Source organism: Streptomyces sp. NPDC059906 (assembly GCF_042730645.1).
GTDB lineage: Bacteria > Actinomycetota > Actinomycetes > Streptomycetales > Streptomycetaceae > Streptomyces > Streptomyces rubrogriseus.
Genome location: NZ_JBHWKU010000029.1, coordinates 56,467 through 103,807 on the forward strand (window position 1 = coordinate 56,467; position 47,341 = coordinate 103,807).

General features: G+C 73.7%; 34 protein-coding genes and 1 pseudogene (1 of these 35 cut by a window edge). 21 read left to right on the top strand and 14 right to left on the bottom strand.

Annotated elements, in window-relative coordinates; genetic code table 11:
* The 3 genes from ACFV9J_RS32125 to fxsA all read left to right on the top strand — a co-directional run.
* Positions 1–897: the 3' portion of an amidohydrolase gene (locus tag ACFV9J_RS32125; protein WP_385360072.1), read on the top strand. The gene continues 708 nt to the left of window position 1, outside the view; 897 of the gene's 1,605 nt are visible here — the last part of the coding sequence; the start codon falls outside the window, past its left edge; the stop codon is at positions 895–897.
* A 525-nt stretch (positions 898–1,422) separates the two neighbouring features.
* Positions 1,423–2,259, top strand: a complete 837-nt coding sequence (locus ACFV9J_RS32130) for a polyprenol monophosphomannose synthase (protein ID WP_385360075.1) — start codon at positions 1,423–1,425, stop codon at positions 2,257–2,259.
* A 46-nt stretch (positions 2,260–2,305) separates the two neighbouring features.
* The gene (fxsA, locus tag ACFV9J_RS32135; RefSeq protein ID WP_385360078.1) at positions 2,306–2,890 is read left to right on the top strand and encodes an FxsA family membrane protein; all 585 of its coding nucleotides are present in this window, start codon (positions 2,306–2,308) and stop codon (positions 2,888–2,890) included.
* Positions 2,891–3,025: 135 nt separating this feature from the next.
* Here fxsA and ACFV9J_RS32140 read toward each other — a convergent pair whose 3' ends face one another.
* From ACFV9J_RS32140 to ACFV9J_RS32155, 4 genes are all read right to left on the bottom strand, one after another.
* Positions 3,026–3,400: an RNA polymerase-binding protein RbpA gene (locus tag ACFV9J_RS32140; protein ID WP_003977404.1), complete on the bottom strand. Its 375-nt coding sequence runs from the start codon at positions 3,398–3,400 to the stop codon at positions 3,026–3,028.
* Positions 3,401–3,677: 277 nt separating this feature from the next.
* Complete coding sequence (locus ACFV9J_RS32145) at positions 3,678–5,033, bottom strand: MFS transporter (protein WP_385360080.1); 1,356 nt, start codon at positions 5,031–5,033, stop codon at positions 3,678–3,680.
* A 52-nt stretch (positions 5,034–5,085) separates the two neighbouring features.
* Positions 5,086–5,853 carry a glycerophosphodiester phosphodiesterase gene (locus ACFV9J_RS32150; RefSeq protein WP_385360082.1) on the bottom strand — a complete coding sequence of 256 codons (768 nt, stop codon included), beginning with the start codon at positions 5,851–5,853 and terminating at the stop codon, positions 5,086–5,088.
* The gene (locus tag ACFV9J_RS32155; RefSeq protein ID WP_385360084.1) at positions 5,850–6,524 is read right to left on the bottom strand and encodes a YitT family protein; all 675 of its coding nucleotides are present in this window, start codon (positions 6,522–6,524) and stop codon (positions 5,850–5,852) included. Before ACFV9J_RS32155 ends, ACFV9J_RS32150 begins: the two co-directional genes overlap by 4 nt.
* A 102-nt stretch (positions 6,525–6,626) precedes the next feature.
* Between ACFV9J_RS32155 and ACFV9J_RS32160 the strand changes: the two genes are divergently transcribed.
* A complete protein-coding gene (locus ACFV9J_RS32160) occupies positions 6,627–8,126 on the top strand; it encodes a PLP-dependent aminotransferase family protein (protein WP_385360086.1) in 1,500 nt (499 codons plus the stop codon).
* A 129-nt stretch (positions 8,127–8,255) separates the two neighbouring features.
* Here the strand turns inward: ACFV9J_RS32160 and ACFV9J_RS32165 are convergent.
* The 3 genes and pseudogenes from ACFV9J_RS32165 to ACFV9J_RS32175 all read right to left on the bottom strand — a co-directional run.
* Positions 8,256–8,483: pseudogene (locus tag ACFV9J_RS32165) on the bottom strand (transposase); the annotation flags it as partial.
* A 503-nt stretch (positions 8,484–8,986) separates the two neighbouring features.
* Complete coding sequence (locus ACFV9J_RS32170) at positions 8,987–10,729, bottom strand: hypothetical protein (RefSeq protein ID WP_385360089.1); 1,743 nt, start codon at positions 10,727–10,729, stop codon at positions 8,987–8,989.
* A gap of 62 nt (positions 10,730–10,791) precedes the next feature.
* Entirely contained in the window at positions 10,792–10,986 is a 195-nt protein-coding gene (locus ACFV9J_RS32175; RefSeq protein WP_115741101.1) for a hypothetical protein, read from the bottom strand.
* A gap of 269 nt (positions 10,987–11,255) precedes the next feature.
* On the opposite strand from ACFV9J_RS32175, the gene ACFV9J_RS32180 reads away from it, so the two are divergent.
* Both ACFV9J_RS32180 and ACFV9J_RS32185 read left to right on the top strand, forming a co-directional pair.
* Complete coding sequence (locus ACFV9J_RS32180; protein ID WP_385360093.1) at positions 11,256–11,648, top strand: ankyrin repeat domain-containing protein; 393 nt, start codon at positions 11,256–11,258, stop codon at positions 11,646–11,648.
* Between the two features lie 334 nt (positions 11,649–11,982).
* Positions 11,983–13,401, top strand: coding sequence for a HEAT repeat domain-containing protein (locus ACFV9J_RS32185; protein WP_385360096.1), 1,419 nt, complete (start codon positions 11,983–11,985; stop codon positions 13,399–13,401).
* A gap of 211 nt (positions 13,402–13,612) precedes the next feature.
* Here ACFV9J_RS32185 and ACFV9J_RS32190 read toward each other — a convergent pair whose 3' ends face one another.
* Positions 13,613–14,446 carry a putative hydro-lyase gene (locus ACFV9J_RS32190; RefSeq protein ID WP_385360099.1) on the bottom strand — a complete coding sequence of 278 codons (834 nt, stop codon included), beginning with the start codon at positions 14,444–14,446 and terminating at the stop codon, positions 13,613–13,615.
* Entirely contained in the window at positions 14,443–15,765 is a 1,323-nt protein-coding gene (locus ACFV9J_RS32195; RefSeq protein WP_385360102.1) for an MFS transporter, read from the bottom strand. The genes ACFV9J_RS32190 and ACFV9J_RS32195 overlap by 4 nt, the downstream gene beginning before the upstream one ends.
* Positions 15,766–15,902: 137 nt before the next feature.
* Between ACFV9J_RS32195 and ACFV9J_RS32200 the strand changes: the two genes are divergently transcribed.
* From ACFV9J_RS32200 to ACFV9J_RS32230, 7 genes are all read left to right on the top strand, one after another.
* Positions 15,903–16,598 carry a GntR family transcriptional regulator gene (locus tag ACFV9J_RS32200; RefSeq protein WP_385360105.1) on the top strand — a complete coding sequence of 232 codons (696 nt, stop codon included), beginning with the start codon at positions 15,903–15,905 and terminating at the stop codon, positions 16,596–16,598.
* A gap of 115 nt (positions 16,599–16,713) precedes the next feature.
* Complete coding sequence (locus tag ACFV9J_RS32205) at positions 16,714–18,240, top strand: hypothetical protein (protein ID WP_385360108.1); 1,527 nt, start codon at positions 16,714–16,716, stop codon at positions 18,238–18,240.
* A gap of 88 nt (positions 18,241–18,328) precedes the next feature.
* Positions 18,329–19,210 carry a hypothetical protein gene (locus ACFV9J_RS32210; protein WP_385360110.1) on the top strand — a complete coding sequence of 294 codons (882 nt, stop codon included), beginning with the start codon at positions 18,329–18,331 and terminating at the stop codon, positions 19,208–19,210.
* A 132-nt stretch (positions 19,211–19,342) separates the two neighbouring features.
* On the top strand, positions 19,343–24,007 hold the full coding sequence (locus ACFV9J_RS32215; RefSeq protein ID WP_385360113.1) for a hypothetical protein: 4,665 nt from the start codon (positions 19,343–19,345) through the stop codon (positions 24,005–24,007).
* A 105-nt stretch (positions 24,008–24,112) separates the two neighbouring features.
* Positions 24,113–25,099 carry a hypothetical protein gene (locus ACFV9J_RS32220; protein ID WP_385360115.1) on the top strand — a complete coding sequence of 329 codons (987 nt, stop codon included), beginning with the start codon at positions 24,113–24,115 and terminating at the stop codon, positions 25,097–25,099.
* Positions 25,100–25,201: 102 nt separating this feature from the next.
* On the top strand, positions 25,202–27,049 hold the full coding sequence (locus tag ACFV9J_RS32225) for an HSP90 family protein (protein ID WP_385360117.1): 1,848 nt from the start codon (positions 25,202–25,204) through the stop codon (positions 27,047–27,049).
* Between the two features lie 2 nt (positions 27,050–27,051).
* Positions 27,052–30,270 carry a hypothetical protein gene (locus ACFV9J_RS32230; RefSeq protein WP_385360120.1) on the top strand — a complete coding sequence of 1,073 codons (3,219 nt, stop codon included), beginning with the start codon at positions 27,052–27,054 and terminating at the stop codon, positions 30,268–30,270.
* A 66-nt stretch (positions 30,271–30,336) separates the two neighbouring features.
* Here the strand turns inward: ACFV9J_RS32230 and ACFV9J_RS32235 are convergent, their stop codons facing one another.
* On the bottom strand, positions 30,337–30,897 hold the full coding sequence (locus ACFV9J_RS32235; protein WP_385360122.1) for a hypothetical protein: 561 nt from the start codon (positions 30,895–30,897) through the stop codon (positions 30,337–30,339).
* Between the two features lie 418 nt (positions 30,898–31,315).
* Here ACFV9J_RS32235 and ACFV9J_RS32240 point away from each other — a divergent pair, with 418 nt between their 5' ends.
* From ACFV9J_RS32240 to ACFV9J_RS32255, 4 genes are read left to right on the top strand one after another with little or no spacing between them, the layout of a single operon-like run.
* Positions 31,316–34,123 carry a nitrate- and nitrite sensing domain-containing protein gene (locus ACFV9J_RS32240; RefSeq protein WP_385360150.1) on the top strand — a complete coding sequence of 936 codons (2,808 nt, stop codon included), beginning with the start codon at positions 31,316–31,318 and terminating at the stop codon, positions 34,121–34,123.
* On the top strand, positions 34,120–34,554 hold the full coding sequence (locus tag ACFV9J_RS32245) for a roadblock/LC7 domain-containing protein (protein WP_052837959.1): 435 nt from the start codon (positions 34,120–34,122) through the stop codon (positions 34,552–34,554). The genes ACFV9J_RS32240 and ACFV9J_RS32245 overlap by 4 nt, the downstream gene beginning before the upstream one ends.
* Positions 34,555–34,564: 10 nt before the next feature.
* The gene (locus ACFV9J_RS32250) at positions 34,565–34,960 is read left to right on the top strand and encodes a DUF742 domain-containing protein (protein ID WP_361011105.1); all 396 of its coding nucleotides are present in this window, start codon (positions 34,565–34,567) and stop codon (positions 34,958–34,960) included.
* A 49-nt stretch (positions 34,961–35,009) separates the two neighbouring features.
* On the top strand, positions 35,010–35,615 hold the full coding sequence (locus ACFV9J_RS32255) for an ATP/GTP-binding protein (RefSeq protein ID WP_109034089.1): 606 nt from the start codon (positions 35,010–35,012) through the stop codon (positions 35,613–35,615).
* Between the two features lie 222 nt (positions 35,616–35,837).
* Here ACFV9J_RS32255 and ACFV9J_RS32260 read toward each other — a convergent pair whose 3' ends face one another.
* Positions 35,838–37,463, bottom strand: a complete 1,626-nt coding sequence (locus tag ACFV9J_RS32260) for a GGDEF domain-containing protein (RefSeq protein ID WP_385360125.1) — start codon at positions 37,461–37,463, stop codon at positions 35,838–35,840.
* 149 nt (positions 37,464–37,612) lie between these two features.
* On the opposite strand from ACFV9J_RS32260, the gene ACFV9J_RS32265 reads away from it, so the two are divergent.
* Both ACFV9J_RS32265 and ACFV9J_RS32270 read left to right on the top strand, forming a co-directional pair.
* Positions 37,613–38,437, top strand: coding sequence for a M15 family metallopeptidase (locus ACFV9J_RS32265; protein WP_385360128.1), 825 nt, complete (start codon positions 37,613–37,615; stop codon positions 38,435–38,437).
* A gap of 47 nt (positions 38,438–38,484) precedes the next feature.
* Positions 38,485–39,021: an NUDIX domain-containing protein gene (locus ACFV9J_RS32270; protein WP_385360131.1), complete on the top strand. Its 537-nt coding sequence runs from the start codon at positions 38,485–38,487 to the stop codon at positions 39,019–39,021.
* Here ACFV9J_RS32270 and ACFV9J_RS32275 read toward each other — a convergent pair.
* Positions 39,012–41,390 carry a glycoside hydrolase family 31 protein gene (locus ACFV9J_RS32275; protein ID WP_385360134.1) on the bottom strand — a complete coding sequence of 793 codons (2,379 nt, stop codon included), beginning with the start codon at positions 41,388–41,390 and terminating at the stop codon, positions 39,012–39,014. The genes ACFV9J_RS32270 and ACFV9J_RS32275 overlap by 10 nt on opposite strands.
* Before the next feature lie 213 nt (positions 41,391–41,603).
* Here ACFV9J_RS32275 and ACFV9J_RS32280 point away from each other — a divergent pair, with 213 nt between their 5' ends.
* A complete protein-coding gene (locus ACFV9J_RS32280) occupies positions 41,604–43,580 on the top strand; it encodes an acetoacetate--CoA ligase (protein ID WP_385360136.1) in 1,977 nt (658 codons plus the stop codon).
* Between the two features lie 121 nt (positions 43,581–43,701).
* Complete coding sequence (locus ACFV9J_RS32285; RefSeq protein WP_385360138.1) at positions 43,702–44,604, top strand: hypothetical protein; 903 nt, start codon at positions 43,702–43,704, stop codon at positions 44,602–44,604.
* A 72-nt stretch (positions 44,605–44,676) separates the two neighbouring features.
* Here ACFV9J_RS32285 and ptsP read toward each other — a convergent pair whose 3' ends face one another.
* Entirely contained in the window at positions 44,677–46,347 is a 1,671-nt protein-coding gene (gene ptsP, locus ACFV9J_RS32290) for a phosphoenolpyruvate--protein phosphotransferase (RefSeq protein WP_385360140.1), read from the bottom strand.
* An 86-nt stretch (positions 46,348–46,433) separates the two neighbouring features.
* The gene (locus ACFV9J_RS32295) at positions 46,434–46,883 is read right to left on the bottom strand and encodes a PTS glucose transporter subunit IIA (RefSeq protein WP_104635706.1); all 450 of its coding nucleotides are present in this window, start codon (positions 46,881–46,883) and stop codon (positions 46,434–46,436) included.
* Between the last annotated feature and the right edge of the window lie 458 nt (positions 46,884–47,341).

Consider the following 47,341-nt stretch of genomic DNA (forward strand, 5'->3'; position numbering starts at 1 on the left):
GAGCCCGGGCCGCGGGTGATCGGCTACTGGGCCGAGCAGGACGTCGACAAGGCGCGGGAGCTGGGCGCCGTCGGGGCCGCCGGGGACCTCTTCGTCGACGGCTCCCTCGGCTCCCACACCGCCTGCCTGCACCAGCCCTACGCCGACGCCGGCCACACCGGCACCGCCCACCTGGACGCCGCCGCCGTCGCCGCGCACGTCGTCGCCTGCACCGAGGCGGGCCTCCAGGCGGGCTTCCACGCCATCGGCGACGCCGCCGTGAGCGCCGTCGTGGAGGGAGTGCGCGCCGCCGCCGACAAGATCGGCCTCGCCCGCCTGCGCGCCGCCCGCCACCGCGTCGAGCACGCCGAGATGCTCACCCCCGAGACCGTCGCGGCCTTCGCGGAACTGGGTCTGACCGCCTCCGTCCAGCCCGCCTTCGACGCGCTCTGGGGCGGCGAGGACGGTATGTACGCCCGGCGCCTGGGCGCCGAGCGGGCCCGCACGCTCAACCCCTTCGCCGCCCTGCTGCGCGCCGGCGTGCCGCTCGCCTTCGGCTCCGACAGCCCGGTCACCCCCCTCGACCCGTGGGGGACCGTCCGGGCCGCCGCCTTCCACCGCACCCCGGAGCACCGGGTCTCCGTCCGCGCCGCGTTCACGGCGCACACCCGGGGCGGCTGGCGGGCGATCGGCCGCGACGACGCGGGTGTCCTGGTGCCGGGCGTGCCCGCGGACTACGCCGTGTGGCGTACCGGCGAACTCGTGGTCCAGGCCCCGGACGACCGGGTGGCCCGCTGGTCGACCGACCCGCGCTCCGGCACCCCGGGCCTGCCCGACCTCACCCCCGGCCGGGACCTGCCCCTCTGCCTGCGTACCGTGGTGGGCGGCCGGACGGTCTTCGTACGGCCGGGCGAGTGATCTCCACGGCCGACGGGGCGATGATCTTCGCGCGGCCACGACCTGCGTCTCCTCCGCGCTGACCTGCGCATTGACATCAAAGGTGCAGGTGGAACGACTGTTGACAGGCGACGGCGGGGGGCCGGTAGGTTCGGCCGAGTCCACCACCGGACGCCCGACCGGGGAACCTTCCGCACACGCGTCGCGGCGCCGCTGAGTCAGGGACGGTGTGCCGCACCGGGGCACCGCCACTGGGAGCCAGGCTCAGCGCCCGCACCGCGACGAGGGAACGTTCCGGCCGGTCGGGAGGTGTGACCCGGGTGGGGCCCGGGCGCTCAGTAGACAACGGCCTGGGCCGACCCGCAGCCGGCGGGTCCCGGGCCGGCCCGAAGGGCGCCGGGCCCCCATCCGTCGCACAAACGGCCTGAATCGGCCATCCCTACCCCGGTTCCGGGAAAACGACACCACCGTACGGCCGTCCTGTCACGTCGGCGCAGGCCGTGGCGATTATGGTGGTCCTCTGTGTACGGACACGAAGGGGCAGTGGTGAACGACGGCGACGGGACGCCCGCGGCTGCGGGGCGGGAGAGGCGGTTCGGCCCGCTGGGCACGGCCCTGGTGATCATCCCGACCTACAACGAGGCGGAGAACATCAAGGCGATCGTCACGCGGGTGCGCGAGGCCGTCCCCGAGGCACACGTTCTCGTGGCCGACGACAACAGCCCCGACGGCACCGGCAAGCTCGCCGACGAGCTGGCGGCCGCGGACGACCACGTCCAGGTCATGCACCGCAAGGGCAAGGAAGGGCTGGGCGCCGCCTACCTCGCCGGCTTCCGCTGGGGCCTGGAGCACGGCTACGGCGTGCTGATCGAGATGGACGCCGACGGCTCCCACCAGCCCGAGGAGCTGCCCCGCCTGCTGACCGCCCTCAAGGGCGCCGACCTCGTCCTAGGCTCGCGCTGGGTGCCCGGCGGCCGGGTGGTGAACTGGCCCAAGTCCCGCGAGATCATCTCGCGCGGCGGCAGCATGTACTCGAGACTCGCGCTCGATCTGCCGTTGCGCGACATCACCGGCGGCTACCGCGCCTTCCGCCGCGAGACGCTGGAAGGGCTCGGCCTCGAGGAGGTCGCCTCCCAGGGTTACTGCTTCCAGGTCGACCTCGCCCGCCGGGCGATCAAGGCCGGCTATCACGTCGTGGAGGTGCCGATCACGTTCGTCGAGCGGGAACTCGGCGACTCCAAGATGAGCCGCGACATCCTGGTGGAGGCCCTGTGGCGGGTCACCACGTGGGGCGTGGGGGAGCGGGTCGGCAAGGTACTCGGCCGCGACAGGCAGTCCGGCACGGCGGCCGACGGCCAGACGGCCTCGAGCGCCAAGACCTGACCGCCCTCTTATGCCGCACTGAGCCGGGGCCAGGCACACTGGGAGTATGACGACTGGCGCACAGACCCCCAGGTCCCCTGCCCGGCCTCCGCGCTCCCGGCTGCGCACGTTCCTGCCGCTGGGCGTCGCCGCCTGGCTCGTGCTGGAGATCTGGCTGCTGATCGTGGTCGCCGGGGCGACCAGCGGTTTCCTGGTCTTCCTGCTCCTGGTCGCCGGTGTCGTCCTCGGCTCCATGGTCATCAAGGCGGCGGGCCGCCGGGCCTTCCGCAACCTCACCGAGACGCTCAACCAGCAGCAGTCGGCCATGCGGGCGGGCGTGCCGCCCGAGGCCCGTCCGAACAGCGAGGGCAACGGCCTGATGATGCTGGGCGGGCTGCTCCTGATCCTGCCCGGTCTGATCTCGGACGTGCTCGGCCTGCTCATGCTGCTGCCCCCGGTGCAGAAGGGCGTCAGCCGCTACGCCCAGCGGACGGTGGAGCGCAAGCTCCGCGACGCCGGGCCCGGCACCCTGGGCGACGCCTTCCGCCAGGCCCGGATGCAGCACCCGGACGGCAAGGTCGTCCAGGGCGAGGTCATACGGGACGACCCGGACGACACGCCGCAGGACCCGCGCCCTCCGCTGACGCGCTGAGCCTGCGGTCCGGGCGCTACACGGCACGGCAGGGCACGGCAGGGCACGGCACGACAGGAAACCGCGGGTGCCGTACATGAAGCTCATGTACGGCACCCGCGGTTTTTGTTCGGTTGTGTCGCCTAAGGTTTCCCGCTACGCACTCTTGCGACTGTCTCGCGGATGGACCGCGATGTTCATCGCGCCGGAGCGCAGAACGGCCAGCCGCTCCTCGAGGACCTCTTCGAGTTCCTCGCGGGTGCGTCGCTCCATCAGCATGTCCCAGTGCGTACGCGCGGGCTTGGCCTTCTTCTCCTCAGGGCCGTCGCCGTCAACCAGGAGTGCCTGGGCCCCGCAGACCTTGCACTCCCACTCCGGCGGGATCTCCGCCTCGACCGAGAAGGGCATCTCGAACCGATGCCCCTTCTCGCATGCGTACTCCACGGCCTGGCGCGGGGCCAGGTCGATGCCGCGGTCCGTCTCGTAGCTGGTCACCACGAGGCGCGTGCCGCGAAGAGCTCGCTCACTCATGAATCGTGCCTCCCGGGCTTGTCGCCCACAGGACAGGTGTCGCTGTCGTCGTCATCCGGTCAACGTCCGGGCGGCGGTAAAGATTCCCGTCCCGACTCCCGATCCGGGCCCTGCGTCGCCGTCGCAGCCGCAGCCTTGCAACCAGTGCAGTACCCGCCGACGTCCGGTTTGTCACCTCTGCTGGCAGATGTGACATAGCGATTCGGCACCTTTGACGCGCAGTAACGGTACGCCTGGCAGGCCAAACGCGTACACTACAGCCCTTTCGCGCCGAGTGCTAAATCCTTTCGGGTACCGGGTTGCCCGCGTCGCCGATCGCCTGCCGCACCGGGACCCGCGCGAGCAGTACGAACCCGATGACGAAGAAGGCCACCAGCGAGATGATCGCGTCCCGGTAGCTCCCGGTCAGCTGGTAGGTCAGCCCGAAGAGCAGCGGCCCCAGCCAGCTCATCCCGCGGTCGCTCAGCTCGTACGCCGAGAAGTACTCGGCCTCCTTGCCCGGCGGGACCAGGTGGGAGAACAGGGAGCGGGACAGAGCCTGGCTGCCGCCCAGGACGAGCCCGATCCCGGCGGCCAGCACGAAGAACCACGCCGGCGCCCCGGCCGGCAGGAAGTAACCGGCCGCGAGGGTCACCGTCCAGGCCACCAGCGACCCGAGGATCGTGCGTTTGGCCCCGTACCTCCGCGCCAGCCGGCCGAGCGCCAGCGCGCCCGCCACCGCCAGCACCTGGACCAGCAGCACCGCCACGATGAGCGTGGACTGTCCGAGGCCCAGTTCCTCGGAGCCGTAGACCGAGGCCTGGGAGATCACCGTCTGGATGCCGTCGTTGTAGACCAGGTACGCCAGCAGGAAGGCCAGCGTGAGCGGGCGGCGGCGCATGTCGCGGACGGTCGCCGCGAGCTGCCGGAACCCGGGCAGCGCGGCCTCCCGTGCCACCGCGCGCCGGTCGCGCAGCCGCCGGAGCGGAATGAGCGCGAAGGCGCCCCACCACAGTCCCGCCGACGCCAGACAGATGCGGACCGCCGCGCTCTCGCTCAGTCCGAAGGAGTCGTGGCCGGTGTAGAGGACCAGATTGACGATCAGGACCAGGGAGCCGGCCGCGTAGCCGAAGGCCCAGCCGCGGGAGGAGACCGCGTCGCGCTCCTCGGGCGGGGCGATCTGCGGCAGGTAGGAGTTGTAGAGCATCATCGCGACCGACTGCGCCGCGTTGGCGACGACCAGGAGCAGACCGCCCAGCAGATAGCGGTCGCCGCCGAGGAAGAACATGGCGGTCGTGGCCGCGGCGCCGGTGTAGGCGGCGGCGGCCAGCAGCGGCTTCTTGCGTCCCGAGCGGTCGGCCGCCGCACCCACCAGGGGCATCACCAGCACCGCCACGATCACCGACAGCGACACCGAGTACGCGAAGAACGACCCGGCGCGCACCGGTATGCCCAGCGGGTGGACGTACCCGTCCGCGTCCGCCGCCGACTCCGCGACCGAGGTGAGATAGGGCCCCAGGAACACGGTGAGCACGCTCGTCGAGTAGACGGAGCACGCCCAGTCGTAGAAGTACCAGCCACGCTGCTCGCGCCGCCGTTCTCCGGCCGGGTCGGCCCCGTCCGCCGCATCCGTCCGCAGGGTGTCGGTGCCCACCGTGCCCTCGCTTCCCCGTGCACGCGCACCGTCCCCGGGGTGCGGCCGGGGGTCATCCCCAGGCGCCGCGGTCCTCCATGACCTTGCGCAGTGTGTCGATGTGATCGGTCATGATGCCATCCACTCCCAGGTCCAGAAGCCGGTGCATGCGGTCCGCATCGTTCACCGTCCAGACGTGCACCTGCAGCCCGCGCGCGTGTGCGGCCCGCAGGAAGCGGTGATCCACCACAGGGACGCCCGACTGCGTCTCGGGAACCTGCGCGGCCACCGCCGAGTGGCGCAGCGCGACCGGCACGCCCCAGGAGCGCAGCCGCAGACCGAGGACACCGCGGGTGCCGTACGAGGTGGCCAGGCGTGGGCCGGCCAGCCGCTGGGCGCGGACCACGCGCGCCTCGGAGAACGAGCCGACGCAGATCCGGTCCCAGGCGTTGTGCCGGCCGATCAGCTCCAGGAGCGGCTCCAGGGCGGGCTCCGCCTTCACGTCGATGTTCCAGCGCACCCCGGGGAAGGTCTCCAGCAACTCCTCGAAGAGCGGCACCGGTTCCTCGCCCCCCACGCGCGCGTGGCGCACGTTCTCCCACGGCAGGTCGGCGATCCGCCCGGCCCCGTCCGTCACCCGGTCCAGGGTCGGGTCGTGGAAGGCGACCAGCTTCCCGTCCCGCGTGGCGTGCACGTCGGTCTCGATGTACCGGTAGCCCGCACCGACGGCCCGGCGGAACTGCCGCAGTGTGTTCTCCAGGCCGTTTGCCGCCCCGCCCCGATGGGCGAAGGCGATGGGTCCCGGATGGTCGAGGTAGGGGTGGCGTATCGGGGTGGTCACCGACGCAGTATCGCGCGCCGGGGTTGACCGGCGGCAACCACCGTGCTGCCGTCCGGTGCCGGCGGCACGGCGAACGCGCGCAGGAACACCTGGGCGAGCGGGCCGATCGACACGGCGTAGAGCAGGGTGCCGAGGCCCACCGTGCCGCCGAGCGCGAAGCCCGTCACCACGACCGTGATCTCGACGGCGGTCCGCACCAGACGCACCGAGAGCCCCGTGCGCCGGTTCAGCCCCGTCATCAGGCCGTCCCGGGGTCCCGGGCCGAAGCGCGCGGCGATGTACAGCCCGGTCGCCGCGCCGTTCAGGACGATGCCCGCCACCATCGCGGCGATCCGCAGCGTCCAGCCGTGGGCGTCCGGCACGACGCTCAGCGTGGCGTCCATCGCGGCGCCGATCACGAGCACGTTGGAGACGGTGCCGAGGCCCGGCCGCTGGCGCAGCGGGATCCACAGCAGCAGGACCGCCGCGCCCACGACGGTCAGCACCACGCCCATCGACAGGCCGGTGTGCTCCGCCAGGCCCTGGTGCAGCACGTTCCACGGTTCGAGGCCGAGCCCGGACCTGACCAGCAGCGCCGAACTCGCTCCGTACAGGGCGAGGCCGCCGTAGAGCTGGATCAGCCGCCGCGCGAGCCGCCCGGACTGCCTGGACTGCCTCGACTGCCTGGACAAGTAGTGCCCCCTGGGGTGGTGGTAGTGGACTGCCACATGACACCCTGTGGCTACAGAACAAGAGTCAACCATGGCCAATTCGAGGAAGGTGGACTGATTTCCATGGCGCAGTGGACCTCGGCCGTGGGGGCGGGGCAGCTCGCGCGGCTGCTCGGCTCCCAGCAGGACCGCCCGGCCGGGCCCGGCACGCGCCGTCCGCCGGCCTACCGCGCGCTCGCCGACGGCATCCGGCTGCTCGTGCTGGAGGGCCGCGTCCCGGTCGCCGCCCGGCTGCCCGCCGAGCGCGAACTGGCCCTCGCCCTGACCGTCAGCCGGACCACCGTCGCCGCCGCCTACGAGGCGCTGCGTGCCGAGGGCTTCCTTGAGTCCCGGCGCGGGGCGGGCAGCTGGACCGCGGTTCCGGCCGGGAACCCGCTGCCGGCGCGCGGACTCGAGCCGCTGCCGCCCGAGGCGCTCGGCTCGGTGATCGACCTGGGATGCGCGGCGCTGCCCGCACCCGAGCCCTGGCTCACCCGCGCGGTGCAGGGCGCCCTGGAGGAGCTGCCGCCGTACGCGCACACCCACGGCGACTACCCGGCCGGACTGCCCGCGCTGCGCGCGATGATCGCCGAGCGCTACACCGCGCGGGGCATCCCCACCATGCCCGAGCAGATCATGGTGACCACGGGGGCGATGGGCGCCATCGACGCCATCTGCCACCTCTTCGGCGGGCAGGGCGAGCGGATCGCCGTGGAGTCCCCGTCCTACGCCAACATCCTCCAGCTGATGCGCGAGGCCGGGGCCAGGCTGGTGCCCGTCGCGATGGCCGAAGGCCTCACCGGCTGGGACGTGGACCGCTGGCGCCAGGTGCTGCGCGATGCCGCGCCCCGCATCGCCTACGTCGTCGCCGACTTCCACAACCCCACCGGTGCGCTCGCCGACGACGACCAGCGGCGACGGCTGGTCGACGCGGCCCGCTCGGCGGGGACGGTGCTCGTCGCCGACGAGACGATGAGCGAGCTGTGGCTGGACGACGACGTCGAGATGCCGCGCCCCGTGTGCGCCTTCGACCCGGCCGGTTCCACCGTGATCACCGTCGGCTCCGCGAGCAAGGCCTTCTGGGCCGGGATGCGCATCGGCTGGGTCCGCGCCGCGCCCGACGTGATTCGCAGCCTGGTCGCCGCGCGGGCGTACGCCGACCTGGGCACACCGGTGCTGGAGCAGCTCGCCGTGAACTGGCTGTTCAGCACCGGAGGCTGGGAGCAGGCCGTGACGGTGCGCCGTGAGCAGGCCCGGCAGAACCGGGACGAACTGGTGGCGGCGGTGCGTCGGGAGCTGCCCGACTGGGAGTTCGAGGTGCCCCGCGGTGGGCTCACCCTTTGGGTGCGCACGGGGGGCCTGTCGGGGTCCCGGCTCGCCGAGGCGGGGGAGCGGGTGGGCGTCCGCGTCCCGTCCGGGCCGCGCTTCGGGGTCGACGGTGCCTTCGAGGGGTACGTCCGGCTGCCGTTCACGGTCGGCGGCGCGGTGGCCGAGGAGGCGGCGGTACGACTGGCCGCGGCGGCCCGGCTGGTGGAGAGCGGCGGCGTCGGCGGCGGCGAGGCACCGCGGACGTTCGTGGCCTAGTAGAGCTTCGTTAGGTTCTGGCCTGTCTGTGGCGGCCTCGTGGGGTAGGCAGCGGTTGTCCGCAGGTGGTGCAGGTGCCGGTCCAGCACCTCAGCAGGTCCTGAAGGAGATCGAGGATCTGGTAGAGGGTCAGGCCGGCATGCGTGCTTTTGGGTCGAGCCGCCTGAGAGTGAGGAAAGCCTGGGCGGCGGTGACGAGGGTGACGTGGTGGTGCCAGCCGCGCCAGGTGCGGCCCTCGAAGTGGTCCAGGCCCAGGCCGTGCTTGAGTTCGCGGTAGTCGTGCTCGATCCGCCAGCGCATCTTCGCCCACCGCACCAGGTCGGCGACCGGTGTGGTGGCGGGCAGGTTCGATATCCAGTTCCGCAAGGCGGAGGAAGGAGTCGACGCGATGGGTCCCCCCCCGCGAGCGCAGTCGAGCGTGGGGAGTCGGCGACTGACGACAACGCTGCAGACGGGGGTGCCAGACCCCGCGTCCGCGGCATGATCTGCCGGACCCTAGGTCCTGTCGGGCGGCGGGGCCGCCGGGGAGCCTTCGCCTTTGAATCCCGGTGGGCCTCCGTCCGTTCGCCCGCCCGCCCGTGTTGAGGGCGGTGGCGAGCTGCCGCGTCGGCAATGGTCGGCCATGTGACGGGCATGCGCGCCGCATCTGCCTCGGCGTGCTCGTCGGGGACGCCGTGGCCGCCGGGCCGCGAGGCGGGTGGGACGCGCACGGGCGGGTCGCACCGGTGAGCGTCGAGCGGCCCGGTGAAGAGGCTGTGGCTCCCGGGGCCCGGCGGGGCTCCTGGAGGGGCGTGGTCGGACGGTGGAGAGGCGGCGGGGGCCGGGACGGGCGGTGGGGTGCGTCCGTCCCGGCCGGGGCGTCAGGAGGTCTCCGCCGCGACCGCGTCCGCGGGAACCGTCTCAGCGGGCGCGGGTTCGGCCGGCGTCCCGGCCGTCGCCTTCTCCGCCGTCACCGGGGCCGGCTCCGCCTCCGCCGCGGTCGCCTCCGGCTCGCCCGCCACCCCGCGGACCGGGGTGTCCTTCTTCTCCATGGAGACGGCCTCCACCTCCGCCTCGGCCTCCGGGGGCAGGGGTGCCTGCTCCCCGTCCGCCGGTGTCGTGCGCGGGGGGAGCAGGTCGAGCACCGCCTGCCGGTGGGCCTCGCTCGTCGCGTCGTCGTAGGGGTCCGGGGTGGCCGGGACCTGGAGACGGTGCACCGGGCCGGTGCCGAGGCGGGCGTACCCCCGGCCGGGCGGGACCTGGTCGAGCGGAGTGGTGTGCGGGGGAGCGCCCAGCGCGTTCGCCAGCTCGTCCGCGGTGGCCGGGCCGAGCACGACACGCGCGCGCGTGTGCTGCCGTACGGCGTCGGTGAGGCTGTCGAGGGCGTCGAGCTGGTCGGCGACGACCACCGTCACGTTCGCCGCCCGGCCGTGCCGCAGGGGAACCTGGAGCAGGGTCTGCGGGTCGCGGCGCCCACCCGTGTCGGCGAGGTGCGTGAACGCGGTCGGACGGTCCAGGAAGACCCACAGGGGCCGCCGGGTGTCGTCCGGTGCCGCCAGGCCCTGCTGACGGGCCCGGTTCACGGCGATCAGCCGCCGCTCCGTCTCCGCGGCGGCCCACTCCAGGCTGGTCAGCGCGCCGGTGAGGCCGCACTCCACGGCCAGGACGCCGTCCCGGCCGACCAGACAGGCGTACTCCCCGGTGCCCCCGCCGTCCACGATCAGCAGGTCGCCGTGGTGCAGTGCCTGGAGGGCGACCGAGCGCAGCAGGGTGGACGTGCCGGTGCCGGGCTGCCCCAGGACCAGCAGGTGGGGCTCGGTCGAGCGGATGCCGGTGCGCCAGACGACCGGCGGTACGTCCCGCTGCTCCACGCCGTGGGTGAGCGGGAGCGTGCGCTGGACGCGCGTCGGGTCGGTGAAGCCGAGGACGGTCTCGCCGGGCGCCGTGACGAAGCGCTGGGCGGCGATGTCGGTGGGGAGTGCCGCGAGCACGTCGACGGAGAGGTGGTTGGCCTCCTCGTCCCAAGTGAAGCGGTACTCCCGGCCCCGGCCGGACTTCGCGGTGAGCAGGTGCTCGATCCGGGCCCGGGACTCCGCCTCCCCGTCGGTGAAGTAGGCGGGGTAGCGGATCACCAGGTGGGCGACGCGCCCGTCCTCGTCGAACTCGTGGGCGGGGAACGCCTTCTCCCATCCGCCGCCGTGGGCGTACAGGGGGTCGGGGTCCTCCGCGATCGAGAAGTACGGGACCAGCGCCTCGTAGAGCGACTGCAGGCGCCTGGTCCGGGTGTCGTCGGTGCCCTCGGGCGCCGCCTGGGTGCGTTCCCTGCCCTGCCAGGCTGCCGCCGCCATCAGGACGATGACGGCGAGCAGCGGGCCGTACGGCACGAGTGCCACGACCAGGACCACCGAGGCCACCAGGAACAGCAGCGCGCCGCGCCGGTCCCTGGGGGTCTCGGTCCATCTGCGCCGCGCGGCCGCGGCCAGACGGCGCAGACCGCGGGCGATCGTGATCAGCGGCTGGAGGACGTCGGTGGCGCTGTCGGCCGCCGTCCGGGCCAGCTCCCGGCTCCGGGCGAGCTGTGCGCCGCCGTTGCTCAGAATGCGGGGGAGGGGCCGCCGGGCCACTGCTGCCTCCTGGAGGTGCGTACGTACGTGCGGATGTCGGGTCGGGCGGGGGGAGCGGGTCGTCAGAACTTGATGCCGCCGAGGAGGCCCGCCAGGCTCTCGCCGCCCGCCTTGATGCTCGGGGCGATGGCCGTACTCGCGAGATAGAACCCGAACAGTACGGCGACCAGCAGGTGCGAGGCCTTGAGGCCGTCCTTGCGGAAGAAGATGAAGACGACGATGCCGAGCAGGACCACGCCTGAGATCGAGAGGATCATGTGAGTTCTCCTGGTTCACGGGGACAGTCACCATGAGTACTTCCAGGCTCACAGCATGTATCCATACGATAAAAGGTGCAAATGGGGGAAATTCGACCGAATTACCTCGGGTGGCGGAGCGGTCCTTGGGCCGCTCGGGTGTGCCGCGAGCCAGTACCCTGGCGGTTCACCCGCACGGCCACACCGCTCGTGGCCGTGCGTACCCGTCGTCCCCGGCGTTCGTCAGACCCGTGCGAGCGTCACGCAGGTAGTGAGAGGTGGTCCGGCCGATGAGTGAAGCCCCCGACCCCGAGGTCGTGGAGCTGGCGACCAAGATCTTCGATCTGGCCCGGCAGGGGCGGACCGAGGAGCTGGTGGCGTACGTGGACGCCGGCGTCCCGGCCGACCTCACCAACGAGCGCGGCGACTCCCTCGTCATGCTCGCCGCCTACCACGGTCACGCCGACGCGGTCCGCGCGCTGCTGACCCGCGGCGCCGACGCCGACCGTGTCAACGACCGGGGTCAGACGCCGCTCGCCGGAGCCGCCTTCAAGGGTGAGATCGAGGTGACCAAGGCGCTGCTGGAGGCGGGCGTGGACCCGGCCGCGGGCACCCCGTCGGCCGTCGACACGGCCCGGATGTTCGCCCGGACGGACCTGCTGGAGCTGTTCGGCGCCCGGTGACGGGGCGGTGGAGAGGGTCCCGTCCGGGCCTGCTCCACATTTTCTGACCAGGGAAAACACTGGAAACGGGGGAGGCGGTACAGGGCCGCCGAAATTTCGGTCGCGGCAGATGTGACCGCCGGGCCATCATGACGACGTGGTTCACGGACGTGATGGCTGGGCAGGTGTTGCCGCACCGCGCGGGCCGTGACTCGGCCCGCAAGGGCCACCGACGAGAGGCAGAGGAACATGGTCTTCAGCAAGCAAGAGACGGCGGGCGCTCCGACGTGTTGGCGCACGGCCAGGTAACGCGTGCTCCCCGGTTGCGTCGACGCTTGATGTGAGGCTGTTTCCCATGTTCGATCCGGTCATAGCGCCCAGCGGTACGCTGCTCGGCCTGCTTCAGCGGGGTCGCGGCGACGGCACGCTGCACGCGCTCACCGCTCCGCGCGCCGAAGCGCTCGCGGCGCTGAACCACTGTGTGCTCCACGACCCCCGCCACGACTGGCAGGTCGAGAACCGCTCCCTCTACTACGCCCGCCTCTACCTCGACCTGAACGGCGAGCTGGACGCGATCGAGGCCCACCTCTTCGACCCCGAGGACGTCCTGGACGCCGACGAGTCGCGCACCGGGCTGGCCCTCGCCGTCCTCGGCCACCTCGCCTCCTACGGCAGGCTGGACGCGCTCCAGCTGCTGCGCCGGTACGCCGCCCACGGCGTCAACTGGGCGTGGGCCCTGGACGAGCTGGCACTGCGCGACGACGACGCGGGACTGCGCGCCCTCGCCGCGCCCGTCCTGGCCCGCTTCCCGCGCGACGCCGAGGGCGAGGCCGAGCTGGCCGCCGCGGTGCGCGACGCCTTCGAACCCAGGCCCTGGCGCCTGTGGGCCGAGGACCCCCGGGAATCGATCGCCACGCGCGTGCGTGCCGCCCAGGAGACGGGCTGCTTCGACCGCTGGCAGCGCCAGATGAACTCCTCCGGGCCGCGCCCCGGCTGGAGCGTGCGAGCTGTCTTCGAATGGGCCGAGCAGGGCGTCGAGCGCGGCACCCCGCTCCATGTGCCGGCCGCCCGCTGCCTCACGGCCGTCGCCGGGCCCGAGGACCGGCCCGAGATCGTCGAGGCCGCGCGGTCGGGCACCGAGGGCGCCCGCTGCACCGCCCTGCGCTATCTCGCCGACAGCAACGACCCGGACGTCCTCGACCTGATCGACGGCGCCGTGGCGACGGGATCGACCCCCGTCGTGGAGGCCGCCGTCGCCACCTACGAGCGCATGCGCAGCCTCGCCGCCGTCGACCGGGCCCGCGGCTGGGTGCACCGGCCCGACGCCCTCGGGGCCGCCGCCGGACGGGTCCTCGCCTGCCGCGGCGCCGCACAGGACCGCGATCTGGTGCTCGCCGCGCTGCGGGAGGCGGTACGCGGCGAAGGCCCCGACGCGCCGACCCTGTGGACCCTCGTCGACGGCACCGGACGGCTCGGCATCGCCTGCGCCGCGCCCGTACTGCGCCACATCTACCGCGAAACCGCCTCCTCCCACCTGCGCGGCCGAGCCGCCCGCGCGCTGGCCGCCACGGATCCGTCCTTCGCGGCGGGCTTCGCCATCGAGTGCCTGTGGGACTGCGAGGAGACCACCCGCGAACTGGCCGCGCGCCACGCCGAGACCGGCGACAACCGCGTCGTCGAACGGCTGCGCAGGCTCGCCGCCGACCCGGCCGAGGAGGACGAGGTCCAGACGGCGGTACGCAGCCGCTTCGGACCGGACGCGCCCACCGTGTGAGAGCCCCGGACGCCGGCGCGGCGGAGAGCCGCGTCGGCCGCGCGGCCCGAGCCCGGGGACGCGACGGGTGAACGGGCCAACGCGCACGGGACGTTCCCCGGCCGGAAGGATCGACGCCGACGCGAGCACGTCCAGTCCGGCGACAACACCCGTATGCGTGTCGTCAGCCCTTGCCGCAGACCGTCCCCGAGCCCTGTCGGGGTAGCGGCGATCAGGCCACGCGGTACTGCTCGTCACGGGCGTCGGTGAGGAACATCTGCCCCGGCGCGTGGGTGAGCGCGAAGGGCGGCCGCGAGGCCATGACCGCCGCTTGCGGAGTCACGCCGCAGGCCCAGAACACCGGGATGTCGTCCGGCTCGCGGTCCACCGCCTCGCCGAAGTCGGGCCGGTCCAGGTCGTCGATACCGAGCGCCGACGGGTCCCCGCAGTGCACGGGGCTGCCGTGTACGGCCGGGAGCAGGCTGCTCTCGTGGATCGCCGCGGACAGGTGCGCGGGCGGCACCGGACGCATCGAGACCACCATCGGCCCGCGCAGTCGCCCGGCCGGACGGCACGCGCGCGAGGTGACGTACATCGGGACGTTGCGGCCCTGCTCGACGTGGCGGATCGGGACACCGGCCGCGGCCAGCGCCCACTCGAAGGTGAAACTGCACCCGATCAGGAACGTCACCAGGTCGTCCCGCCAGTGCTCGCGCACGTCCGACGGCTCGTCCACCAGTTCGCCGTCCCGCCACACCCGGTAGCGCGGCAGATCGGTGCGCAGGTCGGCGCCGTCGGCGAGCACCGTGGTCCAGGACCCGGCGTCGGTGACGTCGAGCACCGGGCAGGGCTGCGGGTTGCGGGTGCAGAACAGCAGCATGTCGTAGGCCCAGTCGGCGGGCACCGAGATCAGGTTGGCCTGGGTGTGGCCGGCGGCGACCCCGGCCGTGGGGCCGGTCAGCCCCTTCCGGAAGCGGGCGCGGGCCGTCTTCGGGCTCCACGCGTGCGCGTGCTCGTCGACGAGGGCGAGCGGCCGGTCCCCGGTCGCGGGGTGCGGGCGGTTCATGCCAGTTCCTTTCCGCGTGTCTCCGGCAGCCCCAGCAGGGCCAGTGCCGCGATGCCGTAGCCGATGGCGCCGAAGACCAGTGCGCCGCCCACGCCCCAGCTGTCGGCGAGGAAGCCGACCGTGGTGGGGAAGACGGCGCCCACGGCGCGTCCGGTGTTGTACGTGAAGCCCTGGCCCGCGCCCCGCACGGCCGTCGGGTACAGCTCGCTCAGATACGAACCGAACCCGCTGAAGATGGCCGACATGCAGAAGCCGAGCGGAAAACCCAGCACCAGGAGCAGGGTGTCGGCGCCGCGGGGGATGTTCGCGTACGCCAGGATGCAGACCGCCGACAGCAGTGCGAAGAGCCAGATGTTGCGCCTGCGGCCCAGCACGTCGGTGAGCACACCGCCGGTGAGGTAGCCCAGGAAGGCGCCCGAGATGAGGAACGTCAGGTAGCCGCCGGTGCCGACGACCGACAGGTCGCGCTCGTCCTTCAGATAGGTCGGGACCCAGGTGGCGAGGGTGTAGTAGCCGCCCTGGACGCCGGTGGACAGCAGGCTCGCGAACAGTGTGACGCGCAACAGCCCCGGTGAGTCCGCCGTGCCCGGCTTGAAGATCGCCGCGAACGAGCCCTGGCCGGCTCCCTTCTCCCGGACCTCGGCGGCCCGCGGCGCGTCCTGGACGCTGCGCCGCACCCACACCACGAGCAGCGCGGGCAGTGCACCCGTCCAGAACATGACACGCCAGGCCAGGTCGTCCCCGGCCAGCGAGAAGACCAGCGTGTACACGAGCACCGCGAGGGCCCAGCCCACGGCCCAGGAGCTCTGGATCGCGCCCAGCGTGCGCCCGCGGTGCCTGGGGCTCGCGTACTCGGCGACCAGGATGGCCCCGACCGCCCACTCGCCGCCGAAGCCGAGGCCCTGGAGGGCGCGGAAGACGAGCAGCGTCTCGTAGTTGGGCGCGAAGCCGCAGGCCACCGTGAACACGGCGTAGGTGATCACGGTGAGCAGCAGCGCCCTGACCCGGCCGACGCGGTCCGCCAGCACTCCCGCGAGCGCCCCGCCGACCGCCGAGACGACCAGCGTGACCGTGGTGAGCAGCCCGGTCTGGCCGCTGTCCAGACCGAAGTACGCGGCCAGCGCCACCATGGTCAGGGGCAGCGTGAAGTAGTCGTAGGAATCGAGGGCGTAGCCGCCGAACGCGCCGCCGAAGGCGCGGCGGCCGCGCGGGCCGAGGGCGCGCAGCCAGCCGAACGGACCCTCTTCAGGGGCGTGTTCGGCCGTGCCCGGGGGGCGAGTGCCGGAGGGGAGGGTCCGTGGGGGAGGGGGAGTGCTCATGGTGCACCTCGCAGTGGGAGGACGGAGGGTGCTGGTCGAGCGGTACGGCGACGTACTGAGGGCACCGTAGGGGATCGTTCAACGATCCCTCAATACCCCTGTTGTTTCGTTCTGGTATCTGCGATTGAATTCCGGGCATGGCAGAGCAGTTGACGGGACTGGCCGACGACCGCGCCCTCCTCGGGCGCACCAGCACCGCCGAGCGGGTCTCGGACATCCTCAGGAGCCGGATAGCCGAGGGCTACTTCCCGCCCGGGACCCGCTTGTCCGAGGACAGCATCGGCGGCGCCCTCGGCGTCTCCCGCAACACCCTGCGCGAGTCGTTCCGCCTGCTCACACACGAACGGCTGCTGGTCCACGAGCTGAACCGGGGCGTCTTCGTCCGGGTCCTCACCGTCGAGGACGTCGAGGACATCTACCGCACCCGCTCCCTCGTGGAGTGCGCCGTCGTCCGCGGCCTCGGCGAGCCGCCGTACCCGCTGGACGGGCTCGCCGAGGCCGTCGAGGACGGGCGGCGGTCGGCCCGCGAAGGTGACTGGAAAGGCGTGGGTACGGCCAACATCCACTTCCACCGGGAACTGGTGGCCCTCGCCGGCAGCGAACGCACCGACGAACTGATGCGCAGCGTCTTCGCCGAACTGCGCCTCGCCTTCCACGTCGTGGACGACCCCCGGCGCCTGCACGAGCCGTACATCGCCCGGAACGCGGAGATCCTCACGACGCTGGAGAGCGGCGAGCGGGAGAAGGCGGCGCGGCTGCTCGCGGTCTACCTGGAGAACTCGCTGAAGCGCGTCGTGGAGGTCTACCTGCGCCGGGTCGGGGACGAGGGTTAGCCCGGGGCGGCACGGCGGCACGGCGGCACGTCGGCGCGGCGGTCGGCCACGGTGCCGCGGGGGCCCATCTGCGTCGTTTGGGCCGATGTCAGACCGAGGACCTAGTCTGTGCACCGTGACTTCGCCTGCATCGACGGACAGCGTTCCGCCCCAGCTCAGCGCGGGGCCGCGCCCCGCGCCGGGCCCGGCCGCCGACGAGGGGCTGGCGCGGCGGCTGCGCGCGCTCGCCTGCACGGCGCCGCTGCACGACCTCGACGCACGCAAGGCCAACCTCGCCGGCGAGTACTCGGTGTACGGCATGGCGGAGGTCGCCCTCGCCGCCATCGACCTCGTCACACTGAACATGGACTTCGACACCGGCGCCGACCACGACCAGATAGTGGCCAGGCTGATCCCGCGCGTCGCCGCCCAGGCCCCGCCCCGGCCCGCCGCCGAGCACGAACGGGTGGCCCGCTGGGTCCTGGAGAACCTGATCAACGTCGGCAGCGTCGACCGCGGCTTCCGCGCGGTGTACGGCACCTTCGGGCCCGACGGCACCTACGTCCGCCGCGACTACGACTTCAAACTGCTCGAAGAGGTCCCCGGCCCCGGCGGCACCGTCTACCTGCGCACCACCGACGAGGCGGTCAACGTCCTCGTCGGCGCCCTGGACACCGACGTCACCAGCGCCCAGATCGCCGCCGAGGTCAAGCTCGAGGTGCTCATCAGCCGCGGCCGCCTCGCCGACGCCCAGCTCGCCGCCGAACAGGCCAGGTACCGGACCGTCCAGTACTCGGAGACCCTGCGCCGCGCCCTGGACGCCACCCGGCGCAACGTCCGCGCGGTCGACTGGCTCGGCGCCGTCCCCGACATGATCGCCGAAGCCCTGGACCACGTCGCCGACCGGTACCGGCACGAGAACGCGATCCTCACCAACATCCGCAAGGCCCGCGACGAGACCGAGGACGCCGAGCACAAGCGCCGCGCCGCCGAGCTGGTCGACATCGTCAAGGACTGCATCCGCCGCCACACCCAGCTCCAGTCCCGCCTCCTGGAGGCCGGCCCGCTCTTCCGCGCCGAGCAGGACCGGCAGGCCTTCGCCACCCCGCTGACCACCTCCGGCCTGGACCTGTACGGCCATCTCGTCGCCCCCGTGCTGCCGTTGCCCGTGGAGCGGGCGCTGCGCGTCACCGACGCCTTCTTCGCCCGCGGCACCGGCCTGCGCACGCCCGTCTCCGTCCGGGTCGGCGACCTCGTCGACATACTCCTCACCCCACCGGTGGAGCGCGAGCACCTGGGCGCCGAGATGCCGGAACCCGACCTGATCGCCACCCCGGACGACAGCCGCTTCAGCGAGGAGCAGCTCGCCGCCGCCATGGAACTGCTCGACCTGCCGCACGACGCCCCGCGCCGGCTCTCGGGGCTGCTGGCCGACGCCCGCTCCCGCGACGCCGAACTGCCGTACCTCGTCGCGCTGCTGGCCGTCCACGCGGCCAGCCCGCCGGTCGGCACCGCCTACCGCCAGGGGGAGCCGAAGCTGCTGTTCGCCGTCGACGACGGCACCGAGCTGGACGACCCCGAGTTCGGCGGCGCCGACCTCATCGTCGGCACCGCGCTGCTGGACGCGGCGGGAATGGCGGCGGACCGGACGGAGGCGGCATGACCGGCGCGCACCGTCCCTCCGGCCGCTCCGGCCACCACCTCACCCACCACCGCGGCACAGCGCGGCAGCACAGCGAGGAGCACCGACCGTGACCGAGTACGTCGACCGGAGCGAACCGGAGGCGGGTGCCGCGCCGACCACGGCGGCCGTCACGCCCGCCGACGCCGCCGACGCGGCGCGGCTCGTCGCGTTCGGCCTCCAGCCCAAGCTGCTGCCCGCCCGCGACCAGGAGTACGCCGATCTGCTGCGCCGCCACCGCGAGGACCCGCCCTTCGCGCGGCTCGCCGACGCCGTGGCGGCGGGCCTGGGACTGATCGTGCTGGAGGTGTCCCCGCGCGCGGGCATGGCCGTGACCGCCGCCGAGGACTCGGTGTTCGCCGTCCGGATGGGCGACTACGCGCGCCGGGCCGCCACCGACTCCGGCGACCGCTTCCTGCACGGCCTCGCCCACCTCGCCGTGGCCGCCATGGCCTACCCGCGCCCCGAGGACCTCGCCGACGACGGCTACATCGGCCGCGTCACGGTCAACGGCGTGGACGCCTTCGTCCGCCAGGCCTGCCGCAGACTCGAGGAGCGGGCCGAGCAACAGGGCGAGAACACCGACCCGGCCACCGGCGCCCCGGGCCTGGAGGCCGCCTGGCGGATCTGGGTCAGGCGCAGCGCGACCGGCGCCACCAAGGACGCGCGCAGACTCCCCGGCTCCACCACCGGCATCGTCGGCAAGGCCGCCGCGTTCCTCACCGAGTCCGGCTTCCTCCAGCGCACCGGCGACGACCACGGCGGCACCTACCGGACGACGGCCCGCTACCAGCTCCAGGTGCGGGACATGGCGGGCAGCGCTGCCCTGACCGAGCTGCTCGACCTGGGCGTCGTCCCGGTCACCGACGGCACGGCGACGCTGCTGCCCGCCGAGGAGACCGACGACCTGGAGCTGGTCGCCGACGCCGGCCTGCCCTTCCACTCCCCCTGACCCACGCCCGTCCGAACCACCGCACCCCACCGAACCACCGCACCCCACCGAACCACCCCACCGAACCACCGCACCCGTCCCACCGCACCCGTCCCACCGTCCCCGACGTCCGAAGACTTACGAGAGTCCGCCATGTACGAGCTGTCCCGGGTCCGCCTCTACTCCATCGGGCCCGCCGGTGCGCGCTACGCCGACACCGTGCTTGACCTGCGCGGTGTGGGCCGGCCCGTGCCCGACCCCGCCCCCACGCAGGCGGAGTTCTTCGAGGAGGAGCCCGTCGGCCCGCCGCGCCGACCCGCGCCCGCCGGCGTGCTCTTCCTGGAGAACGGCGGCGGCAAGTCCGTGCTCCTCAAACTGATCTTCTCGGTGATGCTGCCGGGCCACCGCAACACCCTGGGCGGCGCCAGCTCCGGCGTGCTGCGCAAGTTCCTGCTCGCCGACGACTGCGGCCACGTGGCGCTGGAGTGGCAGCACGTGCAGACCGGCGAGTGCGTCGTCGTCGGCAAGGTCAGCGAATGGCGCGGGCGGCAGGTCTCGGGCGACCCGCGGAAGTTCGCCGAGGCCTGGTACTCCTTCCGGCCCGGCCCCGGACTGACCCTGGACAACCTGCCGGTCGCCGAGGCCACCGCCGTCCGCGCGCCCGTCGAGGGCGCCTCCGGCGCGCAGGGCAGGCGGCGCACCATGAAGGGCTTCCGGGACGCGCTCACCGAGGCCGGCAAGGCCTACCCTCACCTGGAGGTGCACTGGGAGGAGATCCACGACCGCTGGATCGAGCACCTCGGCGACCTCGGACTCGACCCCGAACTCTTCCGCTACCAGCGCGAGATGAACGCGGACGAGGGCGAGGCCGCCGGCCTCTTCGCGGTCAAGAAGGACTCCGACTTCACCGACCTGCTGCTGCGGGCCGTCACCGACACCCGCGACACCGACGGCCTCGCCGACCTGGTGGGCGGCTTCGGCAACAAGCTGGGCCGCCGCGCCGAGCTGATCGCCGAACGGGACTTCACCGCCGGATCCGTCGACCTCCTGGGCCGGATCGTCGAGGCCGCCGAGGCGCGCACCCGCGCGCGTGACATCCACACCGCCGCCGAGCGCCGCACCAGGAACCTGGCCCGGCGGCTCACCGCGCGCGGCGCCCAGGAGCGGGTGCGGGCCTCGGATCTCGCCCAGCGGGTCACGGCCGCCGCGTACGCCGTCACGCACGCCGAGTCCGCCCGCGACCGCAGTGCCCTCATCGCCGCCGAACTCGCCTACCGGCACGCCTCGCTGGCCCTGACCGGCACCGAGAAGGCCGCCGCCGCGCAGAAGCGCGAACTGGCCGAGGCCCGCACCCTGCACTCCGCCTGGCAGGCCGCCGAGGCCGTCCTGCGCCACCGCGCCGCCGCCGACCGGGTCGCCCGCGTGTCCGCGGCCATCCAGGAGGCCGAGCGGGACGCCGCCCCGGCGCTCGCCGCCCGCGCCAAGGCCGCCGTCGCACTCGTCCGCACCCTGCACGCGGCGGCCGGAAAGGCCGAGCACCACGCCAACGAGGAGGAGGCGAGGTCCGCCGCCCTCCAGGAGGTCAGCGACGCCGCCCACGGGGACTCCACCACCGCCGCCACCGAGGCGCAGCGCGCCCGCAGCGAGGCCGGACACCTGCGCCAGCGCCTCACCGAGGTCGAGCAGGAGACCGCCGAGGCCGTCCGCGCGGGCTGGCTGGACGACAGCGCGCCCGACGCCGACCCCGCCCGCGCCGCCCTCGCGGCCAGCGACGCGGAGAAGACGACCGTCGCCGCCTGGGACACCGCCCGCGAGACGGCCGGCCGGGCCACCGAACACGCGCGCGAGGCCGCCGCCGCGGAGAGCCGCGCCGAACTGACCGCGGCCCGCGCGGCGGACGCCGCCACCGCGGCCGAGCGCGCCCACGAGGCCGAGCGGCGCACCGCCGAGGCGCTGGCGGCCGAGGAGCGGCTCGCCGAGCTGCTCGGCCTGGCCGCCGAGGCCCGCCCCGGCATCCCGCAGCCCCGCAGGGACGCGGACCGCGACGACCGGGCCGCCGCCCCCACCGCGGCGGACGGCGCCCTGACCCCCGAGGAACTCGACCGCTTCGCCGACGAACTGCGCGAACTGCTCGACGACACCGTCTCCTCCGCCGAACGCCAGCTGTTCGACCTGCGCACCGCCGCGGCCGACGACTCCCGCATCCTCGGCGCGCTCGGCGACGGCGGACTGCTGCCCCCGGGACCGGACGTGCTGGCCACCGTCGAGTTCCTCGGCGAGCACGGCATCCCCGCCCTGCCCGGCTGGCGCTACCTCGCCCAGGCCGTCGACCCCGCCGACCACGCGCGCGTGCTGGCCGCCCGCCCCGAGCTGGTCGACGGCGTGATCATCACCGACCCGGACTCGCACACCCGCGCCCGCGAGGTCCTCGGCGACGCGGCCCTGCTGCCGCGCTCTGCCGTCGCCGTCGGCACCGCCGCCGCCCTCCTCGCCCCCACCCCGGCCCCCGAGTCCGGCACCGGCGACGTCTTCCTCGTACCGCCGAACCCGGCCATGCACGACGAGCAGGCCGCCGACGAGGAGCGGCATGCGCTGCGCGCGCGGGCGGGCGAGCGGGACGAGGAGATCCGCGCCCTCGCCGCCCGGCTCGGCAAGGACCGTGAGCTGGCGGCCCGGCTCTCCTCCTGGCGCACCGGCTGCCCCGCCGGACGCCTCACCGAGCTGGCCCGGACCGCCGAGGAGGCCCGCGCCTTCGCCGAGGAGACCGAGGCCGAGCTGACCGAGGCCCGCACCCTGCGCGCCGAGGCCGACGAGCGGGCCGCCGAGGCCGTCCACCTGCGGGACGAGCGCCAGGAGGCCGCGCAGAAGGCCCGCCGCGCCGCCGACGCCCTCGCCGGACTCGCCTTCCGGCTGCGCGAACGCGCCGGCTGGCAGGTCAGACTCCGTGAACTGGCCGACGAGGGCACCGAGTCCGAGGCCCGCGCCCAGGCCTGCCTGGAGCGGGCCCGCGCCGCCGACGAGGACCGGCGCGCCGCCCAGCGCGCCGCCGACGACGCCCGCCGCACCGCCCGTGCGCTGCGCGCCGAGCGCTCCGAGATCGCCGGCGCCCCCGACGACGTACCCGAAGAGGCCCCCGGGGACGGCGCCGAGGCGCCGAAGGCGTCCCTGCCCGACCTCCGCGAGGCCTACCGCGCCGCCTCCCAGGTGTACGAGAAGGTCGGCGTCGGCGCCGACCTGCGCGCCGAACAGGCCCGCGCGGAGAGCGACGAGAGCGCCGCCCGCGCCGATCTCGACCGGCTGAGCAACAAGGTTCGCACCCGCGCCGCACAGCTCCTGGAGTCGCCCGACGGCTCCGACGGGCCCTCCCGGCAGGCCGCCGCCGCCCGCGCGGAGGAACTGGTGCAGCTCCTGGAGACACGCATGTCGAGCGCGAGCGAACAGCTCGGCCGGCTGCGCGGCGAGGCCGAACGGCACGCCCCCGAGGACGGCGACACCCACACCGACCTCCCCGAGGAACTCCTGCCGCACGACGCCGAGCACGCCCAGAGCCTGCTGCGCACGGCGACCGCCGAACTCGCCACCCGCACCGAGGCCCTGGCCCGGGCCCGCGAGGCCCACGCCGAACTGCTCGACGCGCACCGCGCCGCCGAGGACGCGGCCGGCGGCTTCGACGAGATCGCCGCCATGCTCCGCGACCTGCTGCGCGAACACGCGCCCGAGGAGGAGCAGGAGGAGCCCGAGCCCCACGCGGGCGACCTGGAGGAGGCCCGCAGGGCCGCCGCCGAGGCCCGCCGCTCGCTGCGCGGCTGCGCCGCCGACCTGTCCGCCGCCGAGGCCGCCGTGCGCGAGGCGAGCGACGTCCTCGTCCGGCACGCCAACTCCACCCGCTACGAGCAGGTCCGCACCCCCGCCCGCCAGCAGATCCGCGAACTGCCCGCCGCCGCACTGCCCGAGCACGCCGCCAAGTGGGCGGACGCCTTCGCGCCCCGGCTCCGCGTCCTCACCGACGAGCTGGCCCAGCTGGAGCGCAACCGCGACTCGATCGTGGACCGGCTGCGCGGCCTGGTCGAGTCCGCGCTGGCCACCCTCCGCTCCGCCCAGCGCCTGTCCCGGCTGCCGGAGGGCCTCGGCGAGTGGTCCGGGCAGGAGTTCCTGCGCATCCGCTTCGAGGAACCCGACCAGGCCACCCTCACCGAGCGGCTCGGGGAGGTCGTCGACGAGGCCACCCGCGCGGCCGTGAAGAAGAACTCCGACCTGCGCCGCGACGGCATGTCCCTGCTGCTGCGCGGCGTCGCCGCCGCCCTGCAGCCCAAGGGCGTCGCCGTCGAGATCCTCAAGCCCGACGCCGTACTGCGCGCCGAACGCGTCCCCGTCGGCCAGATGGGCGACGTCTTCTCCGGCGGCCAGCTGCTCACCGCGGCCATCGCCCTGTACTGCACGATGGCCGCGCTGCGCAGCAACGACCGGGGCCGCGACCGGCACCGCCACGCCGGCACCCTGTTCCTGGACAACCCCATCGGCCGCGCCAACGCCACCTACCTGCTGGAGCTCCAGCGGGCCGTCTCCGACGCGCTCGGCGTCCAGCTCCTGTACACCACCGGCCTGTTCGACACGACCGCGCTGGCCGAGTTCCCGCTGGTCATCCGGCTGCGCAACGACGCCGACCTCCGGGCGGGCCTGAAGTACATCAGCGTGGAGGAACACCTCAGGCCCGGCCTGCCCCAGCCGACGCCCGCCGCCGAGGGGGAGGGCGAGGCGGTGCACAGCGAGATCACCGCGACCCGCATGTTCAAACGCCCCGCACAGTCGCCCGCGTAACCGCGTTCCACACGTGAAGCCGGTGTGGAAATGAAGTGGAGGCGTTGTCAGAGGTTCCCCTTATGCTGCTCCCGTTGATCAAGCGGCACCTGGGGAGGGCGCGACATGCTCGGCAAGCTGTTCGGCAAAGCGGGGGAGAGACCGGCGGCGGATCCGCACGCCCTCCCCGCCCCGCGTGGACGCAGGAACAGTACGTACCCGGTGCGCGCCCTCGGTGACACACGCGTGCTGGCGCTGGTGGAAGCGGCCGGCGCGGGGGACTGGGACGGGGTGAAGGCGGCCCTGGCCCCGTTCGACCTCGGCCGGGACCACCAGGTGCTCGGCGAGCTGGCCGGTCTGGACGGGGTGCAGGACTGGATCGGCCGGGCCGTCGAGCGGGACGCGGAGGACCGGGCGACCGCGCTGCTTATATCCGGGGCCCGCCACATCGCCTGGGGCTGGGAGGCACGGACCGCCGACCTCGCCGTGAACGTCACGCACGAGCAGTGGCGCGTCTTCCACGAGCGGCTCGAGACCGCCGAGGAACAGCTGCTGCTCGCCGCCGAGCTGCGGCCGGACTGGGTCACCCCCTGGTGCCGCCTCCTCACCTCCGCCCGTGGCATGTCGCTGCCGGGCGACGTCAAACGCACCCGGTACGAGGCCGCGCTGCGCCGCGACCCCCTGGATCTGGAGACCCACATCGAGCGGGTGTCCCAACTGCAGCCCCGCTGGGGCGGCGAACCGGGAGAGGCGATGCGGTACGCCCGCGAGGCGTTCACCCGCGCGCCCGAGGGACACCGCCTGGGCTGCGTGGTGGCCATGGCCCACATCGAGGACTGGGTGGAGTCGGAGAGCCCGAGCTGCCTCGACCTGCCCTACATCCAGACGGAGCTGCGGGAAGCGGCCAGGCACAGCATCCTCCACCCCGCCTACGAGCGACGCCCGGGCTGGCAGCAGGACTTCAACACCTTCGCCATGGCCCTGTCGCTGGCCTCGGAGAGCGTCGTCGCCCCGCGGGTCTTCCACGAGTTGGGCGGCGCCTGCACGCCGTGGCCCTGGCGCTACATGGCACAGCCGGAGAAGGCGTACACCCGCTTCCGCCGCCACGCCTGAGCCGGCCCGGCCGCGCTCCGCGCTCCGCCCCACCCGGCCGCGCCCACCCTGGCGCCCCCTCCCGCCCCTGACCCCTCCATCACGCCACCCCGGGACTGCCCGATGCCCCTGTCCGACGCCCCTTCGAACCGGGCCGGCGCCGATCGCACCTTCCAGGTGGATCTGCGCGGCCTCGTCGACCTCCTCTCCCACCACCTCTACTCCAGCCCACGCGTCTACCTGCGCGAACTCCTGCAGAACGCGGTGGACGCGCTGACCGCCCGGCACGCCCTCGAACCGGCAGCCCCCGCGGGCGCCTTCGGGATCCGGCTGTACGCCGACGGTTCGGTCGTCCGGGTCGAGGACGACGGTGTCGGACTCACCGAGGCCGATGTGCACACCTTCCTCGCCACGATCGGGCGCAGCAGCAAGCGCGCCGAGCAGGTCGCCGAGCAACGCGGGGACTTCATCGGCCAGTTCGGTATCGGCCTGCTCTCCTGCTTCCTGGTCGCGGACGAGATCCACGTGGTGAGCCGCTCCGCCCGCACCCCCGACGCACCCGCCGTGGAGTGGCGCGGACGCGGCGACGGCAGCTACACCATCCGCACCCTGCGCTCCTCGGCCCGGCCCCGGCCAGGCACCAGCGTCACGCTGACGCCCCGCGCCGACGCCGGCGAGTGGACCCGGCCGACGCGGGTGCGGGAGCTGGCCCGGCACTTCGGCTCCCTGCTGCGGCACCCCGTGACCTTCGACGACGGCACGGGCGGCCCGGGCACCGCCGTGAACCCCGAGCCCGCTCCCTGGGGCCGTACGTACCCCACCCCCGGGGCCCGTTCCCGCGCCCTGGCCGCGTACGGCGCGGACGTCTTCGGGTTCACGCCGCTGGACACCATGGAGCTGGATCTGCCGGCCGTGGGCCTGAAGGGCATCGCGTGCGTACTGCCGCAGGCGGTACCGGCCGGACGGCGACACGGCCACCGCGTGCACGTCAAGGGCATGCTGCTGTCCGAGCAGGCCGAGGAGATCCTGCCCGAGTGGGCGTTCTTCGTCCGCTGCGTCGTCGACGCCGAGAGCCTGCGCCCGACGGCCTCCCGCGAGTCCCTGTACGAGGACGACACCCTCGCCGCGGTCCGCGACGCCCTCGCCGAGCGGCTGCGCGCCTGGATCGCCCGGGCCGCCGCCAGCGACCCCGACCTGCTGGCCCGCTTCCTGCACGCCCACCACCTGGCCGTGAAGTCGCTCGCCGTGCACGACGACGAGATCCTGCGGATGCTGCTGCCCTGGCTGCCGTTCGAGACCACCGACGGGCACACCACCCTCGACGAGTTCGCCCGCACCCACCGCACCGTGCTCGTCACGTCGAGCGTGGAGGAGTTCCGGCAGGTCGCGGCGATCGCCTCGGCCGCCGGGCTCGGCGTCGTCAACGGCGGCTACACCTACGACCGCGAACTGGTCCACCGGCTGCCCGAGATCAGGCCGGCCACCAGCGTCGCCGACCTCGACCCGGCGACCCTCACCGCCCACCTCGACCCGGTCGACCGGGAGACGGAACTGGCGGCCGCCGCCTACCTCGCCCGGGCCCGTGAGGCCCTCGCCGTCTTCGACTGCGACGTCGCCCTGCGCACCTTCCAGCCCGCCTCCGCCCCCGCCCTCCTCGTCGACAGCCGCGAGGCCCGGCACGAGCGCACCCGCTCCCAGCTCGCCCGCGAGCAGGAAGGCGGCCTGTGGGGCGACATCCTCGGCGCCCTGCGCCAGGAGGCCCCGCGCGCCCAGCTCATCCTCAACCAGCTCAACCCGCTGGTCCGCACCGCCGTCGCCATCGACGAGCCCGAACTGGCCCGCACCAGCGCCGAAGCCCTCTACGGGCAGGCGGCGCTGCTGTCCCGCCGCCCGCTCAGACCCGCCGAGTCGAGCCTCATCAACCGCTCCTTCCTCGACCTCCTCGCCCACGCCCTCCGCAAGGACCACTGACGATGCCCACCGCACCCCACCCCCAGAGCATCGACGAGCTGTACGAGGCGCTCCAGGCCAACCAGCGGCGCCCCTACGGCCGTACGCGCACCGTCACCGCCGAGGAACTCGTCGACGTCGCCGAACAGTTCGAGGAAGCCCTCCCGCTCGTCCGCGCGCTCCTCGAACTCCAGGAGGCGTACACGTACGGCTCCGAGCCCCGGAAGTCGCCCGTGGCCTTCGCCCGGCTGCTCACCCTCTTCGACGAGCAGCCCGACGTCTTCGACGAGAACCTGCGCCACCTGGTGTTCTGGCGGTTCAAGTGGGTGGCGGCCGCCCTGCGCGCGCTGCCGGAAATACCGTTGACCAGCCTGCGCCAGTGGCTGTCCGAGATGCGCGAGCGGTACGAGAAGGCCGGTCTCGGCCTCCAGCCCTACTACGGGCAGGCCTACCGGCTGGCCGCCCACGTCGGCGAGGACGAGCCCCGCGCCTTCGAACTGTGGGCGGGCCGTACCCGCACCCGGCTGAGCGACTGCGAGGCCTGCGAGATCTGCGAACGCGCCCTGTACCACCTCGCGTCCGGCGACGACGAGCGGGCACTGCACACCTGGGAGCCCGTCCTGGCCGGCAAGGAGTCGTGCCAGGAGGAGCCGTCCCGCTCCATCGCGTACGCCCTGCTGCCCCTGCTGCGCGCCGGCCACACCGACCGGGCGCGGGAGCTGCACCTCGCCGGGTACCGCGGCTGCCGCCGCAACCCCTCGATGTCCGGCGAGGTCGGCCGGCACCTGGAATTCTGCGCGCTGACCGGCAACGAGGCACGCGGCCTGGAACTGCTCGCCGAGAACCGCGCGCTGTTCGACGAGGTCGACTCGCCGTTGGAACAGCTCGACTTCCTCACCGGCGTCGAGGTCCTCCTCCGGCGCGTCGAAGGGCTCGGCCACGGCGGACTGCCCGCCGCCGGTCACCCGGGCCGCACCTGGACGGTGACCGGCCTGCGCGCCGAAGTGGGCGACCGCGCCGACGACCTCGCCGCCCGCTTCGACACCCGCAACGGCACCACGGCCCACACGGAGCGCCGCAGGGCCCGCCTCGACCGCGCCCCGCTCCTGGAAGCACTGGAACTGACCCTGCGCACCCGCCACCTCGACGACGTGGCCCCGGCCGCCCCGGTCGCCCCAGTCGCCGCGCCCGCTGCCCGTACGGCTCCCGCTCTCCCGGAGTCCCTGCCCGAACTCGTCGTCCGGGCACGGGCACTGGACGAACAGGGGCACCCGGATGCGCGGGCCTGCTGGGCGGAGCTGCGTACCCGGGTCACCACCCGTGACTACACGCACCCCGACGACCCGGCCGTGGGCCCGCTCGCGCGGCTGCGCGCCGACCTGCTGGCCGACGAGGCGAGCCGGCTCGGCGAGAAGGACGACTTCGCCGAGGCGGCCATCCTCTACGAGGAGGCCGCGGGCCTGTACGACGACGCCGAAGCACCGGCCCACGCGGCACTCGCCCGGGCCCACGCCCTCCTCGCCGCCGCCGAGATCCCGCCCCAGGCCCCTGCGGAGACCGCGCCCGCCGGTGAGATCGCCGCCGGGCCACGGACGGAAGCGGTGGCGGCGACATCCGCCGAGGCGGTCGCGGGCGCGAGGGCCGGCAGGTCCGCGGTGCCCGGGACCGAGCCCGCCGCCGAAGCCGGCGTCGACACCGGGGCGGAGGCGGCGGCTCAGGCCCTCAAGGCTGCTCCGGCCGGGCAGCCCGCGCGGTCCGGGGCCGCGCCCGCCGCCGGAGCCGCCGCCGAGGCCCCGCCCCGGGCTCCGGCCGACGGTGCTGGCGCCACCCGGGCCAAGGCCGCCGCGCTGACCGCCGCCCACGCGGCCATGGTCCGCCTGCACGAGGACACGTCCGGCCTGGCCACCCACCAGGAGGCCCGCCTGCTGCGGCTCAGGGCCACCGCGCTGGGCCTGCGCCTGCAGGCGTCCGGAAGCGACGGGCACGTCGCCGCGGTCCTGGACGAGATCGGCCTGCTGCACGCCTTCGCCACCCGGCACGACGTCCTCGGGCAGATCGCCGGTGCCCTGATGCTGCGGGCCAGCACTTACGCGATCGCCGGGGACCTGCCCGCCGCGGTTGCCGAGACCGACGCGCTGCTGGAGCGGCTGAAAGCGCACGGACCCGCCTGGCACCTGCCCCGGGCCCTCGGCCTGCGCGCCCGCCTCCGGCTCGGTCTGCAGGATGCCCAGGCCGCCCACGAGGACCTGGGCGAGGCGCTGCGACTGGCCGCCGACTGGCCGGCCGACGCCATCGACACCGCCCGTCTCCACGGCGACCTCGCCGAGGCATGCATGCACCTGGGCCGACCCGACGAGGCACTGCGGCACCTCACCCGCTCCGCGGAGCTCAACCTCCGGCGCGGCGACCGCTTCGACGCGTACTGCGCCTACAGCAACGCCGCCACGCTCAGCCTCGATCTCGGCCGCGTCGAGGACTGCATCGCCCTGCTCGACTCCCTGCTGGCCGAACCGGACGTCGCCGCCGGACAGCCGGACGACCGGCTCGTCGCCCAGCTGCGCCTGACCCGCGCCCGGGCGCTGCACACGGGGGAGGACCTCAAGGCGGCCACGGCGGAGTTCCTGGCCCTCGCGGCCGAGTCGGCCGGGTGGGACGACGACCCGGGAAGCCACGTCATGATCGCCGCGGAGACGGCCGTACTCCTCGCCGAGGCCGGTGAGTTCGACCGGGCCCGCGAGGTGGCCGACCAGGCGCTGGCCGCTCACGCCCGCGACGCGCGGCACGAAGCGCTCAGCAACTGCCTGCGCGAACTGGCCCGCCTCCAAGCCCAGCAACAGGGCCCCGACGGACTGGCCGAGGCGCTCGCCTTCCTCGCCGACGCGGGCCGCATCGCCGACGGGGCCCGCGCCGCCGGGTACGAGGCCCACGGACGCCCGCTGGACTCCGCGCTGGCTTACGAGTACGGGAGGGTCAACGCCTACGCCGGTGCCTACGAGGACGCCCTGACCGCCCTGGAGAAGGCCCTCACCCTGGTCGGAGAACCGGGCCCGGAGAACGACCGGGCCGACGAGTGGGCCGAGTGCGTCCGCTTCGCGGCCGCCATGGAAGGCGTCTACCTGGAACGCGTCGTCCCCGCCCTCGCCCGCCTCGACGCGGCGGTCGTCCTCCTGACCGCCCTGGGGGACGGTGAGAAGACCGAGCCGCTGACGGCATTGGCCGCCCGGCTGCGCGACGAGGAGTAGAGGAGCTGTAGCGGAGCTTCTGGGAGCGGCGGGGCAGGAGCGGCAGGGAGACCGTCACCCGCCCGCTCAGGGGTGCGACAGCTGTCCCGTGCCGCCCCGCCGGCCTATCCGCCCCCGGCCCCGCTCGGCGGCCCGCGCCTGCCGCCGCGCCCGGCGACGCTCGCGGCGCATGGCCCGCGCGGTGCTGCTCGGCACCGACACGACACCGTGCCGCTGGTTCCACACCTGCCGGGTCACCCACACGTCCAGCACGCCCCAGGTGGCCACCACCGTGCCCGCCACACTGCCGAGCACCATCGGGAACGCCAGCCAGGACTCCGCCAGCGTGCACAGGAAGGCCACCATCGCCAGTATCAGCGTCACGGCGACCACCAGCACCGCGCGCACGGCCGCCGTACGCACCGGATCCGGCATCCGACGCCGCCGCGCGGGCTCCTCGCGCCACAACGGCCGGTACCCCACCTGCCGCTCGCCCGCCCGAGTGTCCGGCCCGGTCGCCGGAATGTCGCGATCCGGCACCTCCGGGCGCACCGCTGAGGTCTCCTCGGCCACCCCGGCCACCCCGGCCACCCCGGTCGCACCGTCGTCCGCGGGCGCTCCGCGCCGCTCCGCCGTGCCCATCAACATGTCACTCCCCACCGCCGGCAGACCGCTCGTCCGTGTCCGAGGACACGTCTCCCCTCTGACTGCCCGGCTTGCACTGCTTTACGCCGCCCAGGGGCGGGATGCGGCTCCTGTGGCCGATTCCGCCTCCGTTTCCCGTAGTGAAGGACGAACGAAGAGTCCCCAAGATTCCCGAAAATCCCGCGCAGTCGAATAATTTCGGCCAATCCGCCCGTCACGTCGTCGTGACCGCCTCGCGCCCGTCCACCGATCCCGGGAGGCAATCTCCCGTAATGACCGGACAACTGACCATCGCCTGCCCCGGGTGCGGAGGTTCGGCCTCCGGACGGGTCTTCGAGTTACCTGTGCGTCAGTAGTAGGCTCGCGCCGTTTGTTGACGCACATGAGTGCCCCCACCGGTGGGGCCGAGCTGGGGGAGGCCATGCGCTTTCGCGGGAAGTCGATCCGCCGGAAGATCGTGGCGCTGCTCCTCGTGCCGCTGGTGTCCCTGACCGCGATCTGGGCCTTCGCCACGGTCCTGACGGGCCGGGAGGCGGCACGGCTGTTCAGCGTCTCCGCCGTCGTCGAGGAGATCGGCTACCCGGTCGAGGACACCGTCCGGGTCCTCCAGCAGGAACGCCGCCAGACCCTCGTCCACCTCGCCGACCCCCGCGCCTCCGACGGGCTGGCCGCACTGGAGCGCAGCCGCACCGCCACCGACGAGGCCGTCGCGGAGATCCGCCGCAACGCCGCCGACGCCGGCGTACGGGACGACCTCGGCCGGGCCGGGGACGAACGGCTCACCGCGGTACTCGACGCCTTCGACGGCCTCGGTTCCCTGCGCCGCAGCGTCGAGGACGGCACCGTGGACCGCGCCCAGGCCCTCGGCCTCTACAACCGCCTGGTCGACCCCTGCCACGACCTGCTCGCCAACCTCAACGTCGTCGACGACGTGGGCCTCGACAAGCAGTACCGCGCGCTCGTCAACGTCTCCCGCGCCCGCGAACTGCTCTCCCGCGAGGACGCCCTCCTCGGCTCCGCCCTGGTCACCGGACGGCTCAGCCGCACCGAGGTGCGGGACGTCTCCGACCTCGTCGCACAGCGCACCGTGATGTACGACATCAACCTGCCGCTGCTGCCCTCCACCGAACGCGGCCGCTACCAGCGCTTCTGGAAGAACGCCTCCTCCGCCCCCCTCAGGGTCGCCGAGCAGGCCGCCGTCTCCTCCGGCACCGGCACTCCGCGCGGAGTCACCGCCAAGAGCTGGGACACCGCCGCCGGGAGTGTCCTCAAGGAACTCGGCGAACTCGACGACAACGCCGCCGACCGCTACCAGGACCGTGTCGACCCGGTCGCCACCAGCACCATCGCCAAGGCCGTCGTCGCCGGAGCCCTCGGCCTGATCGCCCTGCTGTACTCCCTCTTCCTGTCCGTCCGCGTCGGCCGCTCCCTCATCCGCGACCTCAAGCAGCTGCGCCTGGAGGCCCACGAGGCCTCCGGCGTCCGCCTGCCCAGCGTGATGCGCCGCCTGTCGGCGGGCGAGGAGGTCGACGTCGAGACCGAGGTACCGCGCCTCGAGTACGACCGGAACGAGATGGGCGAGGTCGGCCAGGCCCTCAACACCCTCCAGCGCGCCGCCGTGGAAGCCGCCGTCAAACAGGCCGAGCTGCGCGCGGGCGTCTCCGAGGTCTTCGTCAACCTCGCGCGCCGCAGCCAGGTGCTGCTGCACAAGCAGCTGACCCTGCTCGACACCATGGAACGCAGGACCGAGGACACCGAGGAACTCGCCGACCTGTTCCGCCTGGACCACCTGACCACCCGCATGCGCCGGCACGCCGAGGGCCTGGTCATCCTCTCCGGCGCCGCGCCCTCCCGGCAGTGGCGCAAGCCCGTCCAGCTGATGGACGTGGTGCGGGCCGCCGTCGCCGAGGTCGAGGACTACGAGCGCATCGAGGTCCGCAGGCTGCCCCGCGTCGCCGTCACCGGGCCTGCGGTCGCCGACCTCACCCACCTGGTGGCCGAACTCCTGGAGAACGCCACGGTGTTCTCGCCCCCGCACACCGCGGTGCAGGTGCTGGGCGAGCGTGTCGCCAACGGCTTCACCCTGGAGATCCACGACCGCGGCCTGGGCATGGCCGCCGACGCCCTCCTGGACGCCAATCTGCGGCTGGCCGAGACACCCGAGTTCGAGCTGTCCGACACCGACCGGCTCGGCCTGTTCGTCGTCAGCCGGCTCGCCCAGCGGCAGAACGTCCGGGTCTCCCTGCAGCCGTCCCCCTACGGCGGCACCACCGCGGTCGTCTTCGTTCCCGACGCGCTGCTCACCGACGACGCCCCGGACACCAACGGCGTTGGCTTCCGCCTCGACCGTCCCCAGCACGTCAAGGACAAGGAGCGGGCGGAGGGCCGCAGTTCCGCCCTCGCCCACGTGCCCGCACGGCTCCCGGAGCGACCGGCCGCGCTGCTGGACGGCCCCGTCGAACTGGAGGCGCCCGTAGACCTGGACGCCCTCGACGGCCTCCCGGGCGCGCTCGACGACCAGGACAGCGAACGCGGCGGCCTGTTCCGCCCGCGCCGCTCCCTGGCCGCGGCCGACGACGACCAGGCGGCCCGCCGCACCGGACCACGACGCCCCGAGTCCCGCCACGGTGACGAGGCGGCGGCCGGGGACGGCACCGAGGCGGACGCGCCGGTGGCGCTGCCCCGCCGTCACACTCCCAAGCTGGTCAGCTCGCACGGGCGCCCCGTCACCGAACGCGGCGCCCGGAACAGCTCCGACGAGCCGCGCGCGGCCGGACCGGACCGGACGGAGCCCCCGGCCGCGTCCCGCACCCGAGCGGACGAGCTGCCCGCCCTGCCCGCCCGCCGACGAGGCGATCGCCCCACCGACCGCACGATCGACCGGGCCGAGGGGGCCACCGCCGACCGCACCGGCCGCCCCACCACCGAGCGCGGTGGCGGCGATCCCGCCGCGCGCGAGGACGGTCCGCCCCCGAACGCCGAGGCCGGGGCGCTGCCCCGACGCGTCCGGCAGGCCAGTCTGGCCCCCCAGCTCAGGCAGAGCCCCGAACCGGCCGCCGAGGACCGCTCCGACCCGGCCGACCGCGACGCCGACGAGGTACGCAGCCGCATGGCCTCGCTCCAGCGCGGCTGGCAGCGCGGCCGCGAGGAGAACGCCACGGGTGACGACCCACCCGGCGGCACCGCACCATCAGCAGCACGAGGAACGACAAAGGGGGACGGTCGATGACCGCACCGAAGGCGACCGGCCACACCGCGACCAAGTCCGGGGAGCTGAACTGGCTCCTCGACGACCTGGTGGACCGTGTCGCGAGCATCCGCAAGGCCGTCGTCCTGTCCGGCGACGGCCTGGCCACGGGCGTGTCCAAGGACCTGACCAGAGAGGACAGCGAACACCTGGCCGCCGTGGCGTCGGGATTCCACAGCCTCGCCAAGGGCGTGGGCCGGCACTTCGAGGCGGGCAGCGTCCGGCAGACCGTCGTCGAACTCGACGAAGCCTTCCTCTTCGTCACCGCCGCCGGCGACGGCAGCTGCCTGGCCGTCCTGTCCGACGCCGACTCGGACGTCGGACAGGTCGCCTACGAGATGACCCTGCTCGTCAAGCGGGTCGGCGTGCACCTGGGTACCGCGCCGCGCACCGATCTGCCCTCGGGCGGGTAAGTGGGATGACATGAGCGCAGACGGTCAGGGAAGAAACCACTGGTTCGACGACGAGGCCGGCCCCGTCGTCCGTCCGTACGCCATGACGCGCGGCCGCACCAGCAGCGCGGCCCAGCACCGCCTCGACCTGATCGCGGTGGTCGTCACGGAACCGCACGCGGACGATCCGGAGGCGGACGTCACCCTCTCCCCGGAGCACGTGGACATCGTCGGCCTGTGCCGCGAGGCCCCGCAGTCGGTCGCCGAACTCGCCGCCGGACTCGACCTCCCCATCGGGGTCGTGCGGGTCCTGGTGGGCGACCTCGTGGACATCGAACTCGTCCACGTCAACCGGCCCGTGCCTCCGGCCGAACTGCCGGACGAGAACATTCTGCGCGACGTGATCAACGGGTTGAGGGCACTGTGAGCCGGCCCCCGGGCCCGCCGGGCGGCGGCAGGTTAAGGAGAAGAGACCGATGATCTTCGGGCGTTCCCAGCGCGGCAAGCCGCCGGTCGAGCCCGTCACGCTCAAGATCCTGGTGGCCGGCGGGTTTGGCGTGGGCAAGACCACCCTCGTCGGCGCGGTCAGCGAGATCAGGCCGCTGCGCACCGAGGAGCTGCTCACCGAGGCCGGGCGGCCCGTCGACGACGTCAGCGGGGTGGAGGGCAAGCACACCACCACGGTGGCCATGGACTTCGGGCGGATCACCCTGCGCGAGGACCTGGTGCTGTATCTCTTCGGCACCCCCGGCCAGGAGCGGTTCTGGTTCATGTGGGACGAGCTGTCCGAGGGCGCGCTGGGCGCCGTCGTGCTGGCCGACACCCGGCGCCTGGAGGACTGCTTCGCCGCCATCGACTACTTCGAGCGGCGCTCCATCCCCTTCGTGGTCGGCGTCAACTGCTTCGAGGGATCGGCGCGCTACCCCGGCGAGACCGTCCGCCAGGCCCTCGACCTCGACGAGGACGTGCCCCTGGTGATGTGCGACGCCCGGGACCGGGAGTCCGTCAAGGAGGTCCTCATCGGCGTCGTCCAGCACGCGATGGCCCAGGCGGCGGACCGCCGCCGGGCCGTCCCGACCTGAGGGCCCCGCCGACCGGAACCGCCGTACGTCGCCGCCGTACGCCTTCGCCGTCCGTGCGTCCGCCCCCTCCTCCACCGCCCGCGATCAACCGCCCCGCGTCGGTCGTGGCGGCCGCGGTCGCGCACCGGCGTCTCCACGGCGGTCTTGGAGGCCGACCGGAACCCGCGGAGGGGCCCCGGCCGGACCGCACGGTTCCGCCTCGGAACCGGCGGGCCCGCCCGCTCAGCCGGCCGGTGCCGTCGTCCGGTCCGTGCCGCGCCGGACCTCGTGGCCCGGCACGTCCGCCCTGCCCAGCACCCAACTCGCCCCGCCCAACGCCTTCGCGGCCTTCTTCAGCGGCGCCAGGCGGGCCGCCGCCCGCCGGTGGTCGGGCACGCTGCCCGGCGCGCACAGGACCGTCGCCAGGGACAGCGTGACGGGCCGCCCGCCGGCCGACCACGACACGTCCAGTACGGCGGCGGCCAGCGGATCCAGCCCCTCCGGGTCGCTGAGCACCAGGAAGTCGTCACCGCCGATGTGCCCCACCCGGGTCTCCCCGGCGGCCGTGCGCAGCAGCGTCCGCCCGACCGACCGGATCAGCTCGTCGCCCGCGGCGAACCCGGCCCCGTCGTTGACCTGCTTGAAGTGGTCCACGTCGAGCCAGCTCAGCGCGAACGCCCGCCCGGCCGCGATCCGCCGGTCCACCTCGTCCGTGATCGCCTGCGAACCGGGCAGCCGCGTCAGCGGATTGAGCCCGGCCGCCTCCTCCACCCGGCTCTCCGCCAGCGCCCGCACCAGGTCCGAGAGCCGTACGACGCCCACACACCGCCCGCGCGCGTCCACCACGGCCACGTCGTCCGACGTACGGCCCGGACCACCGACGGCCACCACGTCCAGCACCTCCCACGCCGTCGCGTCGACGCCCACCGTCCGCGGCGGGTCGCCGAGCTTCACGGCGGGCCGGTCGGCGTACAGGGCGTGCCCGTAGCGCCCCGACATCGACAACAGGAAGCGCGAGCGGTGCACCGAGCGCACCGGAATCCCGTCCCGGTCCACGAGCAGCACCCCGGACACGTCCGGCGACCCGGTCAGCAGCGCCCGCACCCGCCCCGCCGAGGCCGTCGCCGGCAACAGCGCGGCCGGGCGCACGAACTGCCGTACCGGCGGCCCCGGCCGGGGCGTCGGCACGAGGCCGGAGGAGCCGGGCGGAACGTACACGTCCGCCGCGGGCAGCCGCGCGGGCGGCGCGAACAGCTCGCCCTGCGCCAACTGCGCCCCCGCCGACCGCGCCACGGCGCACTGCGCCTCCGTCTCCACGCCCTCGACGGCCAGCAGTGCCCCCGACTCGTCGCACAGCACCCGCATCGCCCGCACGGCCGCCGGCCGCGCCAGCAGCGACGCGTCGAGCTTCACCAGCTCCGGCGCCAGGTCCGCCAGCAGCCGCAACGGCGCGTCCCCGTCACCGACCCCGTCCGCCGAGATCCGGAACCCCTGCCCCCGCAACACGTCCACCGCGTCCAGCAGGGCCCGCCGCGGCACGTGCGTGTACGGCGGGCACACGTCCAGCGTCACCTCCCACGGCAGCCGCCCCGCCTCGCGCACGGCGTCGTGCAGGGGCCGGAGACCACCGAGGTCCGCGAGCGTGCCCGCGAACACGTTGACGTGCAGCGGCAGCAGCGTCTCCCGGCGCACCGCCGCACGCAGCGCCGACACCGCCAGCAGGCCGTCGAGTTCTGGATCGCGCCGCGCCTCGGCGAGCACGTCGCCGCTCTCCGGCCGGGCGAGTATCTCCAGCGCCGCGACCCCGCCGGTCATCAGGTTGACCACCGGTTGGAAGGCGAAGCGGAGAGTGTCCGTCCAGGAGCGCACGGGAGCAGGATGGCGCGGCAGGCTCCCCACCGGGCCCGGTTCACGCGACGTTCACGCAGGATTCCGGTGGGCTCACACGGCGTGTGCCCGGCGAGTCGCGGTGCCGCCCACTTCCCTCCCGGAGCCGCAGCCTGATAAATGCAGGGGACATGACACGACTCTCCGCCGCCCTCCGCGGGCTGGCCACCACCTTCGCCGCCCTGCTCGCCGTCACCGCCGCCCCCGCCGCCTCCGCCCCCGCCACCGCGCTGGCACGGCACGAGCCGAGGGCCCCCGAGGACTTCGTGGCCCTGCGCGGCGTCGACCCGACGATCATCGAGGAGATGCGCTACGTCACCGCGCACAACTTCGTCGGGGAGCGCGTCGACGGCTACCGGCAGCCCCTGTGCATCCTCACCCGCCCCGCGGCCGAAGCCCTCCACCTCGCCCAGACCCGGCTGCTGCGGCAGGGCTACTCCCTCAAGGTGTACGACTGCTACCGGCCCCAGCGCGCCGTCGACCACTTCGTGCGCTGGGCCGAAGACCTCGACGACCAGGACATGAAGGCCGAGTTCTACCCGGACGTCGACAAGACCCGCCTCTTCGCCGACGGCTACATCGCCGAGAAGTCCGGCCACAGCCGCGGCTCCACCGTGGACCTCACCCTCGTACGGCTCCCGGCCGAACCCACCCGCCCGTACCACCCCGGACAGCCCCTGGTGTCCTGCTTCGCCCCGAAGGACGAGCGCTTCCCCGACAACTCCGTCGACATGGGCACCGGCTACGACTGCTTCGACACCCGCTCGCACACCCTCGACCCCCGCATCGAGGGCGTCCAGCGCGCCAACCGACTGCTGCTCAAGGACACCCTGGAGGAGGTCGGCCTGGTGAACCTCCCCGAGGAATGGTGGCACTTCACCTACAAGCCCGAGCCCCACCCGGACACCTACTTCGACTTCCCGGTCTCCGCGAAGTCGCTCTCCGGCCGTCGCTGACCGGCCTGCCGGAGCCGTCCCCTCCGGCATCGGATACAGTCCGCCGCGTGTCCGAAACTGAAACCTCCGTTCCCAACTCCGCGCTCGGCTCCCACTGTTCGAGCTGCGGATCGCCCTACGGAGGGGGCGTCTCCGGCTGGCCCCGCACCTGTCCCGGGTGCGGCACCGTGGCCTACCGCAACCCGCTGCCGGTCGCGGTGGCCCTCCAGCCCGTGTACGACACACAGGGCACCGCCCTGGTCGTCATCACCCGCACCGTGACCCCCGCGCGCGGGGGCGTCGCCCTGCCCGGCGGCTACGTCGACGACCGGGAGGACTGGCGGCAGGCCGTCGTCCGCGAACTCAAGGAGGAGACCGGCATCGACGCGGCGAGCCGCGACGTACGGCTCGCCGACGCCATGAGCTCGCCCGACGGCCACCTGCTGCTCTTCGGGATGCTGCCCGAGCGGCCGGCCGAGGGCCTGCCGCCCTCCGCCGCCACCGACGAGACCGAGGGATGGCACCTCCTGCGCAGGTCGCAAGAGCTCGCCTTCCCGCTCCACACCAGGGCCGTACGCGCCTTCTTCGAGGGCCGCTACATCTGAGCCGCGCGCTCCGCGAGCCCTCGGACGCGGACCGGGCAGGACGGCTCGCTCAGACCGTCCTCGCCCTCCCGCTCGACGACGACCCGCCGCCCCTCCCAGCGGGACACGTACCGTTCGATCTCCGGTTCCACCCAGCCGTCGCCCGCGTCCGGCACGACCAGCCCACCGCCGGTCCGCCCCCGCGCGGGCGCCCACACCTCGAGCTCCGGCCCGCCGTCCGCTGCCCGCACCGGAATCACCGCTCCCGCGCGCGCGAACACCGGGATCCGCGCCGAAGGCGCGTCGACCAGCACCTGCGCCGGTCCTTCGTACGCCCGCTCCGTCGCCACGTCGTACCAGCGGCCCCGCGGCAACCGCACCGCACGCCGGTCCACCCCCGCACCGAGCACCGGAGCCACCAGCAGACAGTCCCCCAGCAAAAACGCGTCCTCGCAGTCCCGCAACATCCGGTCCTCCGGCGTCGACCACCACAGGGGACGCACACAGGGCGTGCCCGTACGCCGGGCCAGGTGCGCCAGCGTCACGAAGTACGGCAGCAGCCGCCGCCGCTCGACGAGCGCCACGCGCGCGTGCTCCAGCACCTCGGCCCCGGACTCCCACGGCTCCCGGTGCCCGGCCCGCGGCCCGGCGTGGGTGCGGAACAGCGGCAGGTACGCGGCCAGCTGCAACCACCGCAGGTACAGCTCCGCGGAATGATCCCCCTCAAAGCCGCCCACCTCCGCCCCCGAGAACGGCACCCCGCACAGCCCGAGCCCCAGTACCCGGGCCAGCGACGCCCGCAACCCCGGCCACCCCGTGGCCGTCGCCCCGGACCAGGCGCCGCCGTAGCGCTGCAGGCCGGCCCACCCGGAACGGGAGAGGACGAACGGCCGCTCGTCGGGCGCCAGCGCCCGCAGCCCCTCGTAACCGGCCCGCGCCATGCACAACGCGTAGACGTTGTGCGCCTCCCTGTGGTCGCCGCCCCGGCCCTCCAGCGCATGCCGGGCCGACCGCGGCAGCGTCGACTCCCCGAAAGCGGCGAACGAGGTGGGCTCGTCCAGGTCGTGCCAGAAGCCGGTGAACCCCTGCCCGAGCCGCTCCTCATAGAGCCCGCCCCACCACTCGCGCGCACGCGCGTGCGTGAAGTCCGGGAAGACCACGTCCCCCGCACGCCCCACACCCCGGACGACCGTCCCAGCCGCATCCCGCACGAACACGTCCCCGCGGCCACCGCCGTCGTACACGAGGTTGCCGGGCGCGGCCCGAACCGCCGGCTCCACGGCCGACACCAGCCGGACCCCCTCCCTGCGCAGCTCCTCGGCGAGTACGGGCAGCTTCGGGAACCGCTCCTCGTCGACGGTGAACACCTGCCGGGCAGCGCCGTGACCGATGCCCAGATGCACCGCGTCCAGGGGCAGATCCCGCTCCTGGTGCCCGGCCACGACCCACCTCAGATCCTGCTCGTCGCCGGAACCCCACAGCGCGTGATGATGACCGAGGGCCCACGCCGGCGGCAGCGCGGGCGCCCCGGTCAGCGACGCCCAGGCCAGCAGCACGCGCGCGGGGGTGCCCACCGTCACCCAGCACCGCAGCGGACCGCCGTCCATCCGCAGCACGCTCCGCCCCGGCCGGTCGTGCCCCGACCCCGCCCCCTCCTCACCCTCCCGCAACGCCACCGTGCCGTCCCACGTGCTGTCGTGGAAGACCAGGTGCATCCCGGCGTCCGCCACCACCAGCTGCACCGGCATCGTGACGGACGACGCGTCCTCGGCGGCCGCGAAGGGCAGGCCGGGACCGGTGTTCCACAGCCGGTACGTACCATCGCGCAGCCGGGGCCCCGCGGACCGCCCGCCGAGCCCGAAGAACCGGGCGTCGGCCGCCACCTCCGCCCGCTGCGTCCAGCGCGCGGGACCGCCGCCGACCGGCTCCCACCACCGGGGCGGCAGCTCACGGCGCAGCACCACACCCCCGGGCGTACGCACCTCGACCGCGCCGTGCCGGGACACGGCCACCGTGGCGCGCTCCGCCACCACCCGCCACCCGCCGTCCTTGTCCGGCTCCAGCACCGCCCGCGGATCCGGCTCCGGACAGCGGCCCGCCAACGCGTACGAAGGCTCGGGACCGGCCCCGTCCCACCCCCAGAACACCGCTCCGTTCACCGCCACGAGAACGCGCAGCTCCGAGCGGCCGAACCGGAGGACACCGCCCCCGGGCCCCGGCTCCACCTCCCGCAGCGGACCCGGCACCCGCGCCCGCTCCGCACCCCGCGGCGGCAGCCCGGCCGCATCGGCACGCCGTCTGCGCCACGCCGCCCGTACCGTACGCAACCCCTGCGCCACCCCCACGGAACCGACCGTCTTCATCGAACGCACCAGGTCACGACCGTCCATGCTGCTCACCCTGCCATCGACCGCCGCGCCCGGAGGCGTCGTTCAACTGCCGTTCACCCGTGACCGGACCACATCTTCATGTCACCGACTATGTGGGGCGCGCCCTGGTGCGGAAGTCGATCACATGGCATCGTCCCTGTCAGCCGCGTCACGCGCACACCCCAGCCCGTGCGCGGAGGACGCACACGACGCGCACAGTCCGGGAGCCGCCCCATGTCGACCGAGAACCCACAGCCGCTCTGGCAGCCAGATGCGCAACGCATCTCCCAGGCACGCATCACCAGGTTCCAGGCCTGGGCGGCCGAGCACCACGCAGCCCCCGCCGAGGGCGGATACGCCGCCCTGCACCGCTGGTCCGTCGACGAGCTGGACACCTTCTGGAAAGCCGTCACGGAGTGGTTCGACGTCCGCTTCTCCACCCCCTACGCGCGCGTACTCGGCGACCGGACCATGCCCGGCGCCCAGTGGTTCCCCGGCGCCACCCTGAACTACGCCGAACACGCCCTGCGCGCGGCAGGCACCCGCCCGGACGAACCCGCCCTCCTGTACGTCGACGAGACCCACGAACCGGCCCCCGTCACCTGGGCAGAGCTGCGCCGCCAGGTCGCCTCCCTCGCCACCGAACTGCGCACCCTCGGCGTACGCCCCGGCGACCGCGTCAGCGGATACCTCCCCAACATCCCGCAGGCCGTGGTCGCCCTGCTCGCCACGGCCGCCGTGGGCGGGGTCTGGACCTCCTGCGCGCCCGACTTCGGCGCCCGCAGCGTCCTGGACCGTTTCCAGCAGGTCGAACCCGTCGTCCTGTTCACCGTCGACGGCTACCGCTACGGGGGCAAGGAACACGACCGCCGCGACACCGTCGCCGAACTCCGCCGGGAACTGCCCACCCTCCGCGCGGTGGTCCACATCCCGCTCCTCGGCACCGAGGCCCCGGACGGCGCACTGCACTGGGAGACCCTCACCGCCGCCGACACCGAGCCCGTGTACGAGCAGGTGCCCTTCGACCACCCCCTGTGGGTGCTCTACTCCTCCGGCACCACCGGCCTGCCCAAGGCCATCGTCCAGTCCCAGGGCGGCATCCTCGTCGAGCACCTCAAACAGCTCGGCCTGCACTGCGACCTCGGCCCCGGGGACCGCTTCTTCTGGTACACCTCGACCGGCTGGATGATGTGGAACTTCCTCGTCTCCGGCCTGCTCACCGGCACCACGATCGTCCTCTACGACGGCAGCCCCGGTTTCCCCGCCACCGACGCCCAGTGGCGCATCGCGGAACGCACCGGAGCCACCCTCTTCGGCACCTCCGCCGCCTACGTCATGGCCTGCCGCAAGGCCGACGTCCACCCGGCCCGCGACCTGGACCTCTCCGCGATCCAGTGCGTCGCCACCACCGGCTCACCGCTCCCGCCCGACGGCTTCCGCTGGCTGCACGACGAGTTCGCCGCGAGCGGCGCCGACCTGTGGACCGCCTCCGTCAGCGGCGGCACCGACGTCTGCTCCTGCTTCGCGGGCGCCGTCCCCACCCTCCCGGTCCACATCGGCGAACTCCAGGCCCCCGGCCTCGGCACCGACCTGCAGTCCTGGGACCCGAGCGGCAACCCCCTCACCGACGAGGTCGGCGAGCTGGTCGTCACCAACCCCATGCCCTCGATGCCGATCCGCTTCTGGAACGACCCCGACGGCAGCCGCTACCACGACAGCTACTTCGACACCTACCCCGGCGTCTGGCGCCACGGCGACTGGATCACCCTCACCTCACGCGGCTCCGTCGTCATCCACGGCCGCTCCGACTCCACCCTCAACCGGCAGGGCGTCCGCATGGGCTCGGCCGACATCTACGAAGCCGTCGAGCGGCTCCCCGAGATCAGGGAATCCCTCGTGATCGGCATCGAACAGCCCGACGGCGGCTACTGGATGCCCCTGTTCGTGCACCTGGCCCCCGGCGCCGCCCTCGACGACGCCCTCCTCGACCGCATCAAGCGGACCATCCGCGCCAACCTGTCCCCGCGCCACGTCCCCGACGAGGTCATCGAGGTGCCCGGCATCCCCCACACCCTGACCGGCAAACGCATCGAGGTCCCGGTCAAGCGCCTCCTCCAGGGCACCCCGCTCGACAAGGCCGTCAACCCCGGCTCCATCGACAACCTCGACCTGCTCCACTTCTACGAGGACCTCGCCCGCAAACGCTCCTGACCAGCACGCCGACGAGCCGGCCGCCCCGGGCGGCGGCCGGCTCCCCGCGCCCGCCAGGCCCCGTTGTCAGTGCCGCCGATTACTGTGAGTGAGCATTGATCGACCGTGCACAGGGGGAAACATGGCGCACACCGACCAGACCGACCACACCATGCGACGCGTCCTGCGCCGCGAAATCGCGGGCACCATCGGCCTGCTCACCGACGAACACGACTTCCGCACCATGCGGCGCTACCGCAGCTTCACCTTCCACGACCACACCGCCTACCTACGCCAGGTGGAATCCCTGCTCAGGGCCCGCGCGGCACAAGGCACCCACACCACGGTCGCGCTCTTCGACCCGGAGGAGTACGCGGACTTCTGCACGGCGGCGGGCCTCGACGCCGACGCCTCCGCCAGCCGCGCCCGCTTCACCGCCGAACTCGCCGCCCACGGCCCCACCGTGCCCTACGAGGGCCAGCCCCTCACCGACCTGCTCCCGGCCCTCGTCGACGAAGCCGTCCGCCAGGCCACCTGGGAATACACGTCGACCCTCCTCGCCCGCCTCGGCAACTGCGCCACCTGCGGGGAGGACCTCGGCCGTGCCGCCTTCACCCGGGCCTCCGGCCTCCTGCGCCGCGTCCTCGAAACGGCACCACCGGGCAACCGGCACCTGGTCTGCAGCGTCTCGGGCCACCCGGAGGAGACCCTCGTCTCCGTCCTCCTCGTCGCCGAGGAGACCGACGGCACCCCGCACATCGACGAGGCCGAGGCCCTGGAGTTCACCAGCGTCCTCGCCCTCGGCCTGGCGACCCACAGTCCCGGCGGACTCGTCATGCGGATCAGCGCCCCGGGCGGCCCCGACCGCATCCACGGCTGGAGCCTGCGGGGATACGGCCTCGAACCCCTCACCGCCGCCCAGGTCTTCGACGCCTACTGCACCGACGTCGAGTCCGGCGACCTCATCTCCCCGGAATCCAACGTCGACTACTGCGCACCGCCCGACCTCGGAGACGACCGACTCCCACCGGGACACCACCACTGAACGCGGGCGGGGCGCCCCACCCGAAGGTGGAACGCCCCGCACCACAGCCTGAGCGGCAGGCCGCACCCGGCCCTACTCGCCGGACAGCACCGCCTGCGCGGCGTTCCGCGCCTCCTCGGCGCTGTCCGCCGCCCGGGCCGCGGCCGCGGCCCGCTCGCACTGCGCCAGCGTGAACTTCGCCAGCGTCGCCCGCACGTACGGCAGCGACGCCGCGCCCATGGACAGGGAGGTGACACCGAGACCGGTCAGCACACACGCCAGCAGCGGATCCGAAGCGGCCTCGCCGCAGACACCGCAGCTCTTGCCCTCGGCCTTCGCCGCCTCGGCCGACAGCGCGACCAGGTCGAGCAGCGCCGGCTGCCACGGGTCCTGCAGCCGCGACACCGCGCCCACCTGACGGTCGGCGGCGAAGGTGTACTGCGCGAGGTCGTTCGTCCCCAGCGACAGGAACTCCACCTCCTGCAGCACCGAGCGCGCCCGCAGCGCGGCCGACGGGATCTCCACCATCGCGCCGAACTTCGCCCGCAGCCCGGCCTCGCGGCAGGCGTCCGCGAAGGCCTTGGCATCCGCCCGGTCCGCCACCATCGGTGCCATGACCTCGAGATAGACCGGCAGCCCCTCGGCCGCCTTCGCCAGCGCCGTCAGCTGCGTCCGCAGCACGTCCGGGTGGTCGAGCAGCGTCCGCAGACCGCGCACGCCGAGCGCGGGGTTCGGCTCGTCGCCCGGGGTGAGGAAGTCCAGCGGCTTGTCGGCGCCGGCGTCCAGCACCCGCACGACGACCCGGCCCTCCGGGAACGCCTCCAGCACCTGGCGGTAGGCGGTGATCTGCTTCTCCTCCGACGGAGCGTTCTCGCTGTCGTCGAGGAAGAGGAACTCGGTCCGGAACAGGCCGACACCCTCGGCGCCGGCCTCGACCGCCGCAGGCACGTCGGCGGGACCACCGATGTTCGCCAGCAGCGGCACCTTGTGACCGTCCGAGGTCGCCCCCGGACCCGTCGCGGCGGCCAGCGCGGCCTTGCGCTCGGCGGCCTCGGCCGCCAGCCGTGCCTTCTTCTCCTCAGCGGGATTCACGAAGATCTCACCGGTGCTGCCGTCCACCGCCACGACGGTGCCCTCGGGAATCTCGCCGGCGCCCGGCAGGGCCACCACGGCGGGCACGCCGAGCGCCCGCGCGAGAATCGCGCTGTGGCTGGTCGGCCCGCCCTCCTCGGTGACAAAGCCCAGGACGAGCGTCGGGTCGAGCAGCGCGGTGTCGGCAGGCGCCAGATCCCGCGCGATGAGGACGTACGGCTCGTCGCTGTCCGGAACACCCGGCATCGGGACCCCGAGCAGACGGGCGACGATACGATTCCGCACGTCGTCGAGGTCCGCCACGCGCCCGGCCAGGTACTCACCGGCACCGGCCAGCAGGGCCCGGTAGGCGGCGAAGGCGTCGTACACGGCACGCTCGGCCGTGCTTCCGACGGTGATCCGCCGCTCGACGTCCGCCAGCAGCTCCGGGTCCTGGGCCATCATGGCCTGCGCCTCGAGCACGGCCTGCGCCTCGCCCCCGGCCAGGTTGCCGCGCGCCATCAGATCGGCCGCCACAGCCTCCACCGCCTTGCGGGCGCGCCCCTGCTCACGCTCCGCGTCCTCGGCCGGAATCTGCTTCGCCGGCGGTTCCAGAACCGCCGTCCCCATGTGCCGAACCTCGCCGATCGCCACACCGTGGCTCACGCCGACGCCTCGCAGCGTTGTCTCCATCTCACCCGTCCCGATAGTGCGGCGGGTCCCGCCGCCGCGGTGGTTGTCCTACCAGCAGTCGATGCCGCCGTGCGACGGCACGGACGTCACTTCCAGAGGAAGAGACTCTCGCCGGCCTTCACGTCGCCGTCCTCACGGAGGTCCGTGAGCGCCTCGGCGGTGGCCTCCAGGGCCACGATCGGGCAGACCGGCGACTTGCCCGCGGCCTCGACCGCGGCCGGGTCCCAGCGCACCACGCCCTGACCCCGTACGACGGTGTCGCCCTTGTTCACGAGCAGCTCGAAGCCCTCGCCGTTGAGCTGCACGGTGTCGATGCCGAGATGGGTCAGCACGCCGTGCCCGCTCTCGTCGACGACGACGAAGGCGTGGGGGTGCAGGGAAACGATGACGCCGTCGACCGGAGCGACCGCCTCGGAGGGCTCCCGCACGGGGTCGATGGCGGTGCCCGGGCCGACCATGGCCCCGGAGAAGACGGGATCGGGCACGGCGGCCAGTCCGATGGCGCGTCCTGCGAGCGGGGACGAGACGGTGGTCATGGGAAGCCTCCCAGGGCGGGGATCTGTACGGGCCGTCACTGCCTTGTCCCGGACGGCACACTGAGCAGCAGGGTATGTCATAGGAAGTACCGGTTCCGCATGAGTGTTCCGATTAGAGGTCTAGACCACACTCCTCACGGATTTGCACCCGTTCCGCGGCCCCGTGTACAGTCGTTACTCCTGCCTGGGGTTGAGCGATGCGTAGCAAGGTGTCCTCGCCTCGGCAGCATCCAACTCATCAGATCCTATCGCTGGATCGCCTTCTGCATGCCCGCAGGACGGTGGTCAAGAGCATCGGGAAAGCCTGATAGTGTTGGAAACACCGAAGGGAAGCGCCCGGAGGAAAGCCCGAGAGAGTCTCTTGGGTGAGTACAAAGGAAGCGTCCGTTCCTTGAGAACTCAACAGCGTGCCAAAAGTCAACGCCAGATATGTTGATACCCCGACCTGATCGGATCTC

Excerpts from the sequence above, each read along its gene's own strand:
- ACFV9J_RS32220 (WP_385360115.1), top strand. The coding sequence starts at position 24,113 with ATGCTCGGCAAGCTGTTCGGCAAAGCGGGGGAGAGACCGGCGGCGGAT.
- ACFV9J_RS32190 (WP_385360099.1), bottom strand. The coding sequence starts at position 14,446 with ATGAACCGCCCGCACCCCGCGACCGGGGACCGGCCGCTCGCCCTCGTC.
- ACFV9J_RS32200 (WP_385360105.1), top strand. The coding sequence starts at position 15,903 with ATGGCAGAGCAGTTGACGGGACTGGCCGACGACCGCGCCCTCCTCGGG.
- ACFV9J_RS32175 (WP_115741101.1), bottom strand. The coding sequence starts at position 10,986 with ATGATCCTCTCGATCTCAGGCGTGGTCCTGCTCGGCATCGTCGTCTTC.
- ACFV9J_RS32255 (WP_109034089.1), top strand. The coding sequence starts at position 35,010 with ATGATCTTCGGGCGTTCCCAGCGCGGCAAGCCGCCGGTCGAGCCCGTC.
- ACFV9J_RS32235 (WP_385360122.1), bottom strand. The coding sequence starts at position 30,897 with ATGTTGATGGGCACGGCGGAGCGGCGCGGAGCGCCCGCGGACGACGGT.
- ACFV9J_RS32215 (WP_385360113.1), top strand. The coding sequence starts at position 19,343 with ATGTACGAGCTGTCCCGGGTCCGCCTCTACTCCATCGGGCCCGCCGGT.
- ACFV9J_RS32295 (WP_104635706.1), bottom strand. The coding sequence starts at position 46,883 with ATGACCACCGTCTCGTCCCCGCTCGCAGGACGCGCCATCGGACTGGCC.
- fxsA (WP_385360078.1), top strand. The coding sequence starts at position 2,306 with ATGACGACTGGCGCACAGACCCCCAGGTCCCCTGCCCGGCCTCCGCGC.
- ACFV9J_RS32280 (WP_385360136.1), top strand. The coding sequence starts at position 41,604 with ATGTCGACCGAGAACCCACAGCCGCTCTGGCAGCCAGATGCGCAACGC.
- ACFV9J_RS32245 (WP_052837959.1), top strand. The coding sequence starts at position 34,120 with ATGACCGCACCGAAGGCGACCGGCCACACCGCGACCAAGTCCGGGGAG.
- ACFV9J_RS32180 (WP_385360093.1), top strand. The coding sequence starts at position 11,256 with ATGAGTGAAGCCCCCGACCCCGAGGTCGTGGAGCTGGCGACCAAGATC.
- ACFV9J_RS32240 (WP_385360150.1), top strand. The coding sequence starts at position 31,316 with ATGCGCTTTCGCGGGAAGTCGATCCGCCGGAAGATCGTGGCGCTGCTC.
- ACFV9J_RS32185 (WP_385360096.1), top strand. The coding sequence starts at position 11,983 with ATGTTCGATCCGGTCATAGCGCCCAGCGGTACGCTGCTCGGCCTGCTT.
- ACFV9J_RS32225 (WP_385360117.1), top strand. The coding sequence starts at position 25,202 with ATGCCCCTGTCCGACGCCCCTTCGAACCGGGCCGGCGCCGATCGCACC.
- ACFV9J_RS32160 (WP_385360086.1), top strand. The coding sequence starts at position 6,627 with ATGGCGCAGTGGACCTCGGCCGTGGGGGCGGGGCAGCTCGCGCGGCTG.
- ACFV9J_RS32195 (WP_385360102.1), bottom strand. The coding sequence starts at position 15,765 with ATGAGCACTCCCCCTCCCCCACGGACCCTCCCCTCCGGCACTCGCCCC.
- ACFV9J_RS32140 (WP_003977404.1), bottom strand. The coding sequence starts at position 3,400 with ATGAGTGAGCGAGCTCTTCGCGGCACGCGCCTCGTGGTGACCAGCTAC.
- ACFV9J_RS32265 (WP_385360128.1), top strand. The coding sequence starts at position 37,613 with ATGACACGACTCTCCGCCGCCCTCCGCGGGCTGGCCACCACCTTCGCC.
- ACFV9J_RS32250 (WP_361011105.1), top strand. The coding sequence starts at position 34,565 with ATGAGCGCAGACGGTCAGGGAAGAAACCACTGGTTCGACGACGAGGCC.
- ACFV9J_RS32230 (WP_385360120.1), top strand. The coding sequence starts at position 27,052 with ATGCCCACCGCACCCCACCCCCAGAGCATCGACGAGCTGTACGAGGCG.
- ACFV9J_RS32275 (WP_385360134.1), bottom strand. The coding sequence starts at position 41,390 with ATGGACGGTCGTGACCTGGTGCGTTCGATGAAGACGGTCGGTTCCGTG.
- ptsP (WP_385360140.1), bottom strand. The coding sequence starts at position 46,347 with ATGGAGACAACGCTGCGAGGCGTCGGCGTGAGCCACGGTGTGGCGATC.
- ACFV9J_RS32285 (WP_385360138.1), top strand. The coding sequence starts at position 43,702 with ATGGCGCACACCGACCAGACCGACCACACCATGCGACGCGTCCTGCGC.